Origin of the sequence: Methylobacterium longum (assembly GCF_022179385.1) — a bacterium.
GTDB lineage: Bacteria > Pseudomonadota > Alphaproteobacteria > Rhizobiales > Beijerinckiaceae > Methylobacterium > Methylobacterium longum.
In genome coordinates this window covers 285,259-340,213 of record NZ_BPQS01000001.1, presented here as the reverse complement: position 1 = coordinate 340,213, position 54,955 = coordinate 285,259, and the positions used below count along the sequence as shown (strand labels likewise).

The following is a 54,955-nucleotide window of genomic DNA, read 5'->3' as shown; positions in this document are numbered from 1 at the left end:
ACCAATGGGCGGTGTCGAAGTCGATCACCGCGTAGGCGGCGGTGGGGAATTCCAGGGCCAGACGGTCGCGGGCCGCGCGCGGTCCCTCCCCCGCCAGAGCTGCCGCGAGGTCGCCGAGACCCGGATTGTGGCCGACGACGATCACGACGGCGGCCCCATCGGGCGCGGCCTTGATCACCCCGAGGATCCGGTGGGCCGGCGCCTCGTAGATCTCCGGCTGCCAGCGCGTCTCGGGATTGCCCAGCGCGGCTGCCATCGCGTCCCAGGTCTCCCGCGTCCGGACTGCCGTGGAGACGAGGGCGAGATCGGGGCGCAGCCCCGCCTCCGCGAGATGGGCGCCCACAACCGGCGCGGTCCGCCGCCCGCGGGGGTTGAGCGGGCGGTCGCGGTCGGCGACGCCCGGCGAACGATCCGATTTGGCGTGCCGCAACAGGATCAGCCTGCGCATGGAGCGAACCTCTGGACCGGGCCGTTCTCGGGAGCGGGGACCCGGCGTCGCCGGACCGGCATCGCAAAAGCCCCTCCCGTCCGGTTAACCGAAAGCGTGCCGCGCGGGAACCTCGGCCTGCCGGCAGCCTCGGGCCGGCCCCGTTGCTCCACGATCCGCGCGGCCCGTTGCGCGCCTCATCCGGAGGTGCGAGCGCTGCGCGTCCCCACCGCCGGACGAGGGTGCGGGTGGTCCAGGCCGCGCCGGCGGCCCCGGCCTCAGCCGCCCCGCTGCTCCCGACGCATCATGAAGGCGAGCTTCTCGAATAGGCTCACATCCTGCTCGTTCTTGAGCAGCGCCCCATGGAGCGGCGGGATCAGCTTCCGGCCGTCCTGCTCGCGCAGGGTCTCGGGGGCGATGTCCTCGGAGACGAGGAGCTTCAGCCAGTCGAGCAGTTCCGAGGTCGAGGGCTTCTTCTTCAGTCCCGGCACCTCGCGCATCGCCAGGAAGGTCCGCAGGGCCTCCTCGACGAGGCGGTGCTTGATGCCCGGGTAGTGCACATCGACGATGCGCTGCAGTGTCTCGGCGTCGGGGAACTTGATGTAGTGGAAGAAGCAGCGGCGGAGGAACGCGTCCGGCAGCTCCTTCTCGTTGTTCGACGTGATGATCACGATCGGCCGCCGCACGGCCTTCACGGTCTCGCCGGTCTCGTAGACGTGGAACTCCATCCGGTCGAGTTCGGTCAGCAGGTCGTTGGGAAACTCGATGTCGGCCTTGTCGATCTCGTCGATGAGTAGGACCGGGCGCTCGGGCGCGGTGAACGCTTCCCAGAGCTTGCCGCGCCGGATGTAGTTGCCGATCTCCGAGACCCGCGGGTCGCCGAGCTGCGAGTCGCGCAGGCGCGAGACCGCATCGTACTCGTACAGCCCCTGCTGCGCCTTCGTTGTCGACTTGATGTTCCAGACGAGCAGCGGCGCGTTCAGGCCCTTGGCGATCTCCTCGGCCAGCACGGTCTTGCCGGTGCCGGGCTCGCCCTTCACCAGGAGCGGGCGTTCGAGGACGACGGCGGCGTTGACGGCCGCGGTCAGGTCGGGGGTCGCGACGTAGGTCTCGGTGCCGGAAAAGCGCATCGCGGTCTCGGAGAGGTGGGCCTGACGCAACGGGTAACGCGCTATCCTGCCGTGCCGCAAGCGCTCTGCCGCGCGGCTTCGCCGACGGCGTCTCGCCCGGCCTCCACCCGCATCCCGCGGTGTCCGCATGAGCGAGCCTTTGGGGTGGGTCTCGGGGATCGCGGCGCGTTCGGGGGGCTCCTTCAGGCGGCCGCTTCGCGTCCGCACCTCAGGATGAGGGCCAGGAGCGGATGTTCGGGCTCATCCCGGGGCCTGATCAGCCCTTCTCGTGCCAGACGCAGTTCCGGGCCAGGATCTCCAGATTCACGTCGGATTTCTGCGGCTGCGGCAGGGTCTTGCCGTCCATGGCGAGGTCGATCTTGATCTCGACCTGCCCCTTCGCCTCGGCCGTCCGGCGGGAGAAGTAGCAGTATTGCTGGTAGGGCTGGTCGGCGCTGTCCTTGAAGTTCCAGCCGGTCACGATCTGCCCGTCGAGATAGGGCACCTGCTTGAACACCGTGAAGGTGGTGTTCACCACCGCCTTGGAGGCCGGTGCGGCATCGCTGCCGAGTTGCGCCCTGGTGGGCGTCGGCGTCGCGGGGGCCTTGGGCAGACCCTCGAGCTTCAACACGTTGTCGGTCAGCGTGACCTCGCCCTTGGTCTTCAGGGTCACGTCCGACAGCGCCGCCTGCATGGCGGCGGCGATCTTCTCCGCGGCGGTGTCGAACTGGTTGAGCGTCGCCCAGCCATAGGCCGCCGCGCCCACGCCGATGCCGGCGAGGCACGCGAAGGCGCCGAAGCCCAGCGCCCGGAACAGGAAGGCGCGGGCGGCGACGTAGCTCGAATCCGCCCGCAGGCGCGAATTCACCTGCTGGGCGAGGGCGATGTTCTCAGGAGTTCCGCCCGCGACGTAGTTCATGCGCCCGCTCCCGCGGCAGGTAGGGTCTGGCTCGGCAGGGTCTGGTTGGGCAGCGCCTGTTGGCCCTGGGCCGGACGGTTCATCGGGATCACCGCGCCCGACGCATTGGCGGCCCGCGGCAGGATTGGCTCGGGATTCGAGCGCAGGGCGTCGGCGATCGCATCCAGCATGTAGGGGGCGGCCTCCGGATTCACGGCGGCGCCGAGATCGTCCTCGTCCATGAAGGTCCGGCGGGTCGAGACCGCGCACAGCGCCAGGATCGTCGACGCGAAGGCGGCGCAGACCGCCGGCAGGAACACGAAGATCCGCAGGAAGGCATGGACCTGGCTCTCGGTCACGTCGATCGGGTCGACGCCGTAGACCATGGCGGTGAAGGAGTGGAGCTGGGAGCGGTTGACCGCGTTGCGGTAGCCCTGCTCGGCATCGGCCACGCGCCGGTCGGCGGCGCCGGGATCGAGGGCCGCGCGGGCCTTGCGGGCCTCCTCAAGGTCCTTGATCATCGCGGCACGGTCCGACGAGGCCTTGGTGACACCGCCCGACAGGGCGGCGACGCGGGGATCGGCCACGCATTTCAGGTTCTGGTACTTGCGGCCCTTGCTGTTGGTGCCGAAGACCCGCTCGCAGCGCTGTGCCGGGAGGCCGGCGAGCTGCTGGGCGTTGTCGGCGGCGCGCTTCTCGATCTGGTCGAGCTCGGCCGTGTACTGGGCCACCCGCTCGTCCGCCGCCTTGATGCGGTCGCCGATCGTGGCGCGGTCGGCCTGCGCGTCCTTCAGGGCGGTCTTGGTCCGCGCGGCCTCCATCAGGCGGGGATGGAACATCATCTCGCCGAGCTGCGACACCGATTTGGTGGTCACGCCGGCCGCGAAGATGATGCCCAGCACCGCGAGCGCGCGCACGAAGTACGAGCGCTGGGTGCGGGCCAGGATGCCGAGCGGCACCCGGCACAGCTCCACCGCCGCGTAGACCAGCGGCGCCAGCAGCATGAAGTAGAAGGCGTGCCAGTCGCCGTCGCTGTAGACGCCCGCGAACAGCCACGCGCCCCAGAGCGAGGCGCCGATCACCATGAACTCGACGAGGTATGCGATCCCCACGTAGCCCCACTTGATGCGGTAGCCCTTGTCGACGTGGCGCTGGTGTTGCCAGCGGTCCGATTCGAGCTTCCACTCGCGCTGCTCGCGCTTGCGGTCACGGTTCGGAGGCGCTGCGGGGCCGGAGAATATCGATTTGATGGAGATCATCGGCCTCGTCGCATCCATCGGGTCCAGTCTCGGGCACAGCCCGGCCGAGCTTAACCCCCGGTTAACTCAGGCGTGTATGCGCGCATTGTGCCGATTTTGAGCCGCGTTGCACGCGTCCACCGCACGCATCCTCTGGATGTCCGGCCGCATCCTGCGCGCCGGTGACCGAAATGTCTCACCCGGTTGATGTATCCGGCTTGTGTCGCAACGCACCTGCCCGGGCTCGATCCCGGGCGGAAACCGGTTGCCCGCAGCGCCGCGCCGACCCATCATCGCGCAGCCGTGATCGGCATCCCCGCCGCCGCGAAAGACGAGGTTCGATCCGCCGCCGATGCCAGAGGTCCACGCCGGCTCCTACAAGGAAGCGATCCTGTTTCTCGTCACGGCGGGCATCGTGGTGCCGCTGTTCCACCGCCTCCGGATCTCGCCGGTGCTCGGCTTCATCGGCGCCGGTGCCCTGCTCGGACCCTTCGGCCTCGGTCGGCTGGCCGATACCTACCCCTCCGTCCACCTGTTCACCATCGGCAACCGCACCGAGATCTCGCACCTCGCCGAGTTCGGCGTGATCTTCCTGATGTTCATGATCGGGATCGAGCTGTCCTGGGAGCGCCTGCGGGTCCTGCGCCGGCTCGTCTTCGGCCTCGGCTCCCTGCAGGTGGGCTGCTCCGCGCTGATCCTCGGAGCGATCCTGTACGGGCTCAACGTGCCGCTCACCGGCGCCGCCATCGTCGGCATCGGGCTCGCCCTGTCGTCGACCGCCGTGGTGCTGCCGGTGCTGGCCGAGCAGCGGCGGCTCAACGCGCCCACCGGGCGGACGAGCTTCGCGGTCCTGCTGTTCCAGGATCTGGCGGTGGCCCCGGCGCTGTTCGCCATCGCGGTGCTCGGCCGCGACGACGGCGGCGACAAGGGCTGGGCCCTGGCCCTGGCGCTCGGCCAGGCCGCCGTCGCGCTGGTGCTGATCGTGGTCGCGGGCCGCCTCGCCCTGCGCCCGCTGTTCCAGCTCGTGGCGCGCACGCGCTCCACCGAGCTGTTCATGGCCGCCTGCCTGCTGGTCATTGTCGGCACGGCGCTGACCGCGGCGGCGAGCGGCCTGTCGATGACGCTCGGCGCCTTCGTGGCCGGCCTGCTCCTGGCCGAGACCGAGTATCGCCGGGCGATCGAGGCGACGATCGACCCGTTCAAGGGCCTGCTGCTCGGCGTGTTCTTCGTCTCGGTGGGCATGAACCTCGACCCGGCGCAGCTCATGGCGACGCCGGGCGCCATCCTGGGCCTGTCCCTGGCACTGGTCCTGATCAAGGCCGCCGTGGTGATGATGGCGGCCCCGGTCCTCAAGATCCCCCGGCCGGTGGCGCTCGAGACGGCGCTGCTGCTCGGCCCGGGCGGCGAGTTCGCCTACGTCCTGATCGGAGGCGCCATGGCCACCGGGCTGGTGCCGGAGGAGGTTGGGGCGGCCGCGCTCGTGGTGACCACCGTCACGATGATCATGATCCCGGCCCTGGCCGCGGTCGGGCGGCGGCTCAAGCAGCGCGCGACCGCCGGCGCCCAGGCCGCCACCAAGGCGGAGCCGATGCCCGAGCGGGTGGAGAACCGGGTGATCGTGGCGGGCTTCGGCCGCGTCGGCCGGCAGGTCGGCGAGATGCTGGAGCGGCACAAGATCCCGTATCTCGCCCTCGACTCCGACGCCGCCCGGGTCGCCGAGCAGCGGCGCTCCGGGGCGCCGGTCTACTTCGGCGACAGCGGCAACACCGAAATCCTGCGCCGCTGCGACATCGCCACGGCCCGGGCCCTGGTGGTCACCCTCGACAACCCGCGCGCCGTCGAGGCGGCGGTGGCGGCGGCCCGCGCCGAGCGGCCGGACCTGACCATCGTGGCCCGGGCCCGCGACGCCCGCCATGCCTCCGCGCTCTATGAACTCGGCGTCGACGACGCGGTGCCGGAAACGATCGAGGCCTCGCTGCAGCTCTCGGAGGCCGTGCTGGTCGATGTCGGCGTGCCGATGGGGCTCGTCATCGCGTCGATCCACGAGCGGCGGGAGGAGTACCGGACCCTGCTGAAGAAGCGCGAGAACGAGGCGAAGCCGATCTTCCGGGCCCGCCGTACCGTGGGCAAGGCCCTCGGCAAGCCGGCCGCCAAGCGGGAGCCCGAGCGTCAGGAGGCCGCCGGCCAGGAGGCCTGAGCCGCCTCCCGTTCCGTCACGCCGGGACGGGGTACGCCTCGGCGAGCTTGGGCCGCCGCGCGACGCGGCTGCGCGGGGCCCGCTCGAAGCCATCGGCGAAGCTGCACCGGTAGACCAGTTCGTCCGCCGGCCCCAGGCCCGTCACGAGCGGCACCGTCACGGTGTCCCCGGTGAAGCGCCAGCCGCGGGCGCCCTTGTCCCAGTAAAGCCAGACCGTCCCGGGATAGCCCCGCAGGGTGAAGACGGCCGCCTTGCGCGACAGGGCCTGCACGGCGCGCGGCGCGTACATGCCCTTGTCGCGGTAGGCCCCGCGGGTCGCCTCCGGCTGACGGTCCATGAAGGTGTTGCGCACCAACTGAATCGTCGCCCCCGGCTTCCCGAGAAACCGCTTGAAATCCGTCAGATTCCGCAGGATGACCGCCATCGCAGGTCTCCTCGCTTGCCCTGTCCGGCCCGCGTCGCCGCGTCCGCACACACTCGATGCTTCGAGTTGAGCGATTCCCATGACCGAATGAGTGACTGTGCGAGGCTTGGCCCGGCACATATCAACAGATTCGATGACTTATGCCCAGGTTACGAGTCCCGTGCACATGCGGAGTCTCGCTCCGGGCACCGGATCGGCCGCTTTCTCGGGCCTGAATCCTGTCGACCACCGGCGAAGATTCGGGAACGGGGCCGGATAGTCCTGCCCGGCGCGATCCGCGGGCGGGCGATTCGCCCAGACTTGACCCGGGCGCTCCGCTGGCGCGTTCTCCCGGGATGCTGCTGCAGTTCTTCACGGCCCTCCGGGACGCCAAGGTTCCCGTCTCCCTGAAGGAGTACCTGACCCTCCTCGGCGGCCTCGACCGGGGGCTGGCCGGGCACGACGTCGAGGCGTTCTATTTCCTGGCGCGCACCGCGCTCGTGAAGGACGAGGCGCATCTCGACCGGTTCGACCGGGTGTTCGGCACGGTGTTCAAGGGGCTGGAAACCCTCGGCCCTGCGGTGGAGCCCGCCGCGATCCCCGAGGAGTGGCTGCGCAAGCTCGCGGAGAAATACCTGACCGAGGCCGAGCGGGCGGAGCTGAAGGCGCTGGGCTGGGACAAGCTGTTCGAGACCCTGAAGCAGCGGCTCGCCGAGCAGAAGGGGCGCCATCAGGGCGGCTCGAAATGGATCGGCACCGGCGGGACCTCGCCCTTCGGCGCCTACGGCTACAATCCCGAGGGCATCCGCATCGGCCAGGACGGGAACCGCAACTTCCGGGCGGTGAAGGTCTGGGACAAGCGGGAGTTCAAGGACCTCGACGACGACCGGGAGATCGGCGCCCGCACCATGCGTCTCGCGCTCCGGCGCCTGCGCCGCTTCGCCCGGACGGGGGCGGCCGAGGAGCTCGATCTCGACGGCACGATCCGCGAGAGCGCCCGCCAGGGCTACATCGACGTGCGGCTGCGGCCGGAGCGGCGCAACGCCGTCAAGGTACTGCTCTTCCTCGATGTGGGCGGCTCGATGGACTGGCACATCGCGCAGGCCGAGGCGCTGTTCTCGGCGGCGCGCTCCGAGTTCAAGCACCTCGCGCACTACTACTTCCACAACTGCCCCTACGAGGCGGTCTGGACCGAGAACCGGCGGCGCCACGAGGCGAAGACGCCGCTGCTCGACGTGATCCGCACCTACGGCAGCGACTACCGCGTCGTCTTCGTGGGCGACGCCTCGATGAGCCCCTACGAGATCGCCACGCCGGGCGGCTCCGTGGAGCACTGGAACGAGGAGGCGGGTGCCGTCTGGATGCAGCGGCTCCTCGACCATTTCCCGAAGGTCGCGTGGCTGAACCCGGTGCCCGAGACGCACTGGGGCTACACCCAGTCGATCGGCATGATGCAGCGGCTGGTCGCCGGCCGGATGTTCCCGCTCACCCTGGACGGGCTCGACGCGGCGGCGCGGGCGCTCGTGCGGTGAGCCGTGACAGGCCCCGGCTCGGGGGGCTCATCCGACCCGCACCCTCGCCCCGAGGTTCCCGCTGCGCTCCGGCCCCTCGGGACGCGGGAGGATGGATGATCCGGCGAACCGTCCGTCGCCGGCCCGCGATCGGACGCCCTGTCAGCCCTGCTGGGAGGGCGTCGTCACCACCAGCCCGTCGAGCGCCGGCGTGATCTTGATCTGGCAGGACAGGCGGGAGTTCTCGCGCACGTCGCTGGCGAAATCGAGCATGTCCTGCTCCATGTCGGCGGCCTTGCCCACCACCTCGATCCACGCGTCGGCGACGTAGACGTGGCAGGTCGCGCAGGCGCAGGCGCCGCCGCACTCCGCGTCGATGCCCGGCACGTTGTTGCGCAGAGCCGTCTCCATCACGGTCGCGCCGACGCTGCCTTCGACGGTCCTCTCCGTCCCGGCGTGGTCGACGTAGGTGATCTTGGGCATGCTGGGGGCTCCGGGCTCGCGTCGAGCGCAATCTCTCCGACGGGCGGCGTGCGCCTGATTGGCGGCAGAGATCGCGGAATGCAAGCGCGGCGGTTGTCGCCCCTCCCGGTTCGATCGCCGCATCGCGGGCGGTGCCCGGATGGCTCGTCAGGGCTGCGCGGTCCCGATCTCCGCGAGCGCCGCCGCGACCGCGGCGGCGAGGTCGTCGAGCGGGACCGGCCCGTCATCCGCGCGCAGGCGCGCCTCGGCGGCGTCCGCCAGGGCGCGAACCCGCTCCGCGCCGACGCCCGCGGCCGAGCCCTTCAAGGTGTGGGCGAGGTCGGCGCGCCGCTCCGGCGCGGCGGCGGCATCGGCGAGCCTGGGCAGGATCGACCGGCACTGGCCGGCGAACAGATCCAGCACTTCGCGGGCGAGTTCGGCGTCGCCCCCCGTCTGGACGTCGAGCGCCGCGCGGTCGATGGCCTGCATGCCCCGGCTCGTGCCCTGGCTCATGCCCCGGCTCCTGTCCTGGCTCATGTCCTGGCTCCCGGGATGCGTGTTCTTCGTGGATGGCGGGGCTGATCCACACAATTCACCCCCCGATTCGCGGGGCGGGGATCGCGCCGGACCCGTCCCGTGCGGCAGGATGGCGGAGGCGGTGAGCGGCAGGCGCGGTAACCATTCGGTTAACGTTTTCTGGGGCCGGCCGGGGGCTCGGGTATCGGCAATCGCTGCCCGCGTCTAATCTTGGATGGTAAACGGGGCGTTGCGTCTCCGGCATCAGCCTCCCCAGGTGCCGGTGAACCCGTGTAACGAGGCGTTGAATGGCGACCGAGAAGAAGCTGAAGGACCCGGCCGAGGCCGCGCTCTCTGCGATCGAGCAGGCGCTGAACCTCGACGCCCTGACGCCGAACGGCACCGACAGCCGCGCCGAGCCGCGCCTGCCCGACGTCGGCGATGCCGATCCGCTGCTCGACGGGGGCCTCGACCCGGCCGGCCGCACCATGCCGCCGCGCCTCGACCTCGACGCGCCCCTCGTCTCGGACCTGCCGCCCCCCGGCCTGGATCGTCCCCGCCGCGAGGGCGGCCTCCTGCCGCCCGACCGTTCGCTCGTGGCCAACGACGACCGACGCAACATCGGCATCCTGCAGCAGACCCTGCGGGTGCGCTCCTCGCCCAAGCCCTACCTGTTCGCCCTCGCCGCCGGTGCGGCCTGGATCGGGGCCCTCGTGCTGGTCGCCTGGACCAAGTCCGACGGCGACCTGCGTGGCGTCGTGGCGGGGCTCAGCGCCCTGCAGGCGAGCATCGGCGCCGCCGCCTTGCTCGGGCCGGTGGTGCTGTTCGTGATCGCCGCCATGCTGGCCGTGCGCGCCCAGGAGATGCGCCTCGTCGCCCGCGCGGTCGGCGAGGTCGCGGTGCGGCTGGCCGAACCCGAGAGCTTCTCCACCGATGCCGTCCTGACCATGTCGCAGACCGTGCGCCGCGAGGTGGCGGCGGTGGGCGACGGCGTCGAGCGGGCGCTCGCCCGCGCGGGTGAACTGGAGACCCTGGTGCGCGGCGAGATCGCCACCCTGGAGCGCGCCTATTCCGACAACGAGATCCGCATCCGGTCCCTCGTGGACGAGCTGGTGGCGCAGCGGGAGGCCATCGTCACCAACGCCGACCGGGTTCGGACCGCGATCACCGGCTCGCACCAGAGCCTGAGCCAGGAGCTGGAGGGCGCCTCCGACCGGATCGTTTCCGCGGTGACCGGCGCGGGCGAGCGCGTCACCGGCGCGCTGGAGATCCGCGGCGCCGCGATCACCGCCTCCTTGGGCGAGGCCGGCGACCGGGTGGTCGGCCTGATGACCGCCCGCGGCAGCGATCTCATCGACAACCTGACGGCGACGAGCCAGGACGTGCGGGGGACCCTCCAGGAGGTCGGCGAGACGCTGACCCGCACCTTCGGGACCCGGGCCGGCGAGGTGACGGGCGCCTTCGAGGCCGCCGGCACCGCCCTCACCGACCGCCTCGCCGAGAACACCGGCGCGCTGGCCCGGAGTCTCGCGGAGACCGGCACGCGCGTGGGCGAGGCCCTGGAGCAGCAGGCCGGCGCGGTGCGCGAGAGCTTCGAGCGCTCGGTGGGCGGCCTGGAGACCGTCTTCCTGTCGCGCGGCTCTGACCTGACCGAGCGCTTCGGCGCCATGGGCGCCGAGATCACCGCCCGCTTCGCCGAGACCGGCACGGCGCTGACCCAGGACATCGCCGGCCGCGGCACCGCGCTCCGCGCCGAGATCGAGAGCGCGGGCCTGTCGGTGGCCGAGATGATCGAGGGCCGCGGGCGCGACGCCCAGGCCGCCCTGGCGCTCGCCGCGAGCGGCGCCGGCGACACCCTGACGACCCGCGCGGGCGCGGTGCGCGACGACCTGATCGGCACGGCCGAGCGGATCGCCGAGGCGCTGTCGGATCGCGGCGGCGCCCTCGCCGAGCGCATGGACGGCATCGCGGCACGGCTCGACGAGACCGTCACGGTGCGGGCCGCGGATCTGGAGCGCCGCGTCGCCGCGGCGGCCGAGCGCGCCGGCAGCGGGATCACGCATCACACCGGCACGGCCGCGGCGAGCCTGGAGGCCGCCTTCACGGTGCTGGGCCAGGGCTTCGAGGCCGGGGCTGCCGCCGCGGTCGGCAGCCTGCGGGGGGCCGTCGAGAACCTGTCGGGCGAGATCGACGGCCGCACCGCCGGCGCGGTCGCCGCGCTCCGGCGCGGGACCGAGGAAGTCGCCACCGCCCTGCGCGGTTCGGCCGAGGATGCCACCGGCGCGGTCGAGGCCCGGACCCTCGAGGCCGTGCAGGTCTTCGAGCGTCGGGTCTCGGAGTCCGCCGCCGCCCTGGCGGCGCGGACCGGTGAGGCGGCCGAGGCGCTGCGCGCCGCCGCCGATCAGGCGGGCGAGGCCGCCGAGGGCCGGACGCGCGACGCGACCGCCCGCCTCACCGCCGCCCTGGAGACCCTGCGCAACGCCTCCGCCGAGGTGACCGGCGCCGTCGAGGCGGAGACCGCCAGCCTGACGACGCGGTTCCGCGACGCCGCCGACCGGGCCGGTACGGAGCTGGGCGCGCGCGGCACGGAGGCGGTCGCCGCCGTCCGCGCCGCCCTCGACGACCTCAACCGGGAACTCGCCGCGCGGACCGGCGACGCCACCGGCAGCCTCGCCGAGGCCGCCCGCGCGATCTCGGCCGACCTCGCCGCGAGGATCGGCGAGATGGAGACGGCCTTCGGCGCCCATGGCCGCAGCGTCGCCGAACTCCTGGCGAGCCACGCCGACGAGACCCAGGCCCGCATCAGCGGCACAGGCCGCGACATCGTGCTGGCGGTGGCGAGCCAGGGGGCCCGCATCGCCGACACCCTCAGCCAGACCGGAGCGAGCTTCGCCGAGACCGCGGACGGACGGGTCCGGGCGATCGACGAGACCCTGGGCAGCCGCCTCACCGCCCTGCAGGAGACCATCGCCCGCGGCGACATCCTCGCGGACCGCATCGGCCGCGACACCGCGGCCTTCGGCGAAACCGTGGGCACCCGGCTGGAGGAGATGGACCGCCTCATCACCGGCAAGGGTCAGGCCGTCGCCGAGACGATCTCGGCCCAGGCCCGCGAGGCCGGCAGCATGATCGAGACCCACCTCGGCGGCCTGGAGGAGCGCTCCGTCCGGCGGACCGCCGAGATCGGCGCGGCCGTGGCCGGCCTCGTCGCCGAGATCGACGCCCATCTCGGCACCCGCGCCTCAGCGGTGGATGACGTGCTGCGCGCCCGGACCGACGAGATGGCGCGCATCATGGCCGAGGGCCACCGCGGCCTGATCGAGATGCTGGAGGGCCGCACCACCGGCCTCGGAGAGGATATCGCCCGGCACACGGGCGAGATCGCCCACCGGATCGCCGAGAGCGCGGGCCAGTTCGACGTCGGCGTGATCGGCCGCCTCCAGGCGATCGCCGAGGCGCTGGACGAGCGCGCCCGCTTGGTCGACGAGAGCTTCGGCGTGCAGGCCTTCGAGGCGATCCGCCTCATCGAGGCGCGCACCCGCGCGGTCGACGAGGAACTGGCCGGCCGGACGCGCGACCTCGTCGCGATGATCTCCGACCGGACCGGCGGCCTCGACGGCGCCATGGCCGAGCGCGTCCGCGCGCTCACCACGTCCATCGAGGACTCGACCCGCGGCCTGGAGACGGCGCTGTCGACCCGCGGCGAGGCGATCGTCCGGCTGGTGGACGAGCGCGCCCAGAGCGCCGACGCGGCGCTGGAAGCCCGCACCGAGGCCGTGCGCGCCGCTTTCGCGGAGCGTGCCGACCATCTCGCCCGCCTCATCGACGAGCGCATCGCGTCCCTGTCGGGCGAGCTCGACGAGAAGGGCCGCTCCGTGTTCGGGGCGATCGGCGGCCGCATCACCGAGCTGGGCCGCCTGTTCGACAGCGGCGGCACGTCGCTCGCGCAACTGATCGACCAGCGCGGCGAGAGCGTGCTCGCCAAGCTGCAGCAGACCATCGCGGATGCCGAGCGGATGCTGGAGGCCGGCGAGGGCCGCCTGGGTCACACCCTGTCGAGCCGGACCGCCGACATCAGCGGCCTGCTCGACGACGGCGTGCGCTCGGTCCACAGCCTGCTGGACGACCGGACCAACCAGATCCGCGTGATGCTGGACGACCACGCCGGCACCCTGGCCGCCACGATGGACGGCCGCATGGGCCCGATCAACGAGGCGCTGGATGGCCGCGGCCAGGCGCTGGTCGCCGCCCTGGACGGCGCGTTCGGCACCGCGACCGGCGCGCTGGAGGACCGGACCCGGCAACTCGGCAGCCTGTTCGACGAGCGGCTGGGCAGCCTGGAGACCCTGGTCGAGGGCCGGGGCAACCGTCTCGCCGAGACGCTCGCCGCCCGCGGGCAGGCCCTGCGCACCCTGTTCGAGGAGGCCCAGGCCGCCCTCGACGCGGTGGTCGAGGGCGGCGGCGGCCGCTTCGCCGCCGCCATCGACACCCGGATCCAGGCCCTGCGCGGGGTGCTGGAGGAGGCGCCCGCCGCCGTCTCGGCGCTGGTGGAGACCCGCGAGCGCCAGCTCGCCGCGACCCTCGACGCGCGCACGCAGCGCCTGCAGACCCTGTTCGAGGAGGCCCAGGCGGGCCTGCGCGACCTCGTGGATGGCCGCGGCCAGGAAGTCGCCGACGCCATCGCGGCCCAGACCGAGGGGCTGCGCACCACCCTCGATGCCGCGCCGGCCCAGATGTCGGAGCTGCTGGGGGCACGCGTGGCCGACCTCCAGACCCTGTTCGAGCGCGCACAGGGCGAGATCGACCGCCTCGTGGAGGGCCGCGGCCGCCAGATCGCCGGGACGATCGAGCACCACACGCAGGCCCTTCAGACCACCATCGAGCAGGCGAACCCCGCCATCGCGGGCCTGCTGGAGACGCGGGAAGCCCGGCTGACCGAGGCCATGCAGGAGCGGACCGTCGCGCTGCAGGCCGTGTTCGAGCGGGCTCAGGAGGAGATCGACCGCCTCGTGGAGGGCCGCGGCCGCCAGATCGCCGGAACGATCGAGCACCGGACCCAGGCGCTGCAGGCGACCATCGAGCAGGTCAATCCGGCCATCGCGGGCCTGCTGGAGACGCGCGAGACCCAACTCGCCGAGACGCTCAGGGAGCGGACGGCCGAATTGCAGGTGCTGTTCGAGCGGGTGCAGGGTCGCCTCGGGGCGATCGTCGAGGGGACCGGCCGCGACGTGTCCGAGCGGGTCGACGCGCGGATCGAGGCCCTGCGCGGCACCTTCGAAGAGGCGCGCGCGTCGATCGAGGGGCTGCTCGAAGACCGCAGCCAGGCCCTGATGGCGGCTGCCGAAGGCCGCACCGGAGCCCTGGTCGAGGCCTTCGACGCCCGGCTGCGCGACCTCGACGGCGTCGTGGAGGGTCGCACGACGGCGCTCGCGCAGGCCGTGGAGGCGCAGAGCGAGGCCCTGGCCCGCGGCGTCGATGCCCGGGCCGACGCCTTCACCCAGCGCATCGACAGCCGGATGCGGCTGTTCGCGACGCTGGTCGCTCAGCGCGCGGATACGCTGGCCACGGCCTTCGACGACCGCCACGAGGCCTTCGCGGGCCTCATGGACGAGCGCACCGCGAGCCTCGTGGCCGCCCTGGACGAGCGCGCGCGGGCCCATGCCGAGCAGGTCGACGCCCACAACGCGGCGCTCGCCGAGACGCTCAGCCGCCGCGAGGCGGCGCTCGCCGGCCTGATCGACGCGCGCACAGAGGCGCTCGGGACCGGGTTCGAGCGGCGCGCCACCGCGCTGGGCGCCCTGGTGGATGCCCGCGGCGAGGCCCTGTCCCGCCGCCTCGCGGAGAGCGCCGAGACCCTGGTGCGCGCCATCGAGGAGAAGGGCGGCGCCCTGCTCGCCAGCATCGAGGGCAGCGGCCGCGCGGCCGGCGACAGCGTGGAGGGTCATGTGGTCCGCCTGCGCGAGGCCATCGACGGTCCGATGCTCGACCTGTCCCGCGCCCTGGCAGACCGGGCCGACGCGATCGAGCGGACGCTTGCCGAGACGGGTGTTCCGCTGGCCGAGACCCTGCGGGAGCGGACCGAGGAGCTGGCGGTGCAGTCGCGGGCCTCGGCCGAGCTGCTGCGCGCCGCCGTCGAGGACGGCGCCGGCCGCACCCTCTCGGAGCTGTTCGAGACCAACGACCGCATGGGCCGGGAACTCGGCGCCCTCCTCCAGAGGATCGAGACCGCCAACACGGCCCTCAGCGACCTCGTGGCCGGCGCCGACACGAATCTCGGCGCGGTCGAGCGGGGCCTCGCCGGCCGGATCGAGCAGATCCAGGAGGCGCTGGAACGCATCGCCTCCGAGACCGGCCGGGCCAGCGCCGGCGTGTCGGCGCAGGTCGAATCCCTGCGCGGCGCCGCCGACGGGGCCCTCCAAGAGGCGTCCCGCCTCGCCGAGACCCTCGATACGCGGGGTCGCTCCCTCGGGGAGCAGACGGCCGCGCACGTCGCCGCCCTCGACCGGGCGGCCGCCTCGCTCGCCGCCATCGAGGAGCGTCTGGGGTCGACCCTGACGGGCCGCGAAACGGCCCTGACGGGCGCGCTCGCCGCCTTCGAGGCGCGGGCGACCGCCCTGGAGCAGAACGGCAAGGCCCTGGAGCGCACGATCGAGCAGACCCTGCGCGCCGCCGAGGACCGTGCCCGGAGCGTCGGCGAGTCCCTGGCCCAGTCGGCCCAGGGCGCCGGCGCCTCGGTGACGAGCGCCTTCGCCGACCTGAAGGACAGCGCCAGCGCCGAGGGCGAGAAGGCCGCCCAGGGCGTGCGGCAGGCCATCGAGGAGGCGGCCCGCGAGATGCGCAGCGGCTTCCAGGAGGCCCAGGCCAGCTTCGGCGACTCCTTCTCGGCACTGCGCGAGATGGCGGGCTCGATCCGCGGTGAACTCGACGCCACCCGCGCCGAACTTGCCAAGGGCGTCCTCGACCTGCCGCGCGAGACCCAGGATGCCACGGGCGAGATGCGCCGGGTGGTGGCCGACCAGATCAAGGCGCTCAACGAGCTCTCGTCCCTGGTCTCCCGCTCCGGCCGCGCCGTGGACGTCGCCCAGCCGCAGGCGCAGACCCAGCGGCGGGTCGCCGAGGGCGGCAGCCGCTCCGCACCGGCCCCGGCCGCTCCGGTCCCCGCCGCCTCCCTGGCGCCGGCGGCTCCGGCGGCTTCCGCTCCGGCGCTTCCGACCGCCGCGGCGGCACCGCGGCCCGCCGCGGCCGCTCCGGCCCGGATCGAGGCGCCACGCCCGGCCGCTCCGGCCCGGCCCGCACAGGCCGGCGACAAGCGCGGCTGGCTGTCGGATCTCCTGACCCGCGCCTCCCTGGACGACGACGAGGAGGTTCCGGCGGCCGACGCGCCGGCCGCCGCGCCGGCGGCGCCCGCACAGCCGGCCCGCCGGCCCGCGGTGGCGGCCGCCGAGACCGGACGGATCGCCCTCGACACGATCTCGACCGACATCGCCAAGATGATCGAGCATCGCACCGCGGTCGACCTGTGGGAGCGGTACCGCCGCGGCGAGCCCAACCTGTTCGACCCGCGGATCTACACGCCGCAGGGCCGCGCGACCTTCGCGGAGATCCAGCGCCGCTACCGGACCGACACGGAGTTCCGCCGCAGCGTCGACCGCTACGTCAGCGAGTTCGAGCGCCTGCTCGGCGACGTGGTCAAGAACGACAGCGACGCCAAGCGGACCGACGCCTATCTCACCTCGGAGACCGGCAAGGTCTACACCATGCTGGCCCATGCCAGCGGACGCTTCGACGGGGCGTAAGACGCGTCCCGCCGGGGTCGAGGCCGGCTCCGGCGGGCTGCGGTGCGGGCGCGCTCAGGGAGCAGTTCTCCGGCCCTCGCCCTGGTGCGGGATTGCCCGCGTCGGCGGGTCTCGAAGGAGGGTTCGGGGGGATCCCGCGACGTCCGGCGGCTCCGGGTGAGGGCGCGCGTCGGACCCTCCGGTCACAGCAGGCCGAGGCCGACCAGCTCGCGCCGCAGGGCCTCGGGCATCTCGGCGAGATCGCCCGAGGCCCCGGCGCCGAGGTCGGTCGGCGCGTCGCCCGCCGTGAGGTAGCGCCAGCCCTGGAAGGGACGGTACGGACGGGGCGCCACCGGGACGAGGCGCGGGTCGAAGACCAGCCGGCAGCGCGGAATGCCGTCCTCCCCGGTCAGCGGCTCGATGGCCGTGATCGCCTGCCGACAGGACAGGGTTCCCCGGATCACCCAGTAGATCGAGCCCTGCCCGGCGATCTCCCGGTGGCGCTTGGGCAGGGTCCGGGTGACGTGGAACGGCGCCGCCGGCCGGCCGTCCCGGAGCGCATCGGCGAGGAACCGCGCCTGCCGCGCTTCAAGGTCGGCGATGGAGGCGGGGCCGACGCAGAGCTTGATCAGGTGCAGGGCCACGGACGCGGATTCTCGCGACTGACGACACGGGACAGCATGGGACGCCACGGGAAACCATGGGATGCCATGCGGCGCCCTGATAGCAGGGTCCGCGTCCCGATGCGCCTCTCAGGCGAAGAGTGCCAGCCGCTCCTCCGGCGGGAGCGCGTCAAGCGCAGCGAAGCTCAAGACAGGCTCCTCCCCCGGAACCTCCAGTTCGGGCACCGCCGCGACGATGTCGGCCCAGTCGGGCTCCGGGGCGTCCCCGGCGGCGGTCTCCGCATCCGGTTCGGAAGTCGCGATGGATGCGGCCGCCGCGATCCAGGCGACGTCGGACGACGGCAGCGGCGCGTCCGTCCCGCCCGTGACCGGCAGGAACGCGAGATCTTCGTGGAGCGGCGGGCTTCCGGGCCGGGCCACGAGGGCTGCCGCCGTCACGGCCGGGACATCCATGCTGATGTACCGATCGATGTCGCTCTGGCAGAGGTCGGACGGCTCCGCCTCCGGGCCGGCTGTCCGGGGGCCGGACGGCGACGGGATCCGCTCGGCCTCGGCGCCCCAGATGGCGATCATCGCCGAGAGCCGGTCCTCCAGGTAGCGGAGCGTGTAGACGATCCGGGCCGTGCGCTGCGCGGTGAGGTCCTGGAACGAGCACGCCGTGTAGATCGCGGTGGCGTGCCGGTCGAGGGCGTCGCAGGCCGGCGCGTCGCCGCCCCGCTCGCGCAGGGTCCAGGCCGCCTCCTGGATGGCCTCGGCCGAGCCGAGGATGTCGGAGGTTGCCTGCTCGGTCTCGCGCACGATTGCGTCGAGGGCGAGCGACGCCTGGGTCAGGCGGGTCTGCTGGGTATCGGTGGCGCTGATCGCCGCGATCTCGGCCTTGGTGCGGCTGATGGCGTCGGCCATGTCGACGAGGTTGCCGCGCAGGTGCCCGAACGCCTCGTGGCCGCGATCCTCGGTGACGGTCCGCTCCAGCCGGGCGATCGCGCCGAGCAGCGTCTCGGTGTCGGCGCCGCGGTTGCGGCGGACATGCTCGGCCAGGAACCAGCGACCGCGCTCCGTGGCGGCGAGCGCCGCCGCGATGGCGTCGTACTCGGCCGACGCAGCGGGGCTCGGGGTGACAGGTCCGGTCATGAGCTTCCCTGGACGCGGAAGGCGGGCGGCGGGCGGCGGGCGACGGCCGGCGCAGGATCCGGCCCGGAAGCGCGCAATTTGACAGGATGCCTTTAACGGGCGCTTACGGGCGGGCCCCGATCCGGGCCCGATCCGGGCCCCCTCCGAACTGCCGCCCCGAGCCCCGCCTTGCTTCGCCCGTCCGGCCCGGCGCGCCTGTCGCTGCTCTACGCCGTCGTCTTCACCGAGATCGGCATCGCGATGCCGTTCATGCCTCTCTGGCTCGACACGTTGGGGATCGACGCCGGGCTGATCGGCGTGCTGCTCGCCCTGCCGATCGCGACCCGGATCGCCGCCACGGCGCCGCTGATGAGCCTGCTCGACCGCGGCCTCGGCCCGCGCCGGCTCATCCTGCTGGGCAGCCTCGCGCTGAGCCTGACCTACGCGCTGATGCCCGGCGCCGCCGGGGTCGGATGGCCCCTGCTCGCCGTGCTGATCGTGCTCAACGCGGCCGCCGGCGCGCCGCTCGTGCCCTGCATCGACTACCTGACGCTCGCGGCCGTGCGCCGGGATTCCCGCCTCGCCTATTCCCGGATCCGGATGGCGGGCTCGGTCGCGTTCCTGATGGCCAACCTCGTCGGCGGCGTCCTGCTGTCGGCGCTGGGGGGCCACCTCGCGGTGCCGGTGCTGCTCACCGGCCTCGCCCTGGTCGCGGCGCTCGTGGCGTGGCGCAGCCGGTCCGTGGCGGCCGTGCCGCAGGCGGCGGACGGCGCGGGACGCCCGCGCCTTCCGCTCAAGCTGTGGCTCTGCATCGGCGCGGCCGCCGCCATCCAGGCGAGCCACGGCGCCCTCTACGGATTCGGCAGCATCTTCTGGACGGAGCACGGCATCACGGCGGCCTGGGTCGGCGCGCTCTGGGCGACCGGCGTGCTCGCCGAGATCGTGCTGTTCGCGTCCGTGCCCGCCCTGCCCCCCGCGTGGCGCAGCCCGGTGCGACTGCTCGGCCTCGGCGCATCCGCGGCGATCCTGCGGGCGGTCGGCATGTTCCTCCTCGGCGACCGCCTCGCCGCCCTGGTGCCGTTGCAGGCCCTCCACGGCCTGACGTTCGGTGCGACCCAGCTCGGGGCCATGGCGGCGGTCTCGGCCTACGCTCCCGACGGGGCGCGGGGCCGGGCGCAGGGCACGCTCAGCGCCGTCAACGCCAGCGTCGCGGTGGTCGCCACCCTGGTGAGCGGCTTCGCCTACCGGTCCGGCGGCCCCCTCGCCTTCCTGCTGATGGCGCCGCTGGCCGCCGCCGGGCTCGGGCTCGCCCTCGCCTCGCGCCGGGCGGGCGTGACGCCGGACACGGTTCATCAACCGTAATGTCGACATAACCGCCCGGCAGAGTGGTGCCTCGATCGAGGAGTGAGGTCTTTTGCTGAGCGAGAACATCGTTCTCGGCGCATCTGTGCGGGAGCGGCCGGACGACGGCCGGCTGATGCTTGACGGACGCTGGACCGCCGACCAGGCGCCGGCCGTCGAGGCCGCGGCCGCCCGCATCGCGGCGGCCGGCCGGAGCGGTCCGGTGGCGGTCGACCTGTCGGGAATCGAGCGCCTCGACACGCTCGGCGCCTGGGTGCTGGAGCGGACCCGCACCGAGATCGGGCAGGCGGGCGGCGCCCTCACCTATCTCGCGGCGCGGCCGGAGCACCGGACGTTGCTGGGCGAAGTGCGCCTGCGCGAGCCCGAGGCGGCGCCGGCCCGGCGTCACGGTCCGATCGTCGGCCTGCTGGATGCCACCGGGCGCCAGACCGTGCGCGGCGGGCACGAATTCGTCACCGCCCTGGCGTTCCTCGGGGAGCTGATCGCCGCCTGCGGCCGCGTCGCCCTGCGGCCCGGCACCTTCCGGGGCACCGCGCTGATCAACCAGGTCCAGCAGGTGGCCCTCAACGGCACGCCGATCATCGTGCTGATCTCGTTCCTGGTGGGCGGCATCGTCGCCCAGCAGGGTATCTTCCAGCTCCAGCGCTTCGGCGCCCAGACCTTCGTGGTCAACCTGATCGGGCTGCTGATCCTGCGCGAGATGGGCGTCCTGCTGACCTCCATCATGGTGGCTGGACGCTCCGGCTCGGCGATCACCGCCGAGATCGGATCCATGCGCATGCGCGAGGAGGTCGACGCGCTGCGCGTCATGGGCCTCGACCCGGTCGAGATCCTGATCGTGCCCCGCGTGCTCGCCCTGATGTTCGGCCTGCCGATGCTGACGCTGATCGGCGATCTCTCGGCCCTGGCCGGTGGCGGCCTCACCGCGATGCTCTACGGCGGGCTGACCCTCGACCAGTTCCTGGCCCGGCTCCAAGCGGCGGTCGGCGTCCACCACGTGATGGTCGGCCTGATCAAGGCGCCGTTCATGGCGCTGACCATCGGGGTGATCGCCACGATCGAGGGCTTCGCCGTGGAGGGCTCGGCGGAGTCCCTCGGCCGCCACGTCACCGCCTCGGTGGTGAAGTCCATCTTCATGGTCATCGTCCTCGACGGCCTGTTCGCGGTCTTCTTCGCCGCCATCGATTTTTGAGACCCATCCCGTCGATGCCACCCATTCCGTCATCGCGAGCGCCGCGAAGCGACCCAGGGCAGCGGGTGACCTCCGGGCGCGGCGCGCGCCTGGGTCGCGCCGCGGCGCGCACACGGATCGGGGGGGGACGGTGAGCGAACACGAGGAGCCGATCATCCGCGTGCGCGACCTCGTGGTCGGCTTCCGCGACCGCAACATCCTCAAGGGCCTGAGCCTCGACATTCGCGCCGGCGAGATCCTGGGCTTCGTCGGGCCCTCGGGTCAGGGCAAGTCGGTGCTCACCCGGACGATCCTGGGGTTGAATCCGAAGCGTGCGGGCAGGATCGAGGTGTTCGGCCGCGACGTCGACGCGCTGACCTACGCCGAGCGGCGCCGGATGGAGCAGCGCTGGGGCGTGCTGTTCCAGCAGGGCGCCCTGTTCTCGGCGCTCACCGTCAAGCAGAACATCCAGGTGCCGATGCGCGAGCACCTGAACCTGTCCGAGCGCCTGCTCGACGAGTTCGCCCGCCTGAAGATCGAGATGGTCGGCCTCAAGCCCGACGCCGCCGACAAGCTGCCCTCGGAATTGTCGGGCGGCATGATCAAGCGCGCGGCGCTCGCCCGCTCCCTGGCCCTCGATCCCGAGATCCTGTTCCTCGACGAGCCGACCTCGGGCCTCGACCCGATCGGCGCGGGCGAGTTCGACGACCTCGTCTCGACCCTCAAGGAGACGCTGGGCCTGACCGTCTTCATGGTCACCCACGACCTCGACAGCCTCTACACCGCCTGCGACCGCATCGCGGCGCTCGGCGACGGCCAGATCATCGCGGCCGGCACGATCGACGAGATGCTGGCGAGCGACCATCCCTGGCTGCGCTCCTACTTCCACGGCAAGCGCGCCCGGACCATCGCCACGGGCGGCGCCGCAGCCCATGCGTGAGCGCCGTCCCACCCAGATCCTGCCCCGCCCCCCTCGGGGAGCCGGGGCCAGAGGCCCGGCCGGATCTCCGCCGGGCAGAAGAGCAGGTTGAGCGCATGGAAACCCGCGCGAACTACGCCCTCATCGGGGCCTTCACCATCGCCGTCATCCTGGCGGGCTTCGGTACCGTGCTGTGGCTCTCCGGGGGGGCCTCGCGGCAAGTCAGCCAGACCGTCCGCATCGTCTTCTCGGGCTCGGTGGGCGGCCTCTCTCGCGGCTCGAGCGTGAACTTCAACGGCATCAAGGTCGGCGAGGTCACCGACATCCGCCTCGCCCCGCAGGATCCGCGCCGGGTGCTCGCCCAGATCAAGGTCGAGCCCGCGACCCCGCTCCGGGCCGACACCCGCGCCCGCCTCGACTCGGCGATGCTCACCGGCGTCTCGGTGATCTCCCTGTCGGGCGGCAACGCCGACGCGCCGGTGCTCACCCCCCTGGCCAACGGCGAGCCGCCGACGATCTTCGCCGATTCCTCCGACATGCAGGACATGATGGCGCTCGCCCGCCAGGTGGCGCAGCGGGCCGACGACATGCTGGCCCGCCTCGACCGGGTCGTCTCCGCCAACGAGGGCGCGATCAGCCGGTCCCTCGCCAACGTCGACACCTTCTCGAAGACGCTCGCCGATGCCGGCCCGAACATCGCGGCGCTGGTCAAGGCGGTGGACGGCGCGAAGCTCGGCCACGTGATCGACAACGCCGACCGCTTCTCGGCGGCCCTGTCCAAGTCCAGCCCCGACATCGAGGGGGCGGTGCACGATGCCCGCTCGCTCGCCGCCAAGCTCAACGCCTCGGCCGACAAGATCGACGCGGTGCTCAACGGCGCCCAGGGCTTCCTGGGGTCGGCCTCCGGCCAGGAGGGGTCCAGCACGTTCACGGAAATCCGCGCCGCCGCGATCTCCGTGCGGGACGCCGGCAAGGCCTTCCGGACCATGTCGGAGAACCTCGACAAGCGCACCGCCAGCATCTCGGCCAATTTCGGCCGCCTGAGCGGCTCCGGCCGCCGGGAGGTCGAGGCCCTGTCGGGGGACGGCCAGCGGACGCTGAGCACGCTCAACCGCACGGTGCGCAGCCTGGAGCGCGACCCGAGCCAGGTGATCTTTGGCGGCAAGCCGTCGTTGCCGGAATACAACGGCGGACGCTGAAATCGCCCGCGGCACAGTCGATGTGTTCCGGCGCACGACACCGATACAGGGGCGGGGTAGTTTTAACCGCATGGCTTTTACAGCTCTGCCGCCCGTCGGCGGGGTCTCTCAGGTTGTGCGCATGGTCCGCTCGTCCCACATCGCTGCCGCTGTGCTGCTCGCCGCCCTCCTGGGCGGGTGCGGCGGCGGCGCGGCGCCCCTCACCTTCGACCTTGCGGCCCTGCCGCCCTCCGGCCGCCCGATCGCGGCGGGCCGGTCAATCGCGGTCTCGGAGCCGGTCAGCATCCAGCCCTTCGAGGCCGACCGGATCATCGTGCGCGAGCCCGGCGGCGCCCTCTCGTTCCTGGGCGGCGGCCAGTGGGCCGACCGGCTGCCGCGGCTGATCCAGACGCGCATCATCCAGAGCCTGGAGAATTCCGGCCGCCTGCGCTCCGTGAGCCGGCCCGGCGACAAGGTCGTGGCCGATTACCAGCTGATCAGCGAGATCCGCGCCTTCGACGTCCAGGCCGGGACCGGCGAGGCCGTGGTCGACCTGTCGCTGAAGCTCGTGACGGACGGGACCGGCAAGGTGACCGCGGCGCGGATCTTCACGGCCCGTGTGCCGGTGGCCAAGGTCGATTCCGGCAACGGCGCCCGCGCCCTCGATCAGGCGCTTTCCATCGTGCTGGCGGACGTGGTGCGCTGGGTGAACACCGGGCGATGAGCCCGGCTCACTCCATCACGGCGGCCTTCATGATCACCACCATGGTCGCCCGCGCCGGACCCTCGGTGCAGCGCACGAGGTGGGGGCGGTCGCAGCGATAGCGCAGGGTCTCGCCGGCCCGCGCCCGCTGCACGATGCCGCCGACCTCGACCTCGAACGCCCCCTCGGCGACCGAGAGCGACTCCACCGAGCCGCGCTGGTGCGGGTCCGAGTCGAGGACGCCGCCGGGATCGGCCGCGACCTCGTACCATTGCAGCCACTCGATCGTCTTGAGCCAGCCGATGATCGCCAGCCGCACCTTGCCGTCCTCCGAGACGAGGATCGGCGTGTCCGCCCGGGAGGTCTTCTCGATGAACGGTTCCTCGTCGCCCGCGGCCAGAACCCGTTCGATGGACACGTCCAGCGCCTGCGAGAGCCGCCAGATCGTCGCGAGCGTCGGGTTGGTCTCGTTGCGCTCGATCTGGCTGATGATCGATTTGGCCACGCCCGACTGCTCGGCGAGTTCCGAGAGCGAGAGGTTGTAGGCCTTGCGCAGCCGCTGGATGGTCTTGCCGAGCTGTCCGGAGAGCGCCTGCGCCCCGGTCAGCAGGTCGCGCCCGCGCCCCCGGTCGGGCCGTTCCGCCTGATCCTGCATCGTCACCGGTCCGCCTGCGCCGTTCCGTTATCCGAACGATCGTGCGCTTCTTCAAACGCAATCGCTGTCCGGTTGCAAGGCACGGGCAGGGCCGAAGCACCGAAAGCTCCGATCCGCCTCCCCTACGGCCACGCGGCGTGGAAGTGGTGGACGGGGCCGTGGCCCGCCCCGACCGCGAGGCGGTCGGCCGCCGCGAGGGCGGCGGTCAGGTAGGTCTTGGCGTCCGCGACAGCCTCCGGGAGCGTCAGGCCGTGGGCGAGCCCCGCCGCCACCGCGGCCGAGAGGGTGCAGCCGGTGCCGTGGGTGTTGCGCGTCGCGATCCGCGGCGCCGACAGGGTCCGCAGGGTCCCGTCCGCCGTGACGAGGTGATCGATGCTCTCGCGCCCCGTTCCGTGGCCGCCCTTGATCAGCACCGCCCGGGCGCCGAGAGCCACGAGCCGGCGGGCCTGGGCCACCGCCGTCGCCGCGTCCCCGGCCACGGCCTCGCCGAGCAGCACCGCCGCCTCCGGCAGGTTGGGGGTGATCAGGTCGGCCCGCGGCAGCAGCCGCTCCCGGAGCGCCGCCACCGCGTCGTCGGCGATCAGCCGGTCGCCGCTGGTGGCCACCATCACGGGGTCGAGGACGATCGGGATCGCGGCGGCGTGACGCTCCAGGCCGTCCGCGACCGCCGCGATCACCGCGGCCCGCGACAGCATGCCGATCTTCAGGGCGTTCACGGCGAGATCCGAGAACACGCTGTCGATCTGCCGGGCCACGAAATCGGGCGGCACGTCGTGGATGGCCTGGACGCCGGTCGTATTCTGCGCGGTCAGCGCCGTGATCACGCTGGCGCCGTAGACGCCCAGCGCCGAGAAGGTCTTGAGATCCGCCTGGATGCCGGCGCCGCCGCCGGAATCCGAGCCCGCGATCGTCACCGCGATGGGGGCGGTGCCGCTCATCGTGCACCCGCCCGCTCGGCGAGCGCGGCGTCGATCCGGGCGCGCAGGTCGCGGGCGCGCTGGCGCACCGGTTCCGCGCCGAACAGGGCGGTGATCACCGCGATGCCGTCCGCCCCGGCGGCGATCACCGCGGCCGCGTTCTCCAGGCCGATCCCCGCGATGGCGCCGAGCGGCAGGCCCGCACCGCGTGCCAGGCGGGCGCGGAAGGCGATGCTGGCAAAGCCTTCGAGGCCCACCGGCGGGTCGGGATTGTCCTTGCTGGTGGTGGCGAACACGCCGCCGATGCAGGCGTAGTCGACGGGCAACCGGTACAGCTCGTCGGCCTGGGCCGGTTTCTTCAGGGTGAGGCCGATGATCGCGCCCTCTCCCAGGAGGCGGCGCGCGTCGGCGGGGTGCAGATCGCCCTGGCCGAGATGCACGCCGTCCGCCGCCGCCGCGAGGGCGAGGTCGACGCGGTCGTTGACGAGCACCGGGACCCGGCCGCGCACGGCCTCACGGATCGCCCGGATCCGCGCCAGCGCGGCGCGGGCGTCGGGGACGTCCTTCTCGCGGTACTGGAGCAGGGTGCAGCCGCCCGCCACCGCCTCGGCGGCGAGCTGCGCCAGCCGCGTCCCGTCCGCACCGCAGACGCCCACGTCGAGGAGGCCGTAGAGCCGCAGGTCCACCGCCCGGCTCCCGGGCGATGCGGCGCTCGCGCTGGCTGGCATCGCTGTCGCACATTCCCCGCCCCGTCCGGCCCCGCGCCGGCCCTCGGGCGTCCCTGTTTGGATAGCCCCATCGGCGTTGGCAAGCGTTCCGGGCGGCATCCCGGGGAGCGGCGTCATACGGCGGCGTTGACGTGCGCCGATCCTGCACGCCTATAGGCGGGATCGGCTAAGGCGCATCCGAGGGGAGAGGCGGTCAGGGACGATGAGTGTTGCCGCGGTGCAGACGGGTGCGCGCGGGGCGCAGGCCCTGCCGGAGCGCTCCTCCGTGGGCCTCGTCGCGGTGATCGTCGCCGCGACCAAGGGGGAGCCGCGCGCCCTCACGATCCGCGTCCCCGATCAGGCGCCGGGCCGCGTGGACGGCCTGCCGGCCGGTCCGCTCGTGCCCGAGCACGCGACCCTGGAGCGCGGCCTGCGCGCCTGGGTGGAGCGGCAGACGCACCAGCGCCTCGGCTACGTGGAGCAGCTCTACACCTTCGGCGATCGCGACCGCTCCGGAACCGCCGAGAAATCGGGGGTGCACTCGCTGTCCGTCGCCTACCTGGCCCTCGTCCGCGAGGAGCGGCCCGCCGGCCTCGCCGAGGCCGCGTGGCAGAACTGGTACCGCTACCTGCCCTACGAGGATTTCCGCCAGGGGCGCCCGCGCCAGCTCGACGCCATCGAGGCGCGGCTCGCCGCCTGGGCCGCGGAGCCCGAGGATTGCGCCGTCCGGACCCGCCGCCTCGACCGCCTCGGCCTGACCTTCGGCATGAACGGCGGCACGTGGAACGAGGAGCGGGTGCTGGAGCGCTACGAGTTGCTGTTCGAGGCCGGCCTGATCCCGGAGGCGAGAGGCAACCCCGGGCCCGCGCTGCCGAACGATCCCACCGGCGTGCCCATGGCCTTCGACCACCGGCGGGTGCTCGCCACGGCGATCGGGCGCCTGCGCGGCAAGATCAAGTACCGCCCGGTGGTGTTCGAGCTGATGCCGCCGGAATTCACCCTTCTCCAGCTCCAGCGCACCGTCGAGGCGCTGTCGGGCACGCAGCTGCACAAGCAGAATTTCCGGCGTCTCGTGGCGCAGCAGGGGCTGGTTGAGGAGACCGAGAGCGTCACCAGCGGCGCCGCCGGCCGGCCGGCCCGGCTCGTGCGATTCCGCCGGGAGGTGCTGCTGGAGCGTCCGGCGCCGGGCCTGCGGCTTCCGTCCCGACGGCTGGGCTGACTCCCGCCCGGAACCGCGGGGTCATGGCCGCGGCCGGGACGTCCGCCCGGCCATCGCCGGTCGGGCCGACCGCGCGCGGTCGGCCCGAATCAGGGGACGCGGGCCCGTGGCGGCTACGGCCTGTGGAGGCGATAAACCTGCCATGTCAGCATCATGCTCGACACCATCAGGGCGGCGTGCAGCGCCTGGAGGAGAAGCGGCCCATCTTGCATCGGCTCAATCCCGCGGATCCGGCGTCGCCGGGAACACGGGATCCTGAGCAACTCCCGGGCCAGCCGCCGGGCCCGTCGCCGGGGCGGCCGCTCACGGCGCGACCGGCTCGGGCATCGCGAAGGCCTTGGCCGAGAGCAGGCGCGTCAGGGTCGCGAGGAGATCGGTCTGGGTGATGATCCCCAGGATGCGCCGGTCCTCGCCCGTGACCACGACCGCGTGCGCGTGGCCGTCGGTCAGGGAGCCGATCAGCCTGATCACCGGTTCGCCCGGCGCGGCGGTCCGGGCCTCGGACATCGCCTGCGCGACGGCGCCGTCGCCCCGCAGGGTCAATTCCCGCAGGCCGAGCGTGCCGGCGAGCCGCCCCTCCCCGTCCACCACCGGCAGGGTGCGGATGTTGTGGGCGAGCAGCAGCTCCCGCGCGCGCGCGGCGCTGCCGTTCAACCCGACCGTCACCACGTCGCGCGACATGACCTCGCCGCAGGTGAGCGTGCCCTGCGTGCGCAGGAGCGCGTGGGCCTCGACCTGCCGCAGGAGCTGGTTGAGGTCGTCGCGGTCGATGTCCATGGTCTCGTGCAGCTCGAGCAGCGCCGCGTCGACATCCTCGGGCCTGAAGCCGACGCGGATGGAGGGGGGCAGGTCGGCCGTCCCGTGCGTGTTGACCGGTGCCCTGGCCGTCACGTGAGGATAGTTGCGCCGCGCGACCTTGTGAAACGCGATCCCGAGGGCGACCAGGATCACCGAGTTGAGGCAGACGGGAAACAGCGGGAACAGGAACCCGGCCGAGGTGACGGCCGGACCGCCGATCAGCGCCGTCAGGGCGGCCGCGCCCCCGGGCGGGTGGAGCGACCGCGTGAGCGACATCGCCGCGATGGCCAGCGACACGCCGACGCCGATCGCCACGACGGGGTTCGTGATGAAGTGGGCGGCCAGCACGCCCATGAAGGCCGAGATCGTGTTGCCGCCGATGATCGACCAGGGCTGCGCCAGCGGACTCGCGGGGACCGCGAACAGCAGGACCGCCGAGGCGCCCATGGGCGCTACGATGAGGGGAATGTGGGGGCCCTGCCCGAAGAACCAGCCGCAGATCAGGCCGGTGAGCGTGATGCCGACGAGCGCGCCGAGGCAGCCGATCAGGCGCTCCCGCAGGGTCGCCCCCGCAAGGATCGGCCTGAACAGCTGAAAGCCGGAGACTTTGCCGGTCTGTTCGTCCGGGCCAACCGTGTTGGACATCCCCGCGCGTCCCTCGCTCGCTCGACCCGCCGGCCGCGCACGCCATCACGCGCGCCGACTCGGCAATCTGGTATACCAGCGGAACGATTACGGACCGGGGCGGGAATTGCAACCGGCTTAGGCGCAATGCCCATCCGCGAGGCAGCGGCTGCCGGCGCCGGCCCGCCCTCGGAGGCCGCGATGGCCATTGAGGGCTCTGCGGGGGAAGGCCGATGGGCCGAGCCCTCCCGCGGCGGCTCAGGTCGGAGGATCGGTGAACGGGCGCATCCGGGCCGGCTTACCCGTAGGTGTGGTCCTCGGCGGGGAAACGCCCGGCCCGCACTTCCTCCGCGTAGGCCTTCACGGCCTCCTCGATATGGGTGCGCAGGCTCCCGAACTGGCGGACGAATTTCGGCGTCCGTTCGGAGAGGCCGAGCATGTCCTCCAGGACCAGGATCTGCCCGTCGCAGACCGCCGAGGCGCCGATGCCGATCGTGGCGGCCGTGACCCGGGGTGAGGTCGCGATGGCGCGGGCCACCGGCTCGACGATGCCCTCCAGCACGATGGCGAAGGCCCCCGCCTCGGAGATCGCCCGCGCGTCCTCCAGGAGACGGCGCTCGTCGTCGGGCAGCCGGCCCTGCACCTTGAACCCGCCCATCGTGTTCACCGCCTGCGGGGTGAGGCCGATATGGCCCATCACCGGCACGCCGCGCTGGACCAAGAACGCCACCGTCTCGGCGAAATGGGCGCCGCCCTCCATCTTGATCGCGCCGGCACCGGTCTCCTTCAGCACCCGGGACGCGTTGAGGAAGGCCTGCTCGCGGCTCGCCTCGTAGGAGCCGAACGGCATGTCCACCACGACCAGCGCCTTCTCGGTGCCGCGGATCACCGCCTGCGCCTGGAGGATCATCATCTCCAGGGTCACGGGGATCGTCGATTCCATCCCGTGCATGACCATGCCGAGGGAATCGCCCACGAGGATGAAGTCGCAATAGGGATCGACGATGCCGGCCGTGTGGGCGTGGTAGGCCGTGAGCGCGGTGATCTTGCGCCCCTCGGCCTTGCGCTTGCCGATATCGATCGCCCGGAGCCGTCGGGACTGCACGACCTGCGACATGGCTTGATCCTCGCTCAGCTCATCCGGGACGCGCATGCCCTCCCCTCCTTGAGGGCCACCCTCCCCGCGAAGGGAGGGAGACACGCGTCCTGCCTTATCGCGCTGTTCTTACACGGCCCGACACGACGGGTCAGCGCCCCGCCTGCGGCTCGGCTCCCGTCGCCCAGTCCGGATCGACTTTCAGATTCGCGGTCTCGTGCAGTTCCTGCCAGCCCTCGACACCCTGTGGGAACCAGCGCACGCCGGTGTAGCCTTTCTGCACCAGCCGCTTGCCGGCATTCCAGCTGCCCCAGCACTCCACGTGGCAGAACACCACGACGGGCTTCGCCTTGTCGCCGCCGGTCAGCGCCGCGACCCGCGCGTAGAACAGGGCCTCGCGCTCCGGCGCCAGGGGCTCGGCCCCGGCCTCCGGCATCCAGACAGCGCCGGGGATCGACGGATGCACCGGCAGCCAGAGGCGGCCTTCGGGGAAGTTCGATGGCTTGCGGTCGGGCGCCGCCACGTCGATCAGCACCGGCTTGTCCGGCCCCGCCATCAGCGCGGCAACCGCGTCCGCATCGACCGCCTCGGCCCCCTTGAGGGTCGACGGCGTATAGCCCTTCGGCGGCCCGGCGTAGAGCCCCTCCGGCTCCGGCACGTTGACCGGGGAATCCGCGGGCGCGGCCGCGAGGCAGAGGAGCGCCGCGCAGGCCGCCGCGATGCGGCCGATCATGCGTGAGTCCCGCATCGCTCAGTTCGTCGGGCTCGGCGGGTTGAAGCTGTGCTGCCAGCGGCCGCCCTGGTTGTCGGAGGCCGCCACCTGGATCGGCTTGCCGTCCGGCTTGAAGGCGAAGTTGATCACCGGGTTCGACGCGATCGAGATGTCGCCCGTCATGGTGAAGACGGTCCGGTCACCCGCCGAGACGGTGAGCTTGTCGATGTAGCGCGCCGGCGTGTACTCGCGGGTCACCTGGTTCATCTGCATGCCCGAGAAATTCGGGTGGCGGACCATCAGCGTGGCCTCCACCGGCTTGCCGGGCGCGGTCTCGGCGAACTTCAGGCGCATGTCGCCCATGCCCTTCATGGCCTCCTCGTCGCTCATCCCCATCGGGGCGGAGCAGCCGCCGGACGCCTTCACGAACTGCTTGGCCTCGTAGAGCTTGCCGTCCTGCGTCTCCACCACGGCGTGCATGTCGGTGTAGTTGTTGACCCGCACGCGCAGCTTCAGCTCGGCCGGGTCGGCGGCGGGGCCGAACTCGAACTTGGCCGCGTAGGGCGCCGGGTTGTCGTCGATGATCAGCGAGACCGCCTTGATCTGACCGTCCTTCGGCATGGTCAGGGTGATCGGCACCAGGGCGGCGTCGAGCGCCCGGACCGGCGCGTCGATCTTCACGAGGCTGTCGGTCTGCGCGATCTGCCGGTCGCCGAAGATCGACTTGGCGATCTCCTGCCAACGGGCTGCCCGCTCATGCTCGGTGTCGGAGGCGCCGGCCGCCTGCGCCATCCCGACGAGGGGGCCGGAGACGGCGCCCGTCGCGAGGACGACGCCGAGGCCGAGGGTGGAGAGCGTCTTTCCGATCCTGTGGGTCATGGCGTGCCTCCCGGTTGCTTTGGATATGGGGATCCTGAAACCTATTCCCACTCGAGTTCCTGGTAGGCCACGGTGACGTTGCGGCCGTTATAGGTGTCGAACAGCGCCCAGGCGTCCCGCTGTTCCGCGGCCACGCTGGTCACCGCCTTCTCGATGGGGACGTCCTTGGCGATCGCCGCGCGGGTGCCGTCGCGCAGGACGGTCAGGTAGCCGGAGAGGTCGGCGAGCGCCGGGGCGAGGTCCACCGCCACGGGGCCGTGGCCCGGCACCGCGCGGGTCGCACCCAGGGTCTTGAGGCGCTCGATCTCCGTGAGCCAGCCCCTGAGGCTGCCGTCGAGGGAGGGGATCCGGTTCACGAACAGCAGGTCGGCGGGAAACAGCAGGCCGCTGCCGGAATCGATCATCGACAGGTCCGAGGTGGTGTGCGCCGGGCCGTGGGCCGTGAAGGTCAGGCGGCGGTCGCCGAGATCGATCTCGGCCGTATCGGCCACGCTCATCGTCGGGTAGACCACCGGCCCGGTCCGGTCCTCGCCCAGTAGATCGATCAGCCGCTTGCGATAGAACTCGCCCCGGGCCGACAGCGCCTCGGTGAGCTTGGCGTGGCCGATGAACACCGGCTTGTCCTGGACGAACGCCCCCGCCCCGAAGACGTGATCGGGGTGGACGTGGGTCAGCACCACGTGGGTGATCGGCTTGTCCGTGCGCTTGACGATCTCGGCGCGCAGCCACCGGCCGTCGGCGAGGCTGCCGCCGGATTCCGTCACCAGCACGCCGGTCTTGCCGACGATGAAGCCGACATTGGCGATGGCGTCGTCGTTGTCGACGGTGGCGTCGGCGATCAGGCCCTTACGGACGAAGATGCCGGGGCCGACTTCCTCGATCGCGAAACTCTCGGCGGCGCGGCCCAGCGTCGGCAGGCAGCACAGGCAGAGCCCCGCGAAGAGCGCGTGCCGCCGCGACGGGCCGGCGCCGAACGTCCTCGGATGGACGGCGTCTGCCGTCATGCCGCTTCCTCCTGATCTTGATTGCCTACCATTAAGTAGGTAGATTGCGACTCCGTCAAGGGGCGAGCCGCGGTGGGGATCGCGGCCGGCCCCACATTCCCGTGAGCCGGAGCGACGATCGCCGCGATGAGGGATACCCGCGCCGAGCTGCTGATGCAGGCCGAGACTCTGGTCCGGGGACGCGGCTATGCCGGCTTCAGCTACGCTGACCTCGCGGCGGCGGTGGGCATCCGCAAGGCGAGCATCCACCACCACTTCCCCACGAAAGTCGATCTCGGCGCCGCCCTGGTGGCGGCCTACGCGGCCCGCTACGCCGCCGCCCTGGAGGCGATCCGTGCCGATGTCCCGGACGGGCCGGGCCGGGTCGCGGCCTACGGCCGGCTCTACCTCGGCGGCGTCGAGCAGGGTCTCGGCTGCCTGTGCGCGGCGCTGGCCATCGAGGGCGAGGTCCTGCCCGAGCGCCTGCGCCGGGATATCGCGGCCTTCTTCGCCGATCACCTCGCGTGGCTGGAGACGATCCTGCGCGCGGGTCAGGCGGACGGCAGCGTGCGCGGCGGCGCGGATCCGGCGTCGCTCGCCCGCTACGTCATCGCGACGCTGGAAGGGGCGCTGCTGATGGAACGGCTGTTCGCGAGCCCCGACGCCTTCCGGGGAACGCTGGCGGTGCTGGTGGACGGGCTCAGGCCGCAGTGAAGCGCGCGTAACCGTCCGCTCGCAGCCGGCAGGCCGGGCAGGTCCCGCAGCCGTAACCCCAGGGATGGCGCTGCCCGCGCTCGCCGAGGTAGCAGGTGTGGCTCTCCTCGACGATCAGCTCGACCAGCGCCCGACCGCCAAGAGTCTCGGTGAGGCTCCAGGTCTGCGCCTTGTCGAGCCACATCAGCGGCGTGTGGAGCACGAAGCGCCGCTCCATCCCGAGGTTGAGCGCCACCTGAAGGGCCTTGATCGTGTCGTCGCGGCAATCCGGGTAGCCGGAATAGTCGGTCTCGCACATGCCGCCGACCACGTGCCGGAGGCCTCGCCGGTAGGCGAGCGCCGCCGCGAAGGTCAGGAACACGAGGTTCCGGCCGGGCACGAAGGTGTTGGGCAGGCCCGAGGCCTCGTAGCCGATCGCAGCCTCCCGGGTCAGCGCCGTCTCGGAGATTTTTCCCAGGGCGTCGAGCGCGACCGTATGGTCCTCGCCGAGCCGCCCGGTCCAGGCGGGGTTGAGACTCGTCGTGCCCGCCCGCAGGGCCGCACGGCGGTCGAGCTCGACCCGGTGGCGCTGCCCGTAATCGAAGCCGAGCGTCTCGACGTGCTCGAACCGGTCGAGCGCCCAGGCGAGGCAGGTGGCCGAATCCTGGCCCCCGGAGAACAGCACCAGCGCGGCGCGGTCCCCGGTGATCGCGGCCTCACTCGCCATCGTACTCAGCCCAGGACATCGGAGTCTCGGCGATCCGCACCCGCGCGAGGCCCGGCAGGTCCGGCCGCAGGCGCTGCCAGATCCAGGCCGCGATGTTCTCGGCGGTCGGGTTTTCCAGCCCCTCGATCTCGTTGAGGCAGTGATGGTCGAGCCGCGCCAGCAGCGGGCCGAAGATCGACTCGATGTCGTAGAAGTCGATTACCCAGCCGGTGTGGGGATCGACCGGGCCGGCGACCGTCAGCTCGACCCGGTAGGAATGCCCGTGCATCCGGTGGCAGCGGTGGGTCTCGGGCACGTTCGGCAGCCGGTGGGCCGCCTCGAAGGTGAAGGCTTGGGTGATCTTCATGGGCGGGATTCGCGGGATGTGGCCGATCTCGCACCCGCCATAGCGCCGACGGGCCGTCCCGCGCAAAGGCGGGCTGCCCTGCGTGCCGCGGCGGCGGCGGATCAGGCCGCGGCGGCCTCCTTCGACCACCGCGCGTACCACGCCTTGAACAGGCGCAGCTGGTTCTCCGCGTAATGGCGCTGGCCGGCGCTCAGAGCGTCGGTGGCGTTGAAGTGAAGCGCGTATTCCGGGTTCCCCTCCAGCACCATCAGGTACTTGTAGTACAGGACGAGGTCGGTCCCCTCGTCGAAGCTCGACAGGATCGCCAGGGCGGCGTCGAGTTCTTCCGCCCGCCGCCGGGCGGGGACGTCGCCGCCGGCCGCCTTCTCGCAGAGGGCCACGAGGTGGAGGACCTCCCGCGGCAGGACGTTGCCGATGCCCGTGATGGCGCCCCGGGCGCCGCAATTGACGTAGCCGTGCACCACCTGGGTATCCACCCCGACCATCAGGGTGATGTCCGGCGCCTGGCCGGTGATGTGCTCGGCCGCGTAGGTGAGCGACTGCGCGCCCCCGAACTCCTTGAAGCCGACGAGGTGCGGGTACCGGCCGCGCAGACTGAAGAACAGCTCCGCCCGGGTCTCGAAACCGTAATAGGGGCTGTTGTAGATCACCGACGGCAGGTCGACGGCCGCCTCGAGGATGCCGGAGAAGTGAGCCTCCTGCGCCGCCGCCGAGCTGCCGCGCGACAGCACCCGCGGGATGATCATCAGGCCGTGGGCGCCGGCCGCCTTGGCGTGGGCCGCGAGCGCCGCCGCCCGCTTCGGGTTCTGCGCGCCGGTCCCGACGATGACCGGGACGCCGGCCGCGAGCAGCCGCTCGACGCCTTCCATCCGCTCCTCGTCGCTCAGGAGCGGCCAGTCGCCCATCGAGCCGCAATAGACGACCGCCGACATCCCTTCGGCGACGAGGTCCTTCCCCTTCCGCGCGAGGGCGTCGAGATCGGGCGTCCGATCCGGCCGGCAGGGCGTCATCAGGGCGGGGATCGTGCCGGAGAAGATGTGTCGGTCGGAGGCCATCGCCGGCTCGTCTGCTGGGAGGAGGATCGTCCCGGCGGGCCTTGCAGGTCGCGCCGGGCGGCGTGTCTCTCCATGGCAGCGACGTGCGATTCTGGCAAGGATTTTATACAATCCCGGCCGATTTCGTCAGCCCTGAAGTCTCGCCGAGGAAGGCCATCAGCGCGGCGGCGACGTGGTCGATATGGTCGGTCAGGAGGGCGCAGGCGGCCGAGACGTGGCCGTTCCGGCACAGCCGGACGATCTCGCGGTGCTCGCGGTCGGCCCGTTCCAACTCGGCGTTGTCCGTTGACAGCTGTAGGCGGGTGTAGCGGTCGCACTCGGCCAGGAGGGAGCCGACGAGGGCGAGGGCTCGGGGGCGCTCGGCCTGGCCGTAGAGGAGGAGGTGCAGATCCGTGTTGAGGGCGCCCCAGCGCGCCGTCGCGCCGTCGCGCAATGCCGCGGCGTAATCCTCCAGCAGAGCGTCGGCCCGCGCGAAATCCTCGGCGGTGAGGCGCGGGGCCGACAGGGATAGGAGCCGGGGCTCCAGGGTGCCCCTGAGTTCGAGGGCCTCGGCCGCGTCCGCCGGCGAGAGCGGCGCCACCGTCGCCCCGCGGTGCGGGTGGATTCGCACCAGGCCCTCGGCTTCGAGCTGGAACAGGGCTTCCCGTACCGGGATGCGGCTGGCGCCGAATTCCGTCGCGAGGCCGTCCTGGCGCAGCTGGGACCCGGCCGGATAGCGCCCGTCGAGGATGCGCCGCCGGATCTCGGATCCGATCGAACCCGCGATGGTCCGGTTCTTCATCGTCTCGCTCCACCGTCGGGCCCGGTCGTGGTCGGGGCCCTTGACGGGGAGGCCCCGGTGTTGAAATTGTATAAAATCCAGCGGGCCTCGGGGGCCCTGTATAGCAGAGGGGTTGCCCGCGATGACGCTTCACCGTCGCCAGCTTCTGGCCGGGACCGCCTGCGCGGCCGCCGCCAGCATCGGCCGCCCGTACCTCGCCCGGGCCCAGCCCGGCGCCGGCAGCGTGCTGCGCTTCATCCCGTCGACGCCCCTGCCGTCCCTCGATCCCATCGTCGCCACGAGCTACGTCATCCGCAACCACGGCTATCTCGTCTACGACACGTTGTTCGCCACCGACGAGAACTTCCGGATCCAGCCCCAGATGGTCAGCGACTGGCAGGTCGCGCCCGACGGCCTGCGCTGGACCTTCCACCTCCGCGACGGCCTCAGCTTCCACGACGGCGCCCCCGTCGAGGCCAAGGACTGCATCGCCTCGGTGGCGCGCTGGTCCAAGCGGGACGCCTTCGGCCAGACCCTGGCGGGCTTCGTGGAGGCGTACGGCCAGGAGGACGCGCGGACCTTCACCATCGCGTTGAAGAAGCCGTTCCCCCTCCTCCCGGCGGCGCTCGGCAAGCTGTCCTCCAACGTGCCCTTCATCATGCCGGAGCGCATCGCGCTGCAGGACGCCTCCAAGCCGATCGCCGACGCCATGGGCTCCGGGCCCTGGCGCTTCGAGGCGCGGGAATGGATCCCCGGCCAGAACGCAATCTACACCCGCCACGCCGGCTACCGTCCCCGCGAGGAGGCGCCCTCCTGGGCGGCCGGCGGCAAGGTCGCCAAGGTCGACCGGATCGAGTGGCTCGCCATCACCGAGGCCTCGGCGGCGGTGGGCGCGATGATCCAGGGGGCGGTCGACTGGTACGAGCAGCCCGCGATCGACCTGATCCCCGTCCTCAAGGGCAAGCCCGGGATCGAGATCCGCAACGTGCCGCTCGGGCTGATCCTGCTGATGCGGTTCAACCACACGCAGCCGCCCTTCAACAATCCCGAGATCCGCCGGGCCGTGATGATGGCCATGAAACAGGACGACTACATGCAGGCGGTGGTCGGCAGCCCCGAATACTACCGGGAGGCCAAGACCTTTTTCACGCCGGGCTCGCCGATGTCGACCGGCGCCGGCGGGGCCGCCGCTCTGCAGGGGGACCTCGCCAAGGCCAAGGCGATGCTGGCCCAGGCCGGCTACAAGGGCGAGCGCGTGGTGCTGCTGGCCCCGGCCGACCAGCCGATCGCCTACAATCAGTCGCTGGTGACCCAGGACCTGCTGAAGCAGCTCGGGATGAACGTCGATCTGGTCTCCACCGACTGGGGCAGCTTCATCGCCCGCCGCGGCAACCGCGGGCCGGTCGAGGCCGGCGGCTGGTCGCTGTTCCACACGCTGTGGTCCGGGGCGGACGTGCTGAACCCGGCCCTCCACCCGCTGATCCGGGCCAACGGTCAGGCCGCGTGGTTCGGCTGGCCGGACGACCCGACGCTGGAGACGCTGCGCAGCGCGTGGATCGCCACCGGCGACGAGGCCCAGCAGAAGGCTCTCGCCGCCCGCATCGAGGAGCGCGCCTTCGAGGTCGTACCCTACGCGCCCGCGGGCCTCGTGCAGCAGCCGATGGCCGTCAGCACGAAGCTCAAGGGCATGGTCATGGCGCCGGTGCAGTTCTTCTGGAACATCGAGAAGACCGGCTGATCTCCAGCGCCCGGACGGGACCGCCGCTCTAGCCCGCGCCCTTCTCGGACACGCCGGCCTGCGCGAAGGTCGCCATGCCGGTGTGGCAGGCGAGCGCGCCCTTGAGCAGGCCCATCGCCATCCCGGCGCCCGAGGCCTCGCCGAGGCGCATGCCGAGCGCCAGCAGCGGCACGAGGCCGAGCCGCTCCAGCACCTCCGCGTGGACGCCCTCCGCCGAGACGTGGCCGGCCAGGCAATGGTCGAGGGCGCTCGGATCGGCGGCGTGCAGCACGGCGGCCGCGGCGGTCGCCACGTAGCCGTCGATCACCACCGGGATGCGCTGCAGCCGGGCCGCCAGGATCGCCCCCGCCATGGCGGCGATCTCCCGGCCTCCGAGGCGTGCCAGCACCTGGAGCGGGTCGTCGAGATGCCCGGCATGGTGAGCGAGCGCCGCCTCCACGGCCGCGACCTTCCGGGACAGGCCGTCCCGGTCCACGCCGGTGCCGCGCCCGACCCACTGGGCGGCCTCGCCGCCGAACAGGGCGGCGTAGAGGGCGGCCGCCACCGTGGTGTTGCCGATGCCCATCTCGCCGATGCCCAGGCAGTCGGTGCCGGCGGCCACCGCCTCCATGCCGAACGCCATGGTCGCGACGGTGGCCCGCTCGTCGAGGGCCGGCCCGTCCGCGATGTCGCCGGTGGGCATGTCGAGGGCGAGGTCGAACACCTTGAAGCCGAGGCCGTAGGCCGCGCAGATCTGATTGATCGCCCCGCCGCCGGCGGCGAAATTGTCGAGCATCTGCCGGTTGACCGCGTCCGGGAAGGCCGAGACGCCGCGGCGCGTGACGCCGTGGCTGCCGGCGAAGACGCAGACCAGCGGCCGGTCGAAGCTCGGCGGCGCCTTGCCCTGCCACGCCGCCAGCCACGTCACGAGGCTTTCCAGTCGCCCTAGGGAGCCGGCGGGCTTCGTCAGGGTGGCGTCCCGGGCGGCGACCGCCGCCTTCGCCTCCGCGTCGGGACCCGGCATCGCCTTCAGCAGGTTGCGGATGTCGTCGAAGGGGCTGGGTTCGGGAGGGGTCATCGGGGCGGTCACCGGGTCTGTCATGGCGGCGATGATTTCCTGTGGGCGCCCGCAGTCGGGGAGACGGGGCCGGATCGGAGCGACTATACTGCACCGGCTCGCTCCACCGATGTGCGGTGGCGGGCGGATGCGAGAGACCGCGATGGACAGGCAGACCGGCGGGGAGGCCGACTGGCCCGGGCGCGGCGCCCTCTACGACCTCGCCGGGTGCCTGCGCTTCTACTCCCGCCTGCCGGTGCCGCAACTGCCCGGCGAGCCGGACCCGCACCGCAGCCCCGACTTCACCACCCTGCCGCGGATGCTGCCGCTGGCCGGCCTGATCCTGGCCCTCCCGGCCGCGCTGGTGCTGGCAGGCGGCTGGCGTATCGGCCTGGGACCGTTCCTGGCCGCGACGCTCGCCGTCGCGGCCCTGTTGGTGGCCACCGGGGCGCTCCACGAGGACGGGCTCGCCGATGTGGCGGACGGTTTCGGCGGCGGCGCGACCCGGGAGCGCCGCCTGGAGATCATGCGCGACAGCCGGATCGGCACTTACGGGGGCGTGGCCCTGGTGCTGGCGCTGGCCCTGCGGATCGGCGCCCTGGCGACGCTCCTCGACCGGACCGGCTACGCGGCCCTGACCGGCCTGATCCTGGCCGCGGCGCTGTCGCGGGTCGCCGCCCTCGCGCCGATGGTGCTGCTGCCGCCGGCGCGGCCGGGTGGCCTGTCCGCCGCGGTGGGCCGTCCGAACCGGGCGAGCCTCGCCACGGCCTGCGCCCTCGGTCTGGCGCTGGCGCTGGCGGCCCTGCCCCTCGGCCTCCCCTTCGGTGGCGTCGCGCTGATGATCCTGTGGGCGGGCCTCGCCGCGCTGGTCCTGACTTGGCTGGCGCGCGCGAAGATCGGCGGGCAGACCGGGGATGTGATCGGCGCCTGCCAGCAAGTCGCCGACATCGCCGCCCTGCTGGCCCTGGTGGCGGCGGTGGCGAGTTGAGGACGCGTCCCAGGCCATGACCCGGCCACGATCCCCCGGCCAAGGTTTTTCGATGTCGCCCGTTCCGAAGCCCTCCTCACCCTGTACCAAGGTCTGCGTGCTCGACGCGGCGACCGGCCTGTGTTGCGGCTGCGGGCGGACCCGAGACGAGATCGCCGCCTGGGGCTCGCTCTCGGAGGCGCAGCGCCGCACCCTCATGGCCGGGCTGGATGCCCGGATGCGCGAGGCCGGCCTCATGCCACTCGAAGAACCGCTGCCGTCATGATCTATCTCGGGCTCGCCGCGATCGCCCTCGTCCTCGTCGCTCTGATCCTCAGCGACGGCAGCGACAGCATCGGCGGCGTGATCGAGCCCGATCAGCTGGCCAACCTCGCCTGGACCGGCACGATCCTGCTCCTGGTGGTGGCCGGGTTCTGGCGGTCCTTCACGGCCCGGCTCGGCGCGAACCTGCAGGCGCTCCTGGCCTGGGCGCTGATCGGCCTCACGCTGGTGATCGGCTACACCTACCGGGACCGGATCCAAGGCGTGAGCGCCCGCGTGCTCGGTGACCTGCGGCCCGGGACAGCCACCTCGGACGGAGACGGGTCCGTTACTATCACCCGGCGGGCGGACGGCGACTTCCGGGTGGAGGCCGAGGTCAACGGCCGAGTGCAGCCCTTCCTGTTCGATACCGGGGCAAGCAGCGTGGTGCTGACCGCCGAGAACGCCGCCACCCTCGGTCTCACGCCGGCACCGTCCGCGTTCACCGCCCGCGTCTCCACCGCCAACGGCATCACCTACGCGGCGCCGATCCAGCTCGATTCGCTCGCTGTCGGCACGATCACCGAGCGCCGGGTGAACGCCATGGTGGCCAAGCCCGGGGCGCTCTCCGCGAACCTCCTCGGCCAGACCTTCCTGACGCGGCTCTCAGGCTACGAGGTCCGGGGCGACCGCCTGATCCTGCGGCGCCCCTGAGGCTGGCACCTCAGGCGGCCCGGGCCTCGGGCGCCGCGCGGGAGACCAGCGCCACCGCGGCATGCAGAGTCGCGAGGTCGGCATCCAGTCCCATCCCGTGCGTCGAGAGGTGGCGCCGATAGGCCCGGGCGCCGGGCCGGCCGTTGAACAGCCCGAGCATGTGCCGGGTGACCGCGTGCAGGCGCTCGCCCCGGGCGAGGACGGCCGCCACGTAGGGCTCGAACGCCGCCACCGCCGCGAAGGCGTCGGAGGCGGGCGCAGGCACGCCGAACAGCACGGGATCCACGTCGAGGAGCAGCGCCGGTTCGCTATAGGCGGCGCGGCCGACCATCGCGCCGTCCACCCCGGCGAGCCGCGCCCGCACGGCATCCAAATCGCGCAACCCACCGTTGACCGAGACTGGCAGCCCCGGGTGCCGCCGCTTCAACCTTTCCGCCCGGCCGTAATCGAGGGGCGGCACGTCGCGGTTCTCCTTGGGTGACAAGCCCTGGAGCCAAGCCTTGCGGGCGTGGACGATCAGCCCGTCGACGCCCGCGGCCACGACCGCGTCGGCGAGGGCGTCCAGCGCCGCCTCGGGATCCTGGTCATCGACGCCGATCCGGCACTTCACCGTCACCGGCACGGAGACGGCCGCCTTCATGGCAGCCACGCAGTCGCCCACCAGCGCCGGCTCGCGCATCAGGCAGGCGCCGAAGCGCCCCTCCTGCACGCGATCCGAGGGGCAGCCGACGTTCAGGTTGACCTCATCGTAGCCGAATGCGGCGGCGATCCGCGCGGCCTGGGCCAGCTCCGCCGGATCGGACCCGCCGAGCTGGACCGCCACCGGGTGCTCCACCTCCGAGAAGCCGAGCAGGCGTTCGCGCGGGCCATGCAGCACCGCGCCCGTGGTCACCATCTCGGTGTACAGCCGGGTGCGGGCCGAGAGGGCGCGATGAAAGGCTCGGCAGTGCCGATCCGTCCAGTCCATCATCGGGGCGACGGAGAAGCGCCACCCCTTGAGGTTCTCAGGTTCTTTCGGTCCGCCAGTCACTTGCCGTCGCTCTCGTGCTGTACCTCGTCGGGCCTCGGTGAACTCAACGGGCCTCGGATTGATGGAAGTACAGCAACGCCGTACCGGCTCCGCTTCCTGCTGTACCGTTGCGCGCGCGCGCGAGGGGGACCATCGTCGAACGCGCGCGGCAAAACGGATCGACGGGGTATCACGCCTCGATCGTCGTCAAAAGGGACGGGACGATTCATCGCGAGACCCGGACCTTCGACCGGCGCGCTGCGGCCGCGGCCTGGATCCGGACGCGGGGGAAGGAACGCCACGCGCCCGGCACCCTCGGCCAAGCGAAACCCGAGGATCCGACGCTCGCCGCGTCGGGATCAGAGAGGCCACGCCGAGGCCGGCCGAATGCCAAGATGGTGAGTTCCGCATCCCATGTCGGCGAGGCTCATAACCCGGCAGGCTGCGGGTACGACACGCAGGCCCTGTTGCTCTTGCCGCAGGGTACTCTTGCAGCAGGGCAAGACGACATTCGGAGCTGAACCGGTCACGCCGGTCCGAGCCCTTCTCGAAGGCTCTGAGTCCGGCGGCCTGATGCATCCAGGTGCGGCGCGCTGGCGATACCAGCTTGCGTCGCCGCGTCGTGATCCGGCCGCCTCGGCGCGGCGCGGCGCGGACACGCTTGGCCCGTCCGTAGGCTGCCCGCTCCGCCTCAACCACGCGCGCCAGGAGCGACGAGGCGGCTTGCGGTCCTGCGCACAGCGCCTGACGCGCCACGATGATGGGCGGCGTCGACGGCGATTGGGCCGTTGTGGTCCCCGGCGGCGAGGCACCGCCTCGTCAGCGAAAAAGGTTCGGCGGCACTGGCGGGCTCGCGTTGAGCAGGGTGATCGTCACCCGTCGGTTCGGCGCGAGGTAGGGATTGTCGGGGAAAACCGGCTCGGTGTCGGCGCGCCCCACCACGGAGGCGAAGTTGTCTTTGGGAACACCGGCACCCCCGAGGATCTCGCGCACGGCGAGCGCACGCCCGGCGGTGAGGGTCCAGGGTTCGTCGACCCGCGCAGAGCCCGGGCGCGCGGCGGCCGTGTAGCCGGTTATGGACAGCCGGTTGGGCAGCCGGCGCAGGGCGGGCGCGAGCGCCTCCAGCACGCGACGGGTGCGGTCGTAGGGGTCGACAGAGCCCTCGCGGAACATGGAGCGGCCGTCCTCGTCCACGAGGGAGACGTTCACGCCCTCCTTGGTCTGCTCGATCACGATGTTGCGCGACAACTCGGCAATGTCGGGCATCTTCTGCAGCGCCTGCCGGAGGCTGGCTATGGCGCTGTAGTCGGCCTGCACGTCGGCCACCGGGCGGCTGGCATCGACATCGCTGGCGCGGCCCGGGCTGGTCGGGCGCACCTTGTTCTCCTGCTCGGCAGCGCCCCTCGCCGCGTCGCGGGGCGTGGACGCCTTGTTGCCCGACGTGTCGAGGGCGGTGCCGTACAATATCCCGCCGGCGCCGCTGGTTGCGGGGCTCAAAGCCGCCGGCGCGAAGTATTCCGCCAAACCGACCTTCTGCTCCTGCGTCGTCATGCTGATCAGCCACATCAGCAGGAAGAACGCCATCATGGCGGTCACGAAATCCGCATAGGCGATCTTCCAGGCCCCGCCGTGGTGTCCATGAGCGGCCTTCTTGACCCTCTTGATGATGATCGGCTGGACGGGCTTGGTCATCGAGTTTCTGCTGGTGGCTGGATCAGAGCTGGGCGGGCAGGGCGGCGGTTGCCGCTTCCACTTCGTTGAAGGTCGGGCGGACGTCGCTCATCAGGGATTTGCGGGCAAATTCGACCGCCATCACCGGCGGCTGGCCGCCGATGTGGGCGAGGAGACCCGCCTTGAGTGAAAGGTAGTATTTGGACTCTGCCTCGAAGAGGCTCTTGAGCGACTGCGCCATGGGCCCGAAGAAGCCATAGGCGACGAAGACGCCGAAGAAGGTGCCGACGAGCGCGCCGCCGATCAGATGCCCCAGCACCTCCGGCGGCTCTTTGATCGCCCCCATCGTCTTGATCACGCCAAGCACGGCGGCGACGATGCCGAGCGCCGGCGTTCCGTCGGCCAGCAACTGCATGGCCGAGACGACACGCTCCCGCTCCTGGTGGTGCGTCTCCAGTTCCTCATCCATGAGAGCGTCGATCTCGTGGACATTGTTGGCGCCCAGCGTCACCATCCGCATATAGTCGCAGACGAACTCAACCGCGTGATGGTTCGCCGCAAAGGTCGGGAAGGCGTTGAACAGCGTCGACTGGCCCGGATCTTCGATGTGCGGCTCGATCGCCATCAGACCCTTCTGCTTCGCAAGCTTGAACAATGAGTACTGCATCCCCAGCAGTTCGACATAAGATTGCTGGTTGTATTTGGGGCCCTTCACCAGCGTGGCCAACATGGCGGGCACGGCCTTGAGCACCGGCCCGGTGTTGCCGATGATGAAGGCACCGATCGCTGCACCGAGGATGATGACGAACTCGAACGGCTGCCAAAGAACTTCCAGGTGGCCACCCATCGCCGCGTAGCTGCCGAAGACGCAGGCGAAGACGATCAATGTGCCGACGATCAGCCGCATAATCTGCTATCCTTCCGCGGCGGCAGGTACAGCCCGCGCGAAGCTACCAATGAACTGGCAAATCACTAAATAAGGTTAACGGCGAGTTGAGAGTCGCGGCCGGGGCGCGTCGACGGCGTCTGCTCCGATGATTGCCGCAGGAGGACGGACCGGCAGAAACCCGGAGCGCTCATCTGGTTCTTCCGGCTCGCCGGCCCCTCGTCGTCGCTCCCGTGCTGAACCCCGTCGCGCTGCCTCCCGGCCTCGGATCCCTTGCGGGACAGCTTTGCTGTACCGGCTCCGCCCCACACGTTACCATTTGGGGCGAGGTGGGGATTATCGTCGGGCGCGCGGGACGATGGGCCGACGGGTATCACGGCCCGGTCGTCGTCACCGGAGATCACCGGGTCCACCGCGTAACCCGGACCTCCGGCCCGTGCGGGGGTCGCAAAAGGGGTGAGGGCGCGACAGCGGGCGCGCCATGCGTCCGGCGCCCTCGCCCAGGCGAGGGTCTTCGCTCCGGCGAAAGATCACGACATCGTCGGATCGCGCACCCCCTCTCCCGTCCAACCGCGATCATGACGCGGGCGCGTCCGGTCGCCCACGCCGGCCAGGTGGCGTCGAGTCTGTTGGCTAAGATCGGATGTCGGGACTGGACGGTGGGGCCGACGATCGGCGCGTCGCCGCAGGGCGCCCCGTGCCGCTGCGTGCCGTCACCGCGGCGGAGGTGAGGCGTCACCCTGACGGGAGACCCAGGGACGTGGGCTCTGCCGCATCGATCCTCGATCCCAGGAGCGTCCGGCCGCGCCCGGACAGAGTGAAGCAGGACCAACTCGGCCGCCGTCGTGTTGTCTCATCAGAGACTTTTCTGAGAAGGGACAGGACGTGATGAACCGAGCAATACTGACGGCCGCGACGATCATCGGCGGTCTGGCGCTGATCCCGGCCGCGGCCGATGCCCGGGGCTTCGGCGGCGGTGGCTTCGGCGGTGGCGGCTTCCGCGGCGGCGGCTTCGGGGGCGGCTTCCACGGAGGTGGCGTGGGTGGCGGCTTCCGTGGCGGCGCTCTCGGGGGCGGCTTCCGGGGTGGCGCCCTAGGTGCTGCCGGTGGCGTCCGCGGCAACGGGCTTACGGCCGGCGGATTCCGCGGCGGTCTTGCCGGGCGGGGGATCGGGGGCGGTCTCGGCGTCGGCGGCACGCGCGTCGGCGGTGTCGGTGTGGCAGGCGCGGGGTTGGCCGGCCGGGGCATCGCCGGCAATCAGGGCTTCCGCAACGCCGGCTTCGTGGGCCATCGGGGCTTCGCGGGACGCGGCTTCCGCCGCGGTTACGGCTACGGCGGTCTGGGGCTGGGTGTCGGCCTCGGGCTCGCCGGCGCAGGGCTGGGCTACGGCTACGGCGCCTTCGGGGACGACTATTACGGCGGCGACTACGGGCCGGCCGGGTATGGCTACGCGCCCGCCGGCTACGGGTCCGGCTACGCGCCGGCCGGTTACGGACCAGATGCCGGCACGACCGGGACGGAGGTCACGTCGGACGGTTCGGTCAGCTACTGCATCCAGCGCTTCCGCTCGTACGATCAGCGCACCGGCACCTACCTCGGCAACGATGGGCGCCGGCACAACTGCCCGTAACGCCGGCGCCACGTTCTGGTCCAGGACGGGGGCCCCGGGCAGAGATGCTGGGGCCTCCGAGCCGTTCCGGTCAGCCGCACGCCGTCATGGCCGGGACGACAAGGGCTTGATCGAGATCTCCCCCGCCGACACGACCTGCTCGCGGGACGATCCGCTCGGTGGGGGAGGCATCCGGTCTCACCAGCCCCCCTGGGCCAGCCGTTCCGACCGGCATCAGCCGCGCCACGACGGTCCGGTCGATCGATGGGGCCGGACAGGTGTCTGCCGGGCCACCGAGCAGCCGCGGGTGGGCCCGGTCTCAGGACCGCCCCGCCCTCTGCGGTCCGGCCGGCCCGTCAGGTCGGCTGAACCTCGGTATCCTTCACCGCGGGGTCGTCCTCCTCCGGCACGGAGGTCTCCGGCTTGGGCGATGGCTCGATCTCATCGAGGCGGGAGGGATCCTCGATCAGTGCGCCGGGATCCTCCCCCGGCATCGGGGTGTCCGCTTGGTCCATGATGTGCGCCTCCATTCCTCAGGGCTACGTTCCACGATCCGTGGCGTTCCCGGCCGACGGGACAATCGAACTCGACAGCGCCGTTCCGCCCGCTATCGTGCCGGGATGCGCACGACCGCCCTCGCCCTCGCCCTCGTCGTCGCTGCCGGTGGCGCGCAGGCCCAACAGCAACGGCCGACCGTTCCAGAGCTGCTGGCGGCGGAGGCGAAGGCCGTCCAGGCCTGCGAGGGATCCGGGGATCCCGCCGTCATCAGGGAGCAGTGCCGGCTTCGCGACCGGCTGAGCGGGCGCTTGGCCCAGGCCGGCTACTGCTGGGGCCGCAAGGGTCAGGCCGACGAGAAGAAGGACTGGCACGCCTGCCAGCCGGACTCGATCTACGAGGACGACATCGAGGCGGTGACGCGCTGAGGCCTCGGCGCACGCCAGCCAACCAGCCTCGGCCGGCCGCGGACATCCGGCCAGACCTACGCGCTTCTGCCGGGTGAACGCACGCAAGCGGCCCCTCAAGGGCTCGGGCGGGGGCGGCGGCCGCAGGAGGTGCCGCGGGCAGGCATGCAGGTGAGCGGACGGTTGGGCGGGGCGCAAGGTTTCGCGTAGAGCACACCCCGTCGAACCACTTGGCGCCGAACGCGTTTCCTGCTCTCGACGAAGAGGAATGTGATATGAAAGTGATGTCAGCGACCGTGCTGGGCCTTGCGCTGCTGAGCGGAGTCGCTCCGGCACTGGCACAACCCTATGGCGGGCGCGATTACGGCTACGACCGCGGCGAGTACGGCTCCCGTGATCGGGGCTACGGCGACCGCGACCGCCGCGATTACGATCGCGACTATGACCGAGGCTCGCGTGGCCAGCGGGGCGACTACGCCTTCGACGAGCAGGAGTACCTGCGCTGCAATCCCGATGTGCGCCGGGCCGTCATCAGCGGAGCGGTCAAATCCGGCCTGTTCCACTACCGGAAGGTCGGCATGGCCGAGGGCCGTCGTCTCAGCTGCTGAGCGCGACCGGCGGCACCGCGCCGGGTAGGGCGGTCCGTGAAGAAGCCCGCGCCGGCAGACCGGGCGGGCGACTTCGGCGAGGGCAGAGCTCAGTTTTTGCCGCTGGGCGCCGCGCCGCTGCCGGTGGCGCCGTTCCCGGTGCTGCTGTCGCCGGCCGGGGCGCCGGACGTGGACGTGTTGCCGTTGGGCGTGCTCTGCGCCATGGCCATGCCGGCGCTGCCGGCGACGAGGGCGAGGGCGAGCAGGGCGGACTGTACGCTGCGATGGGTCATGGTACTCTCAAATCACGGGAGCCGGCTGATGCCGGTATGACCTGACCAACCGGGACCCGTGGTCGGCGTTCCTGACCGGCGCCTGAGCGATTGAGTCACGCCCCACGACCGGGGACGTTCTCAGCGTGACGTCCTCGACCGCGCGACCCGTCATCAGGGCGCGGGTCGTCCGCCGCATCTGCGCGCCGCCGCGCGGCCCCGACCCATCCGCCCGCGGGGCGCGCGATCTCAGCGGTGATGAGCCGGTCCGTTACCCGGTGCCCCGAGCGGGACGAAGCTGGGCGCCGGTCAGCGGTCCGTGCGGTCGCCGGGCGCAAGCCTATCCCAGGTCGGGACCGGCGGCAGGAGCGGCGGCAGGGGCACGCTGTCGACGAGCAGCGCCAGCATCGCGGCCCGTGAGCTCAGCAGGACGGCCGGTGGTTCGCCCGTGATGATGCGCCACCGCTCCACGAAGACCGCAGTCGGGAGGGCCGCCAGAGCCTCTCCGCTGGAAACCATGCAGTCCTTCGGCATCCGCGGCGCTGTATCCATGCGCCTCGAACGGATGCCGCGCCCCTTTGGCCCACCCGTCCATCCGGCATGGTGAAGAGGAGGTGCCCGCGACGCGCCACGGGAGGGTTCGCGCCGGCGAGCCGGACGGGCTCTGCCGCATCCGGGCCTGAGGCGCGGAGAGCCGGATCCACGGGGACCGGGCGTGCCGAGGTCAAGAAAAGGCCCCGCGCGGCGGTGCCGGCGGGGCTGAGGTGGTCTCGTTCTCAGGATGTAAACGCGCCGGGGACCGCTTTCATCCCGACATCGATGCGACGATTGCGAGGCGCCCGTGAAAGCCGGTCCGTCGCCCGGGCTTTGGCCGGCATCGACGTCCCGAACGGCGCTCCGACCGTCCGACCTTTGCCGGGATGATCCCGCCGAATGCCGGATCCTCCGGCCATCCGTTCGGATGCGGGCCGGCGGGTGCGACCGCCCGGTCGGCCGGGAGGCCGGTAAGACTTTGGGCCCGGCGGTGAGCGCCCGCTGCGCCGTCCGAGGGTGTTCGACCTGCCGCCCGGGCCGTCCAATCCGGCGTCCCGCTCCCGGCGTCGCCCGAGACGCGGCGACCCGACGGGGCGAGGCCGGGCGCACGTGCCGGGTGCGGCATCGGGCGGACCGTTGATCGACGCCTCTCGCGTTCGACCCCGTCCGCTCGCGAACGGAAGCGCGGTCCGGGGTTCACAGAAGCCGCGCACGGCACAACGGGCGAGACCTGCGAGGCTACGGTCTTTCGCGGTTGGATTGGTATCATGTCAGGCGTGGATTGGCCGATTGTCGGCCAATCCAAGTCAATGAGGGCCAAATGTGTAAGTCGATTGTACGGATTTGAGTTCACGTGCGAAAGAGGTCTGCCGTGCTTCTTCGCACGAACGTGTTGTCGGGCAGCTTGAATGAGTCTAAAGAAGGTCATCAAGTTGGAACTAGGCCGATGATCGCGAAATTCTTCTCGAGACGAGGAACCGAACTTCACGAGCGGACGGAAGCGATAAAATACTCATTCCTGACTATACGATCAAAGATATTTTTTCTTGTCGCGGGTATCTTGCTTGCTTTCACGTTTGTCCTGGGAATGGAGGTGTTTTCCAGCACGGATCTGATGATGGAGGGCCGCAAGACGTCGATCCGCTCCCAGGTCGAGGCTGCGCACAGCATCGTCGTCGCCTTCGGCAAGCAGGCCGAGGCCGGGATGATCTCGCAGGACGAGGCGAAGCGGAAGGCCGGCGAGGCTCTGCGGGCGATCCGCTATAACGGCGGCAACTACGTCTTCGTCTACGGGGCGACCCCGGGCGACATCGGGCGCAACATCGTCCACCCGGACCCGAAGATCGAGGGTACCAAGAGCCGCGACGACGTGGCGATGATGAAGACCTTCGTCGGGCGCATGATCGAGAGCGGCCGACGGGGCGGCGGCTTCACCGCGTATAACTGGCCGCGGCTCGGCGAGACCGAGCCCGCGCCCAAGGTCGCCTACTCGCTGGCCTACGAGCCCTGGCAATGGATCGTGTCCTCCGCCCTCTACGTGGACGACATTCACGCGATGGGCCGTGCGCAGATGCTGGCGAGACTGGTCTGGCTGGTCCCGCTCTGCCTGGCGATCGTCGCGGGCGGCATCTTGCTCGTCCGGAGCATCACCAAGCCCCTGGCCGCCTTCACGGCGGCCCTGCGCCGCCTCGCCGGTGGCGACTTGACCTTCGCGATCCCGGGAATCGGCCGGCACGACGAGATCGGGCGGATGGCCGCGGCGGCCGGGATCTTCCGCGACAGCATGCTCAAGGAGCAGGCGCTGACCGTCGAGCAGCTGGCCGAGCAGACCAGGCGCGAGGAACGCGCCCGCTGGATGGAGGACCTGACGCGCAGCTTCGACCAGAGCGCGAACACGCTCCTGCAGCAGGTCGTCGGCGCGGCCGCCGGAATGCAGCAGGCCTGCCGGGCAATGTCGGACAAGGCCGTGGAGACCGCCCAGCAGGCGGGCTCGGCCGCGGACTCGGTCCAGCAGGCGTCGGCCAACGTGCAGACGGTGGCGGCCGCCACCGAGGAACTGACCGCCTCGATCGCGGAGATCGGCGGTCAGGCGATCAAGTCGGCGGAGATTGCCGGTCAAGCGGTCACGGAGGCCCAGCGTACCGACCATCAGATCCGGGGCCTGGCCGGGGCGGCGGAGAAGATCGGCGACGTGGTGCGGCTCATCTCTGCGATCGCCGAGCAGACCAATCTCCTGGCGCTGAACGCCACCATCGAGGCGGCCCGTGCCGGGGAAGCCGGCCGCGGCTTCGCGGTGGTGGCGGCCGAGGTGAAGGGGTTGGCCGGGCAGACCGCGAAGGCGACCGAGGAGATCACCGCGCAGATCGGCGCGATCCAGAGCGAGACGACGGTGGCGGTGGGGGCGGTTCAGTCCATCGGCCGGACGGTCGGCACGATGAACGCGATCTCCAGCGCGATCGCGGCGGCGGTGGAGCAGCAGCGCGCCGCTACGGACGACATCTCGCGCAACATCGAGGAGGCGTCCCGGGGGACGGATGCGGTGAGCGACACCGTGATCACCGCCTCGACGGCGGCCGACGAGACGCGCCGGGTCGCGGAGGATGTGGGCGCGGCCGCCAGCGGTGTGAGCCGCAGCGCCGAGGCGCTGCGGGCCGAGGTGGTGCGCTTCCTCGCCGATATGCGCGCCGCCTGACCGGCGGGCGGCGAACCCGGGCGGTTCCCCGACCGCCGGGGCGCCCGGGTTCGACGGGCGCTCGGCCGATCAGAACACCGGCATCGCGCCCGCCACGGTGACGAGGGCGCCCGACGTGTAACTGCTCTCCTCGGAGGCCAGCATCACGTAGGCGGAGGCCAGTTCCGCCGGCTGGCCGGGGCGGCCGAACGGCACCTGGCTGCCGAACGACTTGACCGAATCCTGGCTCATCCCCGACGGGATGAACGGCGTCCAGATCGGGCCGGGCAGCACGCCGTTCACGCGCACGCCCTTCTCGGCGAGCAGCTGGGCGAGGCTCAGCACCATGTTGCTCAGGGCGCCCTTGGTGGCGCTGTAGGCCATCAGCGACGGCATCGGGTGCTTGGAATTCACCGAGGAGGTGAAGATCACCGAGGCGCCGGGCTTCAGATGGGCGACAGCCGCCTTGGTCACGTAGAAGGGCCCGAACACGTTCGTGCGGAAATGATCCTCGAAGAGGGTGTCGTCGATCGTCGCGAGGTCCTGGTTCGGCTGCTGGAACGCGCCGTTGTTCACGAGCACATCGAGGCGGCCGAAGGTCTCCACGGTGCGGGCGACGATCTGGCGTCCGTAGGCGGGATCCTTCAGGTCCCCCGGCAGGAGCAGCGCGCGCCGGCCCGCCTTCTCGATCCAGCCGCGCACCGCCTCGGCATCCGCCTGCTCCTCCGGCAGGTAGGAGATGGCGACGTCCGCGCCTTCCCGGGCGAAGGCGATCGCCACCGCGCGGCCGATGCCGCTGTCGCCGCCGGTGATCAGCGCGGCCTGTCCGGTGAGCTTGCCCGAGCCGGCGTAGCTGTCCTCGCCGTGATCCGGTTCAGGCCCCATCCGGCCGGTCTTGCCGGGGAAGCTCTGCGGCTGCGCCTCGAACGGCGGGCGGGGATATTTCTGCAGCGGATTCGTGGTCACGCGTGGTCTCCGATGGGATGTCCGGTCCAACCGCGGGGCATCCGGGGTGTTCCGGCCCGGCCTCGCCGCGCCCAATGCGGTCGCCCCCGTCCAACGATCGGGCGCCGCGGCCGGAACCTGTGCCGCGGCCGCGCGTCGACATGAGACAGCAACAGGCCTCGCGCAGTCTCGCAGGCTGTCGCGCGGGCTGTCTCGCGGGAAAGGGAGGGGCCGCCATGATCGAACGTCAGCCGGAGGACCGGGCCGCCCGCCTGCTCGACCGTGCCCTGGTGGCCGCGTCCATGCTGTCGCTCACCTTCGGCGTGGCCACGGGCCTCTGGGGCCTGCTGTAGGCGATTACGGGCGCGGGTGGCCGAGACGCGCCGCGTGGGGGGCGGACCAAGGGGCGGACCGGGTCCCATCAGGTCCCGCGACGGGGCTCGCATCGGGTTTGACCCGCGGCGGAGCACGCGACCCGCGCAAGGCGGCGTGTCAGCGGGTGGATCTGGACAGGGCCGTGGCGATGCCGGGCGGCCGGACGCGATGGTGAGCCGGGCCGTTCTCCTGGTCCTGGTGCTGGCGGCCGGTGCCTTCCTGCTCTACCTGGCCGGCCTCGCCCGCGAGGCGATGTCGTCCAATGAGCCCTACGCGGCCAGCATCGGGCTGACCCTCGACCAGTGTCTCGCGGTGCAGGGCGCCCTGTCCAGCGAGGACGCGCGGGCCTTCTGCCGGCGGCCGGTGCCGAAGAGGCTCTGAAGCGGCGCCCGACGACGCGGTCCGGCCGCGTGAACGTAGAACGCCCCAGGAGAGGTCTCCTGGGGCAGCCTTCGACGGGACGACCAGTCTGATCGGGCTGGGGATGGCCAGCCGAAGGCGACGGGCGGGCGCTCAGTAGCTGCCGAACTTGTAGTTCACGCCTACGCGGCCGAGCACGCCCTCGTTCTGGAAGCGCGTGGCAAAGATACTGGCGCCGCCCCTCACGGGCAGGACCGGGATCGTGCGGCTGCCGAGATCGTAGTAGAGGGCCTCGCCCTTCACCGTCACCGCGCTGGCGTGGAAGACGTTCAGGACGGACTCGGTGGGAAGCGCATACTCGACGCCGCCGCCGACGGCGTAGCCGGTATCGAGCCGCGCCCGGCTGCCGAAATAGGCGGGTCCGGCGGCCGTCTGGGACACGGCGGCGCGGTACGTGTCGCCCGCATAGGCGAAGCCGCCGGTGCCGTAGAAGAGCGTGCGGTCGACGGCGTAGCCGACGCGCCCGCGCACTGTTCCGAGGAAGTCGCCCGACTGGCGGTAGGTGTTCGCGCCGACGAAGTCGAAGCGCGAGGTGCGGCGCAGATCCGTATAGCCCATATCGGCCTCGGCACCCACGACGAAGCCCGAGCCTGGCGTGAACTGGTGATTGTATCCGACCTTTCCGCCGCCGGTGAAGCCGTTCCGGTGCTGCGTGAACGTGCTCGTGTACGAACCGGTCTGGGCGCCGTTGCTCCCCCGGTATGAGCCGGCCGTGTTGACACGGTCTCGGGTCGAACTGATGTATCCGGCGTTGATTCCGAAGTAAATCCCCGTCCAAGTGAAGACCGGCAACGGTATCGGTGCCGGCGGTAGCGCACGGCGAGGCAGATCTGCGGCCGAGGCGGCCGTGATCAGGGCTGCGAGGGCGGCCACGGACGGGATGACGTGCTTCATGTCGGTCGGTTCCAAGATCAAGTTCCCGGAACCGGCATAGATCCATCTCATTCGATCGTCTGTTGCCGCGTTGCAACAGATAAGTCAAAGCATATTTGCTCAATAACTTCGTCGTATATTTGGTATAATTACAAAATTAGAATAGGGATTGACGATAGATTTCAATTTTGGACGTGTTTCGATCTGGGCGAGTCTGCTGTGTGCGGGCGGATCGGGGATCGTGTGCCGGTCGTGCGGCGTGGCGCGAAACGGAAGCGGCGCCCGATCGGGTGTCGATCGGGCGCCGCATCGGGATCTGGCTTGGTCGACGTTTCGGGGCGGAGTCCGCTCCGAAGGTTCGGTCGCTAATGGTCGTGGCGGCAGCCGGGCCCATGCACATGACCCGGGTCGTGCGCGTGGTCGTGCGCGGGATGTTCGTGGCCATGCGCGTGACCGTGATCGTGCCCATGATGGCCGTGATCGTGATCGTCGTGATGCCCGTGATCGTGCCCGCAGGTGCTGTGGTCGTGGGCGGCGTGCTCGGGGCGGAAGGCGCGGGAGACCGGAGTCGCGAGGCAGCCCTGCCCGCGGATCAGCTCCGCCGTGGCGGGGTTCGCCGGGACGTAGAGCGCGTCCGCGGCGATCTCGGCCGGCACGTGGCTGCCCCCGAGCTGCCAGGCCAGCCGCATCAGGCGGGCCGGGTTCTCGGCGCGCACCTCCAGAAGGTCCTCCGCCGCCGCCCGCACCGTCACGAGCCGGCCGTCGTCGAGGCGCAGGGCGTCGCCGTCCTCGAGGGTCGCGGCCTTGGTGAGCGCCACCGCGAAGGCGAGGCCGCCCGCGGCGACCAGGGATCCCGCGGCGGCGCTCCGGGCCGCGTGGTCGAGGCTCACGGTGTCGGCGACGCGGTCGGCGCGCACGGCGGCCCGGCGGACGATCGTGGTGGCGGTCGGCATGGTACCCTCGGACATGGAACCCACGGACATGGAACCCTCGGACATGGTGCCGCGGCGGCGCCTCGCGGCGCGCCGCCTCTCGCCGGTGGCATAGGGCGAGACGGGAACCCGGCGCAACTCCGGGCGCGAGCGATGGAACCTTAGCCGTATGGTCGCGATTGCCTTCTTGCTAAGCTCGGCGCGATCCGCCGTGGTCACGGCCACCGGCCGGACGGGATGCACAAGGGAGTTCTGAGACCCATGAAGAAGCTGACGGCCGCCGCCCTCGCCACCATCGCTGCCCTCTCGCTCGGCGCCTGCAACACCCCGGAAGACCGGGCTCTGGGCGGTGCGGGCCTCGGCGCTCTGACCGGCGCGGCGATCGGCGCCGCGGCTACGGGCCGCGCGGGTGGCGCCCTGGCGGGTGCCGCCATCGGCGGCGCCGGGGGTGCGATCGTGGGCGCCTCGACCGCGCCGCGCTGCCCCTACGGGACCTACCGCGACGCCTACGGCAACATCTATTGCCGCTGAGCCGCGGTTGAGGCGGGGCCGGGCGCGTCCCGGCCCCTTCCTCGCGGCGTGAGGAGCGGGTATCCCGGCGCTTGGCCGGGCGCGTCCCCGGTGCCGGATGCACGCCGCCCACGATGACCGCAGCGAGTCGACGATTTGCGCCGGGCTCGGCCGACCCATGACGGCCCCGGTCACCAAGGCTCAGGGCGTCTGGGGCAAGATCGGCGGGGCCGGTCTCGGCCTCGCGATCGGCGGTCCGCTCGGGGCGCTC

The 54,955-nt window shown here is 71.8% G+C and carries 52 protein-coding genes (2 of these 52 running past the window's edge); 21 read left to right on the top strand and 31 right to left on the bottom strand.

What is annotated here, in order from left to right; genetic code table 11:
- The 4 genes from MFF58_RS01520 to MFF58_RS01505 form a co-directional block, all read right to left on the bottom strand.
- On the bottom strand, positions 1-448 hold the 5' portion of the coding sequence (locus tag MFF58_RS01520; RefSeq protein WP_238284784.1) for a SixA phosphatase family protein. The gene continues 77 nt to the left of window position 1, outside the view; only the first 448 of its 525 coding nucleotides appear in the window; it begins with the start codon at positions 446-448; the stop codon falls past the left edge of the window.
- Positions 449-705: 257 nt separating this feature from the next.
- Positions 706-1,557 carry an AAA family ATPase gene (locus tag MFF58_RS01515; protein WP_238284878.1) on the bottom strand — a complete coding sequence of 284 codons (852 nt, stop codon included), beginning with the start codon at positions 1,555-1,557 and terminating at the stop codon, positions 706-708.
- Between the two features lie 256 nt (positions 1,558-1,813).
- Positions 1,814-2,455 (bottom strand): hypothetical protein, encoded by a 642-nt coding sequence (locus tag MFF58_RS01510; protein WP_238284783.1) that lies wholly within the window; start codon positions 2,453-2,455, stop codon positions 1,814-1,816.
- Positions 2,452-3,711, bottom strand: a complete 1,260-nt coding sequence (locus MFF58_RS01505) for an ATPase (RefSeq protein WP_238284782.1) — start codon at positions 3,709-3,711, stop codon at positions 2,452-2,454. The genes MFF58_RS01510 and MFF58_RS01505 overlap by 4 nt, the downstream gene beginning before the upstream one ends.
- 313 nt (positions 3,712-4,024) lie before the next feature.
- On the opposite strand from MFF58_RS01505, the gene MFF58_RS01500 reads away from it, so the two are divergent.
- Positions 4,025-5,869, top strand: coding sequence for a cation:proton antiporter domain-containing protein (locus tag MFF58_RS01500; RefSeq protein ID WP_238284781.1), 1,845 nt, complete (start codon positions 4,025-4,027; stop codon positions 5,867-5,869).
- Between the two features lie 16 nt (positions 5,870-5,885).
- Here MFF58_RS01500 and MFF58_RS01495 read toward each other — a convergent pair whose 3' ends face one another.
- Positions 5,886-6,293, bottom strand: coding sequence for a hypothetical protein (locus tag MFF58_RS01495; protein WP_238284780.1), 408 nt, complete (start codon positions 6,291-6,293; stop codon positions 5,886-5,888).
- A 335-nt stretch (positions 6,294-6,628) separates the two neighbouring features.
- On the opposite strand from MFF58_RS01495, the gene MFF58_RS01490 reads away from it, so the two are divergent.
- On the top strand, positions 6,629-7,804 hold the full coding sequence (locus tag MFF58_RS01490; RefSeq protein WP_238284779.1) for a vWA domain-containing protein: 1,176 nt from the start codon (positions 6,629-6,631) through the stop codon (positions 7,802-7,804).
- A 141-nt stretch (positions 7,805-7,945) separates the two neighbouring features.
- Here the strand turns inward: MFF58_RS01490 and MFF58_RS01485 are convergent, their stop codons facing one another.
- Positions 7,946-8,266 (bottom strand): 2Fe-2S iron-sulfur cluster-binding protein, encoded by a 321-nt coding sequence (locus MFF58_RS01485; RefSeq protein ID WP_010685602.1) that lies wholly within the window; start codon positions 8,264-8,266, stop codon positions 7,946-7,948.
- A 147-nt stretch (positions 8,267-8,413) separates the two neighbouring features.
- The gene (locus MFF58_RS01480) at positions 8,414-8,734 is read right to left on the bottom strand and encodes an Hpt domain-containing protein (protein WP_238284877.1); all 321 of its coding nucleotides are present in this window, start codon (positions 8,732-8,734) and stop codon (positions 8,414-8,416) included.
- Positions 8,735-9,069: 335 nt separating this feature from the next.
- Here MFF58_RS01480 and MFF58_RS01475 point away from each other — a divergent pair, with 335 nt between their 5' ends.
- Positions 9,070-16,557 (top strand): apolipoprotein A-IV repeat region-like domain-containing protein, encoded by a 7,488-nt coding sequence (locus MFF58_RS01475; protein WP_279603397.1) that lies wholly within the window; start codon positions 9,070-9,072, stop codon positions 16,555-16,557.
- Positions 16,558-16,739: 182 nt separating this feature from the next.
- On the opposite strand, the gene MFF58_RS01470 is transcribed toward MFF58_RS01475, so the two are convergent.
- Positions 16,740-17,180: a DUF1489 family protein gene (locus MFF58_RS01470; protein WP_238284778.1), complete on the bottom strand. Its 441-nt coding sequence runs from the start codon at positions 17,178-17,180 to the stop codon at positions 16,740-16,742.
- A 108-nt stretch (positions 17,181-17,288) separates the two neighbouring features.
- Positions 17,289-18,290 carry a hypothetical protein gene (locus MFF58_RS01465; protein ID WP_238284777.1) on the bottom strand — a complete coding sequence of 334 codons (1,002 nt, stop codon included), beginning with the start codon at positions 18,288-18,290 and terminating at the stop codon, positions 17,289-17,291.
- Positions 18,291-18,458: 168 nt separating this feature from the next.
- Between MFF58_RS01465 and MFF58_RS01460 the strand changes: the two genes are divergently transcribed.
- The 5 genes from MFF58_RS01460 (at position 18,459) to MFF58_RS01440 (ending at position 23,623) form a co-directional block, all read left to right on the top strand.
- The gene (locus MFF58_RS01460; protein WP_238284776.1) at positions 18,459-19,631 is read left to right on the top strand and encodes an MFS transporter; all 1,173 of its coding nucleotides are present in this window, start codon (positions 18,459-18,461) and stop codon (positions 19,629-19,631) included.
- 115 nt (positions 19,632-19,746) lie between these two features.
- Positions 19,747-20,823 (top strand): ABC transporter permease, encoded by a 1,077-nt coding sequence (locus MFF58_RS01455; RefSeq protein WP_238284875.1) that lies wholly within the window; start codon positions 19,747-19,749, stop codon positions 20,821-20,823.
- Positions 20,824-20,953: 130 nt separating this feature from the next.
- Complete coding sequence (locus MFF58_RS01450; protein WP_238284775.1) at positions 20,954-21,742, top strand: ABC transporter ATP-binding protein; 789 nt, start codon at positions 20,954-20,956, stop codon at positions 21,740-21,742.
- Between the two features lie 95 nt (positions 21,743-21,837).
- Positions 21,838-22,920, top strand: coding sequence for an MlaD family protein (locus MFF58_RS01445; RefSeq protein ID WP_238284774.1), 1,083 nt, complete (start codon positions 21,838-21,840; stop codon positions 22,918-22,920).
- 121 nt (positions 22,921-23,041) lie between these two features.
- Positions 23,042-23,623, top strand: coding sequence for an ABC-type transport auxiliary lipoprotein family protein (locus tag MFF58_RS01440; protein ID WP_238284773.1), 582 nt, complete (start codon positions 23,042-23,044; stop codon positions 23,621-23,623).
- Between the two features lie 7 nt (positions 23,624-23,630).
- Here the strand turns inward: MFF58_RS01440 and MFF58_RS01435 are convergent, their stop codons facing one another.
- From MFF58_RS01435 to thiE, 3 genes are all read right to left on the bottom strand, one after another.
- On the bottom strand, positions 23,631-24,257 hold the full coding sequence (locus MFF58_RS01435; RefSeq protein WP_238284772.1) for a helix-turn-helix domain-containing protein: 627 nt from the start codon (positions 24,255-24,257) through the stop codon (positions 23,631-23,633).
- A gap of 122 nt (positions 24,258-24,379) precedes the next feature.
- Positions 24,380-25,195: a bifunctional hydroxymethylpyrimidine kinase/phosphomethylpyrimidine kinase gene (gene thiD / locus MFF58_RS01430; protein ID WP_238284771.1), complete on the bottom strand. Its 816-nt coding sequence runs from the start codon at positions 25,193-25,195 to the stop codon at positions 24,380-24,382.
- Positions 25,192-25,902: a thiamine phosphate synthase gene (thiE, locus tag MFF58_RS01425; protein ID WP_238284770.1), complete on the bottom strand. Its 711-nt coding sequence runs from the start codon at positions 25,900-25,902 to the stop codon at positions 25,192-25,194. The genes thiD and thiE overlap by 4 nt, the downstream gene beginning before the upstream one ends.
- Before the next feature lie 202 nt (positions 25,903-26,104).
- On the opposite strand from thiE, the gene MFF58_RS01420 reads away from it, so the two are divergent.
- The gene (locus MFF58_RS01420) at positions 26,105-27,100 is read left to right on the top strand and encodes an NUDIX hydrolase (protein ID WP_238284769.1); all 996 of its coding nucleotides are present in this window, start codon (positions 26,105-26,107) and stop codon (positions 27,098-27,100) included.
- Between the two features lie 303 nt (positions 27,101-27,403).
- Here the strand turns inward: MFF58_RS01420 and MFF58_RS01415 are convergent, their stop codons facing one another.
- The 5 genes from MFF58_RS01415 to MFF58_RS01395 all read right to left on the bottom strand — a co-directional run bounded on the left by MFF58_RS01415 (position 27,404) and on the right by MFF58_RS01395 (position 32,213).
- On the bottom strand, positions 27,404-28,543 hold the full coding sequence (locus tag MFF58_RS01415) for an HPP family protein (RefSeq protein ID WP_238284768.1): 1,140 nt from the start codon (positions 28,541-28,543) through the stop codon (positions 27,404-27,406).
- Positions 28,544-28,820: 277 nt separating this feature from the next.
- A complete protein-coding gene (gene panB / locus MFF58_RS01410; protein ID WP_238284872.1) occupies positions 28,821-29,639 on the bottom strand; it encodes a 3-methyl-2-oxobutanoate hydroxymethyltransferase in 819 nt (272 codons plus the stop codon).
- Positions 29,640-29,769: 130 nt separating this feature from the next.
- Positions 29,770-30,351, bottom strand: a complete 582-nt coding sequence (locus MFF58_RS01405; protein WP_238284767.1) for a rhodanese-like domain-containing protein — start codon at positions 30,349-30,351, stop codon at positions 29,770-29,772.
- A gap of 18 nt (positions 30,352-30,369) precedes the next feature.
- Positions 30,370-31,209, bottom strand: coding sequence for a quinoprotein dehydrogenase-associated SoxYZ-like carrier (locus MFF58_RS01400; protein ID WP_238284766.1), 840 nt, complete (start codon positions 31,207-31,209; stop codon positions 30,370-30,372).
- Between the two features lie 41 nt (positions 31,210-31,250).
- Complete coding sequence (locus tag MFF58_RS01395; RefSeq protein ID WP_238284765.1) at positions 31,251-32,213, bottom strand: quinoprotein relay system zinc metallohydrolase 2; 963 nt, start codon at positions 32,211-32,213, stop codon at positions 31,251-31,253.
- Between the two features lie 126 nt (positions 32,214-32,339).
- Between MFF58_RS01395 and MFF58_RS01390 the strand changes: the two genes are divergently transcribed.
- On the top strand, positions 32,340-32,906 hold the full coding sequence (locus MFF58_RS01390) for a TetR/AcrR family transcriptional regulator (RefSeq protein ID WP_238284764.1): 567 nt from the start codon (positions 32,340-32,342) through the stop codon (positions 32,904-32,906).
- Here the strand turns inward: MFF58_RS01390 and queC are convergent.
- The 4 genes from queC to MFF58_RS01370 form a co-directional block, all read right to left on the bottom strand.
- Entirely contained in the window at positions 32,893-33,612 is a 720-nt protein-coding gene (gene queC / locus MFF58_RS01385; protein ID WP_238284763.1) for a 7-cyano-7-deazaguanine synthase QueC, read from the bottom strand. The genes MFF58_RS01390 and queC overlap by 14 nt on opposite strands.
- Entirely contained in the window at positions 33,602-33,958 is a 357-nt protein-coding gene (queD, locus tag MFF58_RS01380; protein WP_238284762.1) for a 6-carboxytetrahydropterin synthase QueD, read from the bottom strand. Before queD ends, queC begins: the two co-directional genes overlap by 11 nt.
- A gap of 101 nt (positions 33,959-34,059) precedes the next feature.
- Positions 34,060-35,013, bottom strand: coding sequence for a dihydrodipicolinate synthase family protein (locus MFF58_RS01375; protein ID WP_238284761.1), 954 nt, complete (start codon positions 35,011-35,013; stop codon positions 34,060-34,062).
- 103 nt (positions 35,014-35,116) lie between these two features.
- Complete coding sequence (locus MFF58_RS01370) at positions 35,117-35,794, bottom strand: GntR family transcriptional regulator (RefSeq protein ID WP_238284760.1); 678 nt, start codon at positions 35,792-35,794, stop codon at positions 35,117-35,119.
- 121 nt (positions 35,795-35,915) lie between these two features.
- Between MFF58_RS01370 and MFF58_RS01365 the strand changes: the two genes are divergently transcribed.
- Positions 35,916-37,511 (top strand): ABC transporter substrate-binding protein, encoded by a 1,596-nt coding sequence (locus MFF58_RS01365; protein WP_238284759.1) that lies wholly within the window; start codon positions 35,916-35,918, stop codon positions 37,509-37,511.
- 28 nt (positions 37,512-37,539) lie between these two features.
- On the opposite strand, the gene cobT is transcribed toward MFF58_RS01365, so the two are convergent.
- Positions 37,540-38,592 (bottom strand): nicotinate-nucleotide--dimethylbenzimidazole phosphoribosyltransferase, encoded by a 1,053-nt coding sequence (gene cobT / locus MFF58_RS01360; protein ID WP_238284758.1) that lies wholly within the window; start codon positions 38,590-38,592, stop codon positions 37,540-37,542.
- A gap of 118 nt (positions 38,593-38,710) precedes the next feature.
- Between cobT and cobS the strand changes: the two genes are divergently transcribed.
- From cobS to MFF58_RS01345, 3 genes are read left to right on the top strand one after another with little or no spacing between them, the layout of a single operon-like run.
- Entirely contained in the window at positions 38,711-39,535 is an 825-nt protein-coding gene (gene cobS / locus MFF58_RS01355; protein ID WP_238284757.1) for an adenosylcobinamide-GDP ribazoletransferase, read from the top strand.
- A gap of 52 nt (positions 39,536-39,587) precedes the next feature.
- Positions 39,588-39,800: a DUF1289 domain-containing protein gene (locus MFF58_RS01350; RefSeq protein ID WP_238284756.1), complete on the top strand. Its 213-nt coding sequence runs from the start codon at positions 39,588-39,590 to the stop codon at positions 39,798-39,800.
- A complete protein-coding gene (locus MFF58_RS01345; protein WP_238284755.1) occupies positions 39,797-40,489 on the top strand; it encodes a retropepsin-like aspartic protease family protein in 693 nt (230 codons plus the stop codon). Before MFF58_RS01350 ends, MFF58_RS01345 begins: the two co-directional genes overlap by 4 nt.
- 10 nt (positions 40,490-40,499) lie before the next feature.
- Here MFF58_RS01345 and dusA read toward each other — a convergent pair whose 3' ends face one another.
- The 3 genes from dusA to motA all read right to left on the bottom strand — a co-directional run bounded on the left by dusA (position 40,500) and on the right by motA (position 44,076).
- Complete coding sequence (dusA, locus tag MFF58_RS01340) at positions 40,500-41,519, bottom strand: tRNA dihydrouridine(20/20a) synthase DusA (RefSeq protein WP_283206416.1); 1,020 nt, start codon at positions 41,517-41,519, stop codon at positions 40,500-40,502.
- Positions 41,520-42,317: 798 nt separating this feature from the next.
- On the bottom strand, positions 42,318-43,190 hold the full coding sequence (locus MFF58_RS01335) for a flagellar motor protein MotB (protein WP_238284754.1): 873 nt from the start codon (positions 43,188-43,190) through the stop codon (positions 42,318-42,320).
- A gap of 22 nt (positions 43,191-43,212) precedes the next feature.
- Positions 43,213-44,076, bottom strand: coding sequence for a flagellar motor stator protein MotA (motA, locus tag MFF58_RS01330; RefSeq protein WP_238284753.1), 864 nt, complete (start codon positions 44,074-44,076; stop codon positions 43,213-43,215).
- Between the two features lie 867 nt (positions 44,077-44,943).
- Between motA and MFF58_RS01325 the strand changes: the two genes are divergently transcribed.
- Positions 44,944-45,684, top strand: a complete 741-nt coding sequence (locus MFF58_RS01325) for a BA14K family protein (protein WP_238284881.1) — start codon at positions 44,944-44,946, stop codon at positions 45,682-45,684.
- A gap of 335 nt (positions 45,685-46,019) precedes the next feature.
- On the opposite strand, the gene MFF58_RS01320 is transcribed toward MFF58_RS01325, so the two are convergent.
- Positions 46,020-46,178 (bottom strand): hypothetical protein, encoded by a 159-nt coding sequence (locus MFF58_RS01320; protein WP_238284752.1) that lies wholly within the window; start codon positions 46,176-46,178, stop codon positions 46,020-46,022.
- Positions 46,179-46,283: 105 nt separating this feature from the next.
- On the opposite strand from MFF58_RS01320, the gene MFF58_RS01315 reads away from it, so the two are divergent.
- Together MFF58_RS01315 and MFF58_RS01310 are read left to right on the top strand one after the other, a co-directional pair.
- Positions 46,284-46,586 (top strand): hypothetical protein, encoded by a 303-nt coding sequence (locus tag MFF58_RS01315; protein ID WP_238284751.1) that lies wholly within the window; start codon positions 46,284-46,286, stop codon positions 46,584-46,586.
- A 254-nt stretch (positions 46,587-46,840) separates the two neighbouring features.
- On the top strand, positions 46,841-47,173 hold the full coding sequence (locus tag MFF58_RS01310) for a hypothetical protein (protein WP_238284750.1): 333 nt from the start codon (positions 46,841-46,843) through the stop codon (positions 47,171-47,173).
- Positions 47,174-47,262: 89 nt separating this feature from the next.
- On the opposite strand, the gene MFF58_RS01305 is transcribed toward MFF58_RS01310, so the two are convergent.
- Both MFF58_RS01305 and MFF58_RS01300 read right to left on the bottom strand, forming a co-directional pair.
- Complete coding sequence (locus MFF58_RS01305) at positions 47,263-47,445, bottom strand: hypothetical protein (protein WP_238284749.1); 183 nt, start codon at positions 47,443-47,445, stop codon at positions 47,263-47,265.
- Positions 47,446-47,733: 288 nt separating this feature from the next.
- Positions 47,734-47,958, bottom strand: coding sequence for a hypothetical protein (locus tag MFF58_RS01300; RefSeq protein ID WP_238284748.1), 225 nt, complete (start codon positions 47,956-47,958; stop codon positions 47,734-47,736).
- A gap of 1,087 nt (positions 47,959-49,045) precedes the next feature.
- Between MFF58_RS01300 and MFF58_RS01295 the strand changes: the two genes are divergently transcribed.
- Entirely contained in the window at positions 49,046-50,650 is a 1,605-nt protein-coding gene (locus MFF58_RS01295; RefSeq protein ID WP_373323244.1) for a methyl-accepting chemotaxis protein, read from the top strand.
- Positions 50,651-50,719: 69 nt separating this feature from the next.
- Here the strand turns inward: MFF58_RS01295 and MFF58_RS01290 are convergent, their stop codons facing one another.
- On the bottom strand, positions 50,720-51,595 hold the full coding sequence (locus MFF58_RS01290) for an SDR family oxidoreductase (RefSeq protein WP_238284746.1): 876 nt from the start codon (positions 51,593-51,595) through the stop codon (positions 50,720-50,722).
- Positions 51,596-52,117: 522 nt separating this feature from the next.
- Here MFF58_RS01290 and MFF58_RS01285 point away from each other — a divergent pair.
- A complete protein-coding gene (locus MFF58_RS01285) occupies positions 52,118-52,330 on the top strand; it encodes a hypothetical protein (protein ID WP_238284745.1) in 213 nt (70 codons plus the stop codon).
- A 132-nt stretch (positions 52,331-52,462) separates the two neighbouring features.
- On the opposite strand, the gene MFF58_RS01280 is transcribed toward MFF58_RS01285, so the two are convergent.
- Together MFF58_RS01280 and MFF58_RS01275 are read right to left on the bottom strand one after the other, a co-directional pair.
- Positions 52,463-53,263 (bottom strand): outer membrane protein, encoded by an 801-nt coding sequence (locus tag MFF58_RS01280; protein ID WP_238284744.1) that lies wholly within the window; start codon positions 53,261-53,263, stop codon positions 52,463-52,465.
- 344 nt (positions 53,264-53,607) lie between these two features.
- Positions 53,608-54,195, bottom strand: coding sequence for an urease accessory protein UreE (locus MFF58_RS01275; protein ID WP_238284869.1), 588 nt, complete (start codon positions 54,193-54,195; stop codon positions 53,608-53,610).
- Between the two features lie 240 nt (positions 54,196-54,435).
- On the opposite strand from MFF58_RS01275, the gene MFF58_RS01270 reads away from it, so the two are divergent.
- Positions 54,436-54,705, top strand: coding sequence for a YMGG-like glycine zipper-containing protein (locus MFF58_RS01270; protein WP_007560631.1), 270 nt, complete (start codon positions 54,436-54,438; stop codon positions 54,703-54,705).
- A gap of 157 nt (positions 54,706-54,862) precedes the next feature.
- A protein-coding gene (locus tag MFF58_RS01265; RefSeq protein ID WP_238284743.1) for a TerB family tellurite resistance protein crosses the window boundary here: on the top strand, positions 54,863-54,955 show its beginning. 651 nt of this gene lie beyond the right edge of the window; only the first 93 of its 744 coding nucleotides appear in the window; it begins with the start codon at positions 54,863-54,865; the stop codon falls past the right edge of the window.

Coding starts and splice junctions, on each gene's coding strand:
- MFF58_RS01440 (WP_238284773.1), top strand. CDS start 23,042: ATGGTCCGCTCGTCCCACATCGCTGCCGCTGTGCTGCTCGCCGCCCTC.
- MFF58_RS01415 (WP_238284768.1), bottom strand. CDS start 28,543: ATGTCCAACACGGTTGGCCCGGACGAACAGACCGGCAAAGTCTCCGGC.
- MFF58_RS01510 (WP_238284783.1), bottom strand. CDS start 2,455: ATGAACTACGTCGCGGGCGGAACTCCTGAGAACATCGCCCTCGCCCAG.
- MFF58_RS01285 (WP_238284745.1), top strand. CDS start 52,118: ATGGTGAGCCGGGCCGTTCTCCTGGTCCTGGTGCTGGCGGCCGGTGCC.
- MFF58_RS01325 (WP_238284881.1), top strand. CDS start 44,944: ATGAACCGAGCAATACTGACGGCCGCGACGATCATCGGCGGTCTGGCG.
- MFF58_RS01400 (WP_238284766.1), bottom strand. CDS start 31,209: ATGACCCACAGGATCGGAAAGACGCTCTCCACCCTCGGCCTCGGCGTC.
- cobT (WP_238284758.1), bottom strand. CDS start 38,592: ATGACAGACCCGGTGACCGCCCCGATGACCCCTCCCGAACCCAGCCCC.
- MFF58_RS01395 (WP_238284765.1), bottom strand. CDS start 32,213: ATGACGGCAGACGCCGTCCATCCGAGGACGTTCGGCGCCGGCCCGTCG.
- MFF58_RS01495 (WP_238284780.1), bottom strand. CDS start 6,293: ATGGCGGTCATCCTGCGGAATCTGACGGATTTCAAGCGGTTTCTCGGG.
- MFF58_RS01485 (WP_010685602.1), bottom strand. CDS start 8,266: ATGCCCAAGATCACCTACGTCGACCACGCCGGGACGGAGAGGACCGTC.
- MFF58_RS01345 (WP_238284755.1), top strand. CDS start 39,797: ATGATCTATCTCGGGCTCGCCGCGATCGCCCTCGTCCTCGTCGCTCTG.
- MFF58_RS01405 (WP_238284767.1), bottom strand. CDS start 30,351: ATGATCGGCCGCATCGCGGCGGCCTGCGCGGCGCTCCTCTGCCTCGCG.
- MFF58_RS01505 (WP_238284782.1), bottom strand. CDS start 3,711: ATGGATGCGACGAGGCCGATGATCTCCATCAAATCGATATTCTCCGGC.
- MFF58_RS01435 (WP_238284772.1), bottom strand. CDS start 24,257: ATGCAGGATCAGGCGGAACGGCCCGACCGGGGGCGCGGGCGCGACCTG.
- MFF58_RS01490 (WP_238284779.1), top strand. CDS start 6,629: ATGCTGCTGCAGTTCTTCACGGCCCTCCGGGACGCCAAGGTTCCCGTC.
- MFF58_RS01390 (WP_238284764.1), top strand. CDS start 32,340: ATGAGGGATACCCGCGCCGAGCTGCTGATGCAGGCCGAGACTCTGGTC.
- panB (WP_238284872.1), bottom strand. CDS start 29,639: ATGTCGCAGGTCGTGCAGTCCCGACGGCTCCGGGCGATCGATATCGGC.
- MFF58_RS01350 (WP_238284756.1), top strand. CDS start 39,588: ATGTCGCCCGTTCCGAAGCCCTCCTCACCCTGTACCAAGGTCTGCGTG.
- MFF58_RS01375 (WP_238284761.1), bottom strand. CDS start 35,013: ATGGCCTCCGACCGACACATCTTCTCCGGCACGATCCCCGCCCTGATG.
- MFF58_RS01515 (WP_238284878.1), bottom strand. CDS start 1,557: ATGCGCTTTTCCGGCACCGAGACCTACGTCGCGACCCCCGACCTGACC.
- MFF58_RS01280 (WP_238284744.1), bottom strand. CDS start 53,263: ATGAAGCACGTCATCCCGTCCGTGGCCGCCCTCGCAGCCCTGATCACG.
- MFF58_RS01455 (WP_238284875.1), top strand. CDS start 19,747: ATGCTTGACGGACGCTGGACCGCCGACCAGGCGCCGGCCGTCGAGGCC.
- queC (WP_238284763.1), bottom strand. CDS start 33,612: ATGGCGAGTGAGGCCGCGATCACCGGGGACCGCGCCGCGCTGGTGCTG.
- queD (WP_238284762.1), bottom strand. CDS start 33,958: ATGAAGATCACCCAAGCCTTCACCTTCGAGGCGGCCCACCGGCTGCCG.
- thiD (WP_238284771.1), bottom strand. CDS start 25,195: ATGAGCGGCACCGCCCCCATCGCGGTGACGATCGCGGGCTCGGATTCC.
- MFF58_RS01475 (WP_279603397.1), top strand. CDS start 9,070: ATGGCGACCGAGAAGAAGCTGAAGGACCCGGCCGAGGCCGCGCTCTCT.
- motA (WP_238284753.1), bottom strand. CDS start 44,076: ATGCGGCTGATCGTCGGCACATTGATCGTCTTCGCCTGCGTCTTCGGC.
- cobS (WP_238284757.1), top strand. CDS start 38,711: ATGGACAGGCAGACCGGCGGGGAGGCCGACTGGCCCGGGCGCGGCGCC.
- MFF58_RS01320 (WP_238284752.1), bottom strand. CDS start 46,178: ATGGACCAAGCGGACACCCCGATGCCGGGGGAGGATCCCGGCGCACTG.
- MFF58_RS01300 (WP_238284748.1), bottom strand. CDS start 47,958: ATGCCGAAGGACTGCATGGTTTCCAGCGGAGAGGCTCTGGCGGCCCTC.
- thiE (WP_238284770.1), bottom strand. CDS start 25,902: ATGCCAGCCAGCGCGAGCGCCGCATCGCCCGGGAGCCGGGCGGTGGAC.
- MFF58_RS01370 (WP_238284760.1), bottom strand. CDS start 35,794: ATGAAGAACCGGACCATCGCGGGTTCGATCGGATCCGAGATCCGGCGG.
- MFF58_RS01295 (WP_373323244.1), top strand. CDS start 49,046: ATGGAGGTGTTTTCCAGCACGGATCTGATGATGGAGGGCCGCAAGACG.
- MFF58_RS01480 (WP_238284877.1), bottom strand. CDS start 8,734: ATGCAGGCCATCGACCGCGCGGCGCTCGACGTCCAGACGGGGGGCGAC.
- MFF58_RS01335 (WP_238284754.1), bottom strand. CDS start 43,190: ATGACCAAGCCCGTCCAGCCGATCATCATCAAGAGGGTCAAGAAGGCC.
- MFF58_RS01465 (WP_238284777.1), bottom strand. CDS start 18,290: ATGACCGGACCTGTCACCCCGAGCCCCGCTGCGTCGGCCGAGTACGAC.
- MFF58_RS01305 (WP_238284749.1), bottom strand. CDS start 47,445: ATGACCCATCGCAGCGTACAGTCCGCCCTGCTCGCCCTCGCCCTCGTC.
- MFF58_RS01275 (WP_238284869.1), bottom strand. CDS start 54,195: ATGCCGACCGCCACCACGATCGTCCGCCGGGCCGCCGTGCGCGCCGAC.
- MFF58_RS01420 (WP_238284769.1), top strand. CDS start 26,105: ATGAGTGTTGCCGCGGTGCAGACGGGTGCGCGCGGGGCGCAGGCCCTG.
- MFF58_RS01445 (WP_238284774.1), top strand. CDS start 21,838: ATGGAAACCCGCGCGAACTACGCCCTCATCGGGGCCTTCACCATCGCC.
- MFF58_RS01315 (WP_238284751.1), top strand. CDS start 46,284: ATGCGCACGACCGCCCTCGCCCTCGCCCTCGTCGTCGCTGCCGGTGGC.
- MFF58_RS01500 (WP_238284781.1), top strand. CDS start 4,025: ATGCCAGAGGTCCACGCCGGCTCCTACAAGGAAGCGATCCTGTTTCTC.
- MFF58_RS01365 (WP_238284759.1), top strand. CDS start 35,916: ATGACGCTTCACCGTCGCCAGCTTCTGGCCGGGACCGCCTGCGCGGCC.
- MFF58_RS01310 (WP_238284750.1), top strand. CDS start 46,841: ATGAAAGTGATGTCAGCGACCGTGCTGGGCCTTGCGCTGCTGAGCGGA.
- MFF58_RS01270 (WP_007560631.1), top strand. CDS start 54,436: ATGAAGAAGCTGACGGCCGCCGCCCTCGCCACCATCGCTGCCCTCTCG.